The 55,034-nt window shown below is 57.8% G+C and carries 55 protein-coding genes; 25 read left to right on the forward strand and 30 right to left on the reverse strand.

Going from position 1 to position 55,034, the window contains the following annotated elements; translation table 11 throughout:
* Positions 1-305 precede the first annotated feature (305 nt).
* Entirely contained in the window at positions 306-770 is a 465-nt protein-coding gene (locus AC2FLB_RS19630; RefSeq protein WP_496704073.1) for a hypothetical protein, read from the reverse strand.
* A gap of 272 nt (positions 771-1,042) precedes the next feature.
* Positions 1,043-1,732 (reverse strand): ribulose-phosphate 3-epimerase, encoded by a 690-nt coding sequence (gene rpe / locus AC2FLB_RS19635; protein ID WP_496709905.1) that lies wholly within the window; start codon positions 1,730-1,732, stop codon positions 1,043-1,045.
* 163 nt (positions 1,733-1,895) lie between these two features.
* Between rpe and phnC the strand changes: the two genes are divergently transcribed.
* From phnC to AC2FLB_RS19660, 5 genes are all read left to right on the forward strand, one after another.
* A complete protein-coding gene (gene phnC / locus AC2FLB_RS19640) occupies positions 1,896-2,717 on the forward strand; it encodes a phosphonate ABC transporter ATP-binding protein (protein ID WP_496704074.1) in 822 nt (273 codons plus the stop codon).
* A gap of 68 nt (positions 2,718-2,785) precedes the next feature.
* Positions 2,786-3,688, forward strand: coding sequence for a phosphonate ABC transporter substrate-binding protein (gene phnD / locus AC2FLB_RS19645; RefSeq protein WP_496703501.1), 903 nt, complete (start codon positions 2,786-2,788; stop codon positions 3,686-3,688).
* Positions 3,689-3,751: 63 nt separating this feature from the next.
* Complete coding sequence (gene phnE, locus AC2FLB_RS19650; RefSeq protein ID WP_496709906.1) at positions 3,752-4,633, forward strand: phosphonate ABC transporter, permease protein PhnE; 882 nt, start codon at positions 3,752-3,754, stop codon at positions 4,631-4,633.
* Positions 4,630-5,997 (forward strand): phosphonate ABC transporter, permease protein PhnE, encoded by a 1,368-nt coding sequence (phnE, locus tag AC2FLB_RS19655; RefSeq protein WP_496709907.1) that lies wholly within the window; start codon positions 4,630-4,632, stop codon positions 5,995-5,997. Before phnE (AC2FLB_RS19650) ends, phnE (AC2FLB_RS19655) begins: the two co-directional genes overlap by 4 nt.
* Before the next feature lie 23 nt (positions 5,998-6,020).
* Complete coding sequence (locus AC2FLB_RS19660; RefSeq protein WP_496709908.1) at positions 6,021-6,635, forward strand: LbetaH domain-containing protein; 615 nt, start codon at positions 6,021-6,023, stop codon at positions 6,633-6,635.
* Positions 6,636-6,757: 122 nt separating this feature from the next.
* Here AC2FLB_RS19660 and phnF read toward each other — a convergent pair whose 3' ends face one another.
* Positions 6,758-7,468 (reverse strand): phosphonate metabolism transcriptional regulator PhnF, encoded by a 711-nt coding sequence (gene phnF / locus AC2FLB_RS19665; protein WP_496709909.1) that lies wholly within the window; start codon positions 7,466-7,468, stop codon positions 6,758-6,760.
* 102 nt (positions 7,469-7,570) lie between these two features.
* On the opposite strand from phnF, the gene phnG reads away from it, so the two are divergent.
* The 9 genes from phnG to AC2FLB_RS19710 are packed head-to-tail and all read left to right on the forward strand — an operon-like array spanning position 7,571 to position 13,238.
* Positions 7,571-8,029: a phosphonate C-P lyase system protein PhnG gene (gene phnG / locus AC2FLB_RS19670; RefSeq protein WP_496709910.1), complete on the forward strand. Its 459-nt coding sequence runs from the start codon at positions 7,571-7,573 to the stop codon at positions 8,027-8,029.
* Complete coding sequence (phnH, locus tag AC2FLB_RS19675) at positions 8,029-8,604, forward strand: phosphonate C-P lyase system protein PhnH (RefSeq protein ID WP_496709911.1); 576 nt, start codon at positions 8,029-8,031, stop codon at positions 8,602-8,604. Before phnG ends, phnH begins: the two co-directional genes overlap by 1 nt.
* A gap of 3 nt (positions 8,605-8,607) precedes the next feature.
* Positions 8,608-9,699: a carbon-phosphorus lyase complex subunit gene (locus AC2FLB_RS19680; RefSeq protein WP_496704079.1), complete on the forward strand. Its 1,092-nt coding sequence runs from the start codon at positions 8,608-8,610 to the stop codon at positions 9,697-9,699.
* Positions 9,696-9,968 (forward strand): hypothetical protein, encoded by a 273-nt coding sequence (locus tag AC2FLB_RS19685; RefSeq protein ID WP_496709912.1) that lies wholly within the window; start codon positions 9,696-9,698, stop codon positions 9,966-9,968. Before AC2FLB_RS19680 ends, AC2FLB_RS19685 begins: the two co-directional genes overlap by 4 nt.
* Positions 9,961-10,821, forward strand: coding sequence for an alpha-D-ribose 1-methylphosphonate 5-phosphate C-P-lyase PhnJ (locus AC2FLB_RS19690; RefSeq protein WP_142639343.1), 861 nt, complete (start codon positions 9,961-9,963; stop codon positions 10,819-10,821). The genes AC2FLB_RS19685 and AC2FLB_RS19690 overlap by 8 nt, the downstream gene beginning before the upstream one ends.
* Positions 10,818-11,222 (forward strand): VOC family protein, encoded by a 405-nt coding sequence (locus AC2FLB_RS19695; RefSeq protein WP_496692915.1) that lies wholly within the window; start codon positions 10,818-10,820, stop codon positions 11,220-11,222. Before AC2FLB_RS19690 ends, AC2FLB_RS19695 begins: the two co-directional genes overlap by 4 nt.
* A gap of 5 nt (positions 11,223-11,227) precedes the next feature.
* The gene (gene phnK, locus AC2FLB_RS19700) at positions 11,228-11,998 is read left to right on the forward strand and encodes a phosphonate C-P lyase system protein PhnK (RefSeq protein WP_496703514.1); all 771 of its coding nucleotides are present in this window, start codon (positions 11,228-11,230) and stop codon (positions 11,996-11,998) included.
* Positions 11,999-12,009: 11 nt separating this feature from the next.
* Positions 12,010-12,693: a phosphonate C-P lyase system protein PhnL gene (phnL, locus tag AC2FLB_RS19705; protein ID WP_496704081.1), complete on the forward strand. Its 684-nt coding sequence runs from the start codon at positions 12,010-12,012 to the stop codon at positions 12,691-12,693.
* Positions 12,690-13,238, forward strand: a complete 549-nt coding sequence (locus AC2FLB_RS19710) for a ribose 1,5-bisphosphate phosphokinase PhnN (RefSeq protein WP_496709913.1) — start codon at positions 12,690-12,692, stop codon at positions 13,236-13,238. Before phnL ends, AC2FLB_RS19710 begins: the two co-directional genes overlap by 4 nt.
* Here AC2FLB_RS19710 and AC2FLB_RS19715 read toward each other — a convergent pair.
* Positions 13,220-13,903: a DUF1045 domain-containing protein gene (locus tag AC2FLB_RS19715; protein WP_496709914.1), complete on the reverse strand. Its 684-nt coding sequence runs from the start codon at positions 13,901-13,903 to the stop codon at positions 13,220-13,222. The genes AC2FLB_RS19710 and AC2FLB_RS19715 overlap by 19 nt on opposite strands.
* 52 nt (positions 13,904-13,955) lie before the next feature.
* On the opposite strand from AC2FLB_RS19715, the gene AC2FLB_RS19720 reads away from it, so the two are divergent.
* On the forward strand, positions 13,956-15,095 hold the full coding sequence (locus AC2FLB_RS19720) for an alpha-D-ribose 1-methylphosphonate 5-triphosphate diphosphatase (RefSeq protein ID WP_496709915.1): 1,140 nt from the start codon (positions 13,956-13,958) through the stop codon (positions 15,093-15,095).
* On the opposite strand, the gene AC2FLB_RS19725 is transcribed toward AC2FLB_RS19720, so the two are convergent.
* Genes AC2FLB_RS19725 through AC2FLB_RS19755 form a run of 7 tightly spaced genes read right to left on the reverse strand, consistent with a single transcriptional unit; the run spans position 15,096 to position 21,592 of the window.
* Entirely contained in the window at positions 15,096-15,572 is a 477-nt protein-coding gene (locus tag AC2FLB_RS19725) for a class I SAM-dependent methyltransferase (RefSeq protein WP_496678904.1), read from the reverse strand.
* Entirely contained in the window at positions 15,569-16,342 is a 774-nt protein-coding gene (locus AC2FLB_RS19730; protein WP_496709916.1) for a polysaccharide deacetylase family protein, read from the reverse strand. Before AC2FLB_RS19730 ends, AC2FLB_RS19725 begins: the two co-directional genes overlap by 4 nt.
* Complete coding sequence (locus tag AC2FLB_RS19735; protein WP_496709917.1) at positions 16,332-17,480, reverse strand: glycosyltransferase family protein; 1,149 nt, start codon at positions 17,478-17,480, stop codon at positions 16,332-16,334. The genes AC2FLB_RS19730 and AC2FLB_RS19735 overlap by 11 nt, the downstream gene beginning before the upstream one ends.
* Complete coding sequence (locus AC2FLB_RS19740; RefSeq protein ID WP_496709918.1) at positions 17,477-18,061, reverse strand: histidine phosphatase family protein; 585 nt, start codon at positions 18,059-18,061, stop codon at positions 17,477-17,479. The genes AC2FLB_RS19735 and AC2FLB_RS19740 overlap by 4 nt, the downstream gene beginning before the upstream one ends.
* The gene (locus AC2FLB_RS19745) at positions 18,058-19,134 is read right to left on the reverse strand and encodes a glycosyltransferase family 4 protein (protein WP_496707692.1); all 1,077 of its coding nucleotides are present in this window, start codon (positions 19,132-19,134) and stop codon (positions 18,058-18,060) included. Before AC2FLB_RS19745 ends, AC2FLB_RS19740 begins: the two co-directional genes overlap by 4 nt.
* Positions 19,134-20,381 (reverse strand): glycosyltransferase, encoded by a 1,248-nt coding sequence (locus tag AC2FLB_RS19750; RefSeq protein WP_496709919.1) that lies wholly within the window; start codon positions 20,379-20,381, stop codon positions 19,134-19,136. Before AC2FLB_RS19750 ends, AC2FLB_RS19745 begins: the two co-directional genes overlap by 1 nt.
* Positions 20,378-21,592, reverse strand: a complete 1,215-nt coding sequence (locus AC2FLB_RS19755; RefSeq protein ID WP_185956733.1) for a glycosyltransferase family protein — start codon at positions 21,590-21,592, stop codon at positions 20,378-20,380. The genes AC2FLB_RS19750 and AC2FLB_RS19755 overlap by 4 nt, the downstream gene beginning before the upstream one ends.
* A 368-nt stretch (positions 21,593-21,960) precedes the next feature.
* Between AC2FLB_RS19755 and AC2FLB_RS19760 the strand changes: the two genes are divergently transcribed.
* Positions 21,961-24,336, forward strand: coding sequence for a mechanosensitive ion channel domain-containing protein (locus AC2FLB_RS19760; protein WP_496707689.1), 2,376 nt, complete (start codon positions 21,961-21,963; stop codon positions 24,334-24,336).
* Positions 24,337-24,427: 91 nt separating this feature from the next.
* On the opposite strand, the gene AC2FLB_RS19765 is transcribed toward AC2FLB_RS19760, so the two are convergent.
* From AC2FLB_RS19765 to AC2FLB_RS19785, 5 genes are read right to left on the reverse strand one after another with little or no spacing between them, the layout of a single operon-like run.
* On the reverse strand, positions 24,428-25,771 hold the full coding sequence (locus AC2FLB_RS19765; RefSeq protein ID WP_496709920.1) for a CoA transferase: 1,344 nt from the start codon (positions 25,769-25,771) through the stop codon (positions 24,428-24,430).
* A complete protein-coding gene (locus AC2FLB_RS19770; RefSeq protein ID WP_142639373.1) occupies positions 25,768-26,922 on the reverse strand; it encodes an ABC transporter permease in 1,155 nt (384 codons plus the stop codon). Before AC2FLB_RS19770 ends, AC2FLB_RS19765 begins: the two co-directional genes overlap by 4 nt.
* Positions 26,919-27,947, reverse strand: a complete 1,029-nt coding sequence (locus tag AC2FLB_RS19775; protein WP_271951540.1) for an ABC transporter permease — start codon at positions 27,945-27,947, stop codon at positions 26,919-26,921. The genes AC2FLB_RS19770 and AC2FLB_RS19775 overlap by 4 nt, the downstream gene beginning before the upstream one ends.
* A 14-nt stretch (positions 27,948-27,961) precedes the next feature.
* Positions 27,962-29,872 (reverse strand): ABC transporter substrate-binding protein, encoded by a 1,911-nt coding sequence (locus AC2FLB_RS19780; protein ID WP_281973447.1) that lies wholly within the window; start codon positions 29,870-29,872, stop codon positions 27,962-27,964.
* Entirely contained in the window at positions 29,865-31,637 is a 1,773-nt protein-coding gene (locus AC2FLB_RS19785) for an ABC transporter ATP-binding protein (protein ID WP_142639379.1), read from the reverse strand. Before AC2FLB_RS19785 ends, AC2FLB_RS19780 begins: the two co-directional genes overlap by 8 nt.
* Before the next feature lie 200 nt (positions 31,638-31,837).
* Between AC2FLB_RS19785 and AC2FLB_RS19790 the strand changes: the two genes are divergently transcribed.
* The 7 genes from AC2FLB_RS19790 to AC2FLB_RS19820 all read left to right on the forward strand — a co-directional run bounded on the left by AC2FLB_RS19790 (position 31,838) and on the right by AC2FLB_RS19820 (position 39,830).
* Positions 31,838-32,368 (forward strand): class I SAM-dependent methyltransferase, encoded by a 531-nt coding sequence (locus AC2FLB_RS19790; RefSeq protein WP_142639381.1) that lies wholly within the window; start codon positions 31,838-31,840, stop codon positions 32,366-32,368.
* An 18-nt stretch (positions 32,369-32,386) separates the two neighbouring features.
* Entirely contained in the window at positions 32,387-33,016 is a 630-nt protein-coding gene (locus AC2FLB_RS19795) for a glutathione S-transferase (protein WP_496709921.1), read from the forward strand.
* Between the two features lie 111 nt (positions 33,017-33,127).
* Positions 33,128-35,530 (forward strand): GcvT family protein, encoded by a 2,403-nt coding sequence (locus AC2FLB_RS19800; protein ID WP_496709922.1) that lies wholly within the window; start codon positions 33,128-33,130, stop codon positions 35,528-35,530.
* A gap of 2 nt (positions 35,531-35,532) precedes the next feature.
* Positions 35,533-37,077 (forward strand): trimethylamine methyltransferase family protein, encoded by a 1,545-nt coding sequence (locus AC2FLB_RS19805; RefSeq protein WP_496709923.1) that lies wholly within the window; start codon positions 35,533-35,535, stop codon positions 37,075-37,077.
* A complete protein-coding gene (locus AC2FLB_RS19810; protein WP_496707682.1) occupies positions 37,078-37,752 on the forward strand; it encodes a TetR/AcrR family transcriptional regulator in 675 nt (224 codons plus the stop codon).
* Positions 37,749-39,053 carry an NAD(P)/FAD-dependent oxidoreductase gene (locus tag AC2FLB_RS19815; RefSeq protein WP_496709924.1) on the forward strand — a complete coding sequence of 435 codons (1,305 nt, stop codon included), beginning with the start codon at positions 37,749-37,751 and terminating at the stop codon, positions 39,051-39,053. Before AC2FLB_RS19810 ends, AC2FLB_RS19815 begins: the two co-directional genes overlap by 4 nt.
* 54 nt (positions 39,054-39,107) lie before the next feature.
* Positions 39,108-39,830, forward strand: a complete 723-nt coding sequence (locus tag AC2FLB_RS19820; protein ID WP_496709925.1) for a hypothetical protein — start codon at positions 39,108-39,110, stop codon at positions 39,828-39,830.
* A gap of 20 nt (positions 39,831-39,850) precedes the next feature.
* On the opposite strand, the gene AC2FLB_RS19825 is transcribed toward AC2FLB_RS19820, so the two are convergent.
* Entirely contained in the window at positions 39,851-40,210 is a 360-nt protein-coding gene (locus AC2FLB_RS19825) for a DUF3307 domain-containing protein (protein ID WP_496692932.1), read from the reverse strand.
* A gap of 244 nt (positions 40,211-40,454) precedes the next feature.
* Here AC2FLB_RS19825 and AC2FLB_RS19830 point away from each other — a divergent pair, with 244 nt between their 5' ends.
* Entirely contained in the window at positions 40,455-43,451 is a 2,997-nt protein-coding gene (locus AC2FLB_RS19830) for an ABC transporter transmembrane domain-containing protein (protein WP_496709944.1), read from the forward strand.
* Here AC2FLB_RS19830 and AC2FLB_RS19835 read toward each other — a convergent pair.
* The 9 genes from AC2FLB_RS19835 to AC2FLB_RS19875 all read right to left on the reverse strand — a co-directional run bounded on the left by AC2FLB_RS19835 (position 43,448) and on the right by AC2FLB_RS19875 (position 51,626).
* Positions 43,448-43,741: an ArsR/SmtB family transcription factor gene (locus AC2FLB_RS19835; protein WP_142639497.1), complete on the reverse strand. Its 294-nt coding sequence runs from the start codon at positions 43,739-43,741 to the stop codon at positions 43,448-43,450. The genes AC2FLB_RS19830 and AC2FLB_RS19835 overlap by 4 nt on opposite strands.
* 109 nt (positions 43,742-43,850) lie before the next feature.
* A complete protein-coding gene (locus tag AC2FLB_RS19840; RefSeq protein WP_496709926.1) occupies positions 43,851-45,083 on the reverse strand; it encodes a mandelate racemase/muconate lactonizing enzyme family protein in 1,233 nt (410 codons plus the stop codon).
* A 24-nt stretch (positions 45,084-45,107) separates the two neighbouring features.
* Positions 45,108-46,202 (reverse strand): Zn-dependent alcohol dehydrogenase, encoded by a 1,095-nt coding sequence (locus AC2FLB_RS19845; protein WP_496709945.1) that lies wholly within the window; start codon positions 46,200-46,202, stop codon positions 45,108-45,110.
* 82 nt (positions 46,203-46,284) lie between these two features.
* Positions 46,285-47,484 (reverse strand): TCR/Tet family MFS transporter, encoded by a 1,200-nt coding sequence (locus AC2FLB_RS19850; protein WP_496690370.1) that lies wholly within the window; start codon positions 47,482-47,484, stop codon positions 46,285-46,287.
* A 73-nt stretch (positions 47,485-47,557) separates the two neighbouring features.
* Positions 47,558-48,283, reverse strand: coding sequence for an alpha/beta fold hydrolase (locus tag AC2FLB_RS19855; protein ID WP_496692935.1), 726 nt, complete (start codon positions 48,281-48,283; stop codon positions 47,558-47,560).
* 12 nt (positions 48,284-48,295) lie between these two features.
* Entirely contained in the window at positions 48,296-49,084 is a 789-nt protein-coding gene (gene pcaD / locus AC2FLB_RS19860; RefSeq protein WP_496692936.1) for a 3-oxoadipate enol-lactonase, read from the reverse strand.
* Positions 49,085-49,141: 57 nt separating this feature from the next.
* Positions 49,142-50,116, reverse strand: a complete 975-nt coding sequence (locus AC2FLB_RS19865) for a threonine ammonia-lyase (RefSeq protein ID WP_496709927.1) — start codon at positions 50,114-50,116, stop codon at positions 49,142-49,144.
* The gene (locus tag AC2FLB_RS19870; RefSeq protein WP_496709928.1) at positions 50,113-50,940 is read right to left on the reverse strand and encodes an alpha/beta fold hydrolase; all 828 of its coding nucleotides are present in this window, start codon (positions 50,938-50,940) and stop codon (positions 50,113-50,115) included. Before AC2FLB_RS19870 ends, AC2FLB_RS19865 begins: the two co-directional genes overlap by 4 nt.
* A complete protein-coding gene (locus AC2FLB_RS19875; RefSeq protein ID WP_496704095.1) occupies positions 50,940-51,626 on the reverse strand; it encodes a haloacid dehalogenase type II in 687 nt (228 codons plus the stop codon). The genes AC2FLB_RS19870 and AC2FLB_RS19875 overlap by 1 nt, the downstream gene beginning before the upstream one ends.
* 109 nt (positions 51,627-51,735) lie before the next feature.
* Between AC2FLB_RS19875 and AC2FLB_RS19880 the strand changes: the two genes are divergently transcribed.
* Positions 51,736-52,164 (forward strand): FKBP-type peptidyl-prolyl cis-trans isomerase, encoded by a 429-nt coding sequence (locus tag AC2FLB_RS19880; protein WP_142639411.1) that lies wholly within the window; start codon positions 51,736-51,738, stop codon positions 52,162-52,164.
* A gap of 15 nt (positions 52,165-52,179) precedes the next feature.
* Here the strand turns inward: AC2FLB_RS19880 and AC2FLB_RS19885 are convergent, their stop codons facing one another.
* Genes AC2FLB_RS19885 through fabA form a run of 4 tightly spaced genes read right to left on the reverse strand, consistent with a single transcriptional unit; the run spans position 52,180 to position 54,992 of the window.
* Positions 52,180-52,365: a hypothetical protein gene (locus AC2FLB_RS19885; RefSeq protein WP_142639413.1), complete on the reverse strand. Its 186-nt coding sequence runs from the start codon at positions 52,363-52,365 to the stop codon at positions 52,180-52,182.
* Between the two features lie 59 nt (positions 52,366-52,424).
* Positions 52,425-53,216, reverse strand: a complete 792-nt coding sequence (locus AC2FLB_RS19890) for an enoyl-ACP reductase FabI (RefSeq protein ID WP_142639415.1) — start codon at positions 53,214-53,216, stop codon at positions 52,425-52,427.
* Between the two features lie 5 nt (positions 53,217-53,221).
* Positions 53,222-54,451: a beta-ketoacyl-ACP synthase I gene (fabB, locus tag AC2FLB_RS19895; RefSeq protein WP_496703544.1), complete on the reverse strand. Its 1,230-nt coding sequence runs from the start codon at positions 54,449-54,451 to the stop codon at positions 53,222-53,224.
* Positions 54,452-54,482: 31 nt separating this feature from the next.
* Positions 54,483-54,992: a bifunctional 3-hydroxydecanoyl-ACP dehydratase/trans-2-decenoyl-ACP isomerase gene (fabA, locus tag AC2FLB_RS19900; protein WP_142639419.1), complete on the reverse strand. Its 510-nt coding sequence runs from the start codon at positions 54,990-54,992 to the stop codon at positions 54,483-54,485.
* Positions 54,993-55,034: the final 42 nt, after the last annotated feature.

Genomic DNA, 55,034 nt, shown 5'->3' on the forward strand with positions numbered 1-55,034 from the left:
CGCCATCCGCGAAGGCGGCCGCACCGTCGGCGCCGGCGTTGTGTCGAAAATCGTCGAGTAATTCGCGCAAGCGAATGGTCAAATGGAAAGGGCGCCCATCCGGCGCCCTTTTTGATGCTAGGTTCTGATCAGTGCGTTTTCCTCAATGTAATCAGCGCATTCTGAGAAGCCACGCAAACGAATCTTTTGCAGTTCGTTCACTGTTACCGGAAGGTCGTACCCTGCTTGTCTGGATAGCCCTTCGCACTGGGGGCCAACTCTGGCGGCGCAACCAGACAGGACACCAGTTCCGATCCAAATCAAAATCAGAAATCGCATTGCGGAACCTCAACTATCGTTTCTTCGTTGTAGATGGTGCTGTCCACAAGTGTCATTTGCCCTCGTAGCATAATCGCGTTTTCGCTGGTTATGCCTTCAGGCAGCTTGAGTGACAGAACTCGGGCAAAGGTCTCACCAATTTTTGCCGCGTTTTCCACAGTCATTACTTGCTCAGATATTCGGAGCTGATTGTCCGGCGCATCGACAATTTCCCGGTAGTCGAGCTTATATGCCTGAATGGAAAAACTGACGGGCTCAATAATTATTCCTTTTGGGTTTTTCACCTGGATTCTGGCGGCAAGCGTACAGTCATCGTGAATTTTCGAGGTAACGGTCAAGGTCGCGTGAGAAGAATGATCCTGTCGAACAAGAACATACCAACCGGCGACCAACGCGGCTGTTATCACAACAATTTTTTGGACAATGTCCAACAACTTATCGGCAGTTTCCATTCACCAACTCTCCACCATCGTTTGGTCACCTGCGGCATTGGCACGCAAGAAAATGCCAGGCAAAGCCTATTTGAGGTGAACCATCGTATATTGGTTGGCTTGAAATCAAGAAGTTAGCTGGAATTTCCCCCGGAACCCTTCTGTGGCCACCAAAAGGCGTGAGATCCAGAAATGCGACAACAAGAGGAGTGGTCCTTACCTGTGCCAGTTTGGTAAGGGTCGACAATTTGAGTGCGACCACTCGTGATCAGCCTGCTCGGAGTTGCGAAGGATTAATCCGCCGCCAGTTGAGCAGCAGCCCTAACAGCCTTGATGTTCTTGCCGTAAATTTCAGGTTTGTCCACCGACCCGCCCTTGAAAACCGCCGATCCGGCGACCAGCACATCTGCGCCCGCCGCAGCGACCAGAGGGGCAGTTTTGGGGTCTACACCACCGTCGATTTCGATGTGCACCGGGCGGTCGCCGATCATCTGGCGCAGGCGGCGGATTTTGCTGGTCATGTCGATGAACTTCTGGCCACCAAAGCCGGGGTTTACGGTCATAACGCAGATGAGATCGGTCAGATCCAACAGGTGCTCGACCGCTTCGGCCGGAGTGCCCGGGTTCAGCGCGATACCGGCCTTCATTCCTGCAGCGCGGATGGCCTGCAGGGTGCGGTGCGAATGCGGCCCTGCCTCGATATGGGCGGTCAGCACATCGGCCCCGGCATCGGCATAGGCCTGAATATAGGGATCGACCGGCGCGATCATCAGATGCACGTCCATCACCGTTTTGACATGCGGGCGGAAGGCTTTGACGGCGGGCGGACCAAAGGTCAGGTTGGGAACAAAATGGCCATCCATCACGTCGATATGCACCCAGTCGGCGCCCTGCGCCTCGATGGCCTGAATCTCGGCACCGAAATTGGCGAAATCGGCGGACAGGATCGACGGGGCGATCTTGATAGTGCGGTCAAAGCTCATGGTGGCCTCGTGTCATCTGAACAGTTGAGGATGCGTATAGCGTTGAGGTCAGATGATGGATAGCCCCCGCGACAATCGCGCCGTAACAAAACTTTCACCTTACTGACACACAGCCGTTGAACAGTGGCTGTAGCTGACCGCCAAGACGAATTGGGGGTGGCCTGTGCTGCGTATCGACAAACTGACCAAACGCTTCGGCGATAATCTAGCCGTGGATGCGGCGACCTTGGATGTGGACAAACCGTGCATGATCGGCATCATCGGGCGATCCGGCGCCGGGAAATCCACCCTTTTGCGGATGGTCAATCGCCTGACCGATTCCAGCGAAGGCAAGATCCTGTTCGAAGGCCGCGATGTCACCCAGTTGAAGGGGCGGGACAAGCGGGCCTGGCAAGCCGAATGCGCCATGATCTTTCAGCAGTTCAATCTGGTCCCGCGCATGGATGTGGTGTCGAACGTGCTGCATGGCACGCTGAACCACCAATCGACGCTGGCCACCATGTTCAACCTGTTCCCGATGGAAGACATCCACCGCGCCATCGACATTCTGGATCGTCTGGGCATTGCCGAACATGCGCCGAAACGGGCCGAGGCCCTTTCGGGCGGACAGCAACAGCGTGTCGCTATTGCTCGGTCGCTGATGCAGGACCCGAAAATCATTCTGGCGGACGAACCGATTGCCTCTCTGGACCCGATGAATGCCCAGGTGGTGATGCAAGCCCTGCGCCGCATCCACGAAGAGGATGGCCGCACGGTCATCGCCAACCTGCACACGCTGGATACCGCGCGCCGCTATTGCGACCGCGTCGTCGGCATGCGCGATGGTCGCATCGTCTTTGATGGGCTGCCGGAACAGCTGACCACCGGCGTCGCCCGCGAGATCTATGGGGCCGATGCGAGTTTCTCGGAAGAGGCGACCTCGACCGAGATCGAGACGCTCGACGCCACCCAGAAGGCCCTGATGGAAGCCGAAGCCACCATCTGAGCCACCCCAACCACCTTTCATCGCCCGACCCGATGAGAGGTCGGGGACATCAACCTGGAGAGAGACAGATGAAAAACCTAATTGCTGCCCTTGTTGCGACCACTGCCATGGCCGCGCCCGCTATGGCGCAGGAAATAAGCGAATTCCGCATTGGTATTCTGGGCGGCGAAAACGCCCAAGACCGAATGAGCAAAAACGAATGCCTGCGCGAATACACCGAAGAGCTGCTGGGCGTTCCGACCAAGCTGTTCGCCCCTGCCGATTATAACGGTGTGATTCAGGGCCTGCTGGGTGGCACGATTGACGTCGCTTGGTTGGGTGCGTCGGGTTACGCCAAAACCTATCTGAGCGATCCCGAAGCGGTTGAGCCGGTTCTGGTCAAGGTCAACAGTGATGGCGGCTATGGCTACTACTCGGTAGGCTTTGCGCGCAAAGACAGCGGAATCGCTTCGCTGGACGACATGAAGGGTAAGGCCTTTGGTTTTGGTGATCCGAACTCGACCTCGGGCTACCTGATCCCTTCGATCGAGATCCCACAGGCCACCGGCGCGACCATGGACTCGGGCGATTACTTCGGTGAGGTCAAGTTCACCGGCGGTCACGAACAGACTATCGTTGCGGTAAACAACGGTGACGTTGACGGCGGCGTGACCTGGGCCGACGGCCTGGGTGATTGGGAAGATGGCTATCAGTCGGGCGCGCTGCGCCGTGCTGTGGATGCCGGTCTGGTCGACATGAACGATCTGGTCCAGATCTGGAAATCGGCGCCGATCCCGGAAGGCCCGGTCGTTCTGCGCAAGGCCTTGCCCGAAGATGTCAAAGTTCAGGTCACTGAATTGTGGAACACGCTGGATGAAAAAGACCGCGAGTGTTTCTACGGCGTGGCAGCAGGCGAAGCCAAGAGCTTTGATCCCATCACGCACGAAGCCTACGAGGTCATCATCGAAGCGCGTAAGCTGAAGTCGAACTAAGCCTGCAACTCACATGATCGGGGTCCGGTGTTATACCGGACCCCGTTTTCTCAGGAGCATTCTATGACAGACCTGACCGCAGGGTCCCACAGTGTCGATCAGATCCGCGACGAATACTCAGAAATGACCCGGCGAAAACGGGCTTATGGTGGCATTCTCCTGATCCTGTTTGTGGCTTTGATGGCCGCAGGGTTCCGCACTGCGGATGATCGAAACGCAGGCAGTTTCGTTGACGGTTGGCGCAGGGTTTTCGACTATCCGGCCGAAGTTCTCTCGGAAGCGTGGGAAAAGATCGGCGCGATGCCGGAAAATCTGATCCGGTTCTTTCCGGCCCTGATTGAGACGATCAATATCGCGGCAGCATCAACCCTGATCGGTACGATTGTGGGGACATTTCTTGCCCTGATGTCGACACGGGGCATGGCGCAGTGGCCATCTCTGATCCCATTGTTTCGTCGGATTTCCGATATCTGCAGGGCCATCCCTGAAATCGTTATCGCGCTGGTTTTGATCTTCATTCTCGGCGGCGGTCCGGTTCCGGCAATGATTGCGATTGCCATCCATACCGCCGGCGCGTTGGGCAAGCTGTTCTCGGAAGTGAACGAGAACGCTTCGCTGAAGCCGGTTGAGGGGCTGCATTCCGTGGGCGCAAACTGGTCGCAACGGATGTATCTGGGCGTGATCCCGCAGGTCGGACCGAACTATGTCAGCTATGCCTTGCTGCGGTTCGAGATCAACATCCGTGCCTCCGCCATCCTTGGCTTCGTCGGTGCTGGCGGGCTGGGCTATGAGCTGCGCAACGCGATGTCATGGGGCCAGGGGCGCTATGACGAGGCCGCGGCCATCTTCCTTCTGCTTTTTGTCACAATCATGGTCGTGGATCAGCTGTCCGGCTATCTGCGGGATCGCCTGACCCACGGGTCTGAAAAAGGAGCTTCGGCATGACGACCTTTGCCACTGATCTGTCGACAGATGACCTCAAGGCCGAGGCCGGTCGTCTGTTCAACCGCAAACGGATCGTGAATTTCGGGTTGCCCGGCCTTGTCGCTTTTTACCTGATTTACGTGTTCTTTGCCTTTGACGTGCCTGGTATTGCCGGGCGTGCAAATTGGGAAAACGGCAAGACGCTTGTTGCCGACAGTTACAGCTACAAAACCCATGTCACGCGGGATAACCGCAATGGTGATGTGTCCGTTGCGGTCGAAGGGGACCGCAAAGGCACCTATCCTGACGGGACCGCACCCGACTGGGTGGCGTTGGGCGAAACCACGATCATTGACCTGGAAGATGGTCACGTGGTGCGTTTCGGCCCCGAGACAATCGAATACGATATCCCTGGCTATGGCGTCGTGCGCGCTACGCCCAGCCGGGCCTCTGGGGTGCAAGCCGAGTTACCGGCGGGCGAGGTTCCAGACTGGATCAACGTCTCAAAAAACCGGCTGGCGATCACCACCGATGCGGGGCGTCTGACCGTGACCCGCAACCGGTCCGAAGTGTTCCGCTATTTTCCAGGATGGGAGCTGTTCTGGTTCACCCTCGACAGCCCGTATTATGGCAAATCTTTCCCCGAGTTGGTCAGCCGCGCCACCGCCGGTGAGGCCGGTGCCATTTTCAACGATTTCTGGACCAACAAGATCTGGCGGCATCAGGATGTGGCCTGGGCCATCTTCGAGACGATCCTGATGGCGTTTCTGGGCACCATGGGGGCAGGGATTATCGCCTTGCCACTGGCGTTCCTGGCGACGCGGAACTTTAACCCCTTGCGGTCGGTGCGCTTTGCCACACGGCGGGTGTTCGACTTTGTACGCGGTGTGGACGCCTTGATCTGGACCGTTGTTCTGGCACGGGCCTTCGGCCCAGGGCCGTTGACCGGAGCGCTGGCAATTCTGGTGACCGATACCGGGACATTCGGCAAGATATTCTCAGAAGCGCTGGAGAATGTGGATGAGAAGCAGATCGAGGGCGTGCAGTCGACCGGTGCGAATGCGCCGCAGCGCTATCGCTTTGGCGTGATCCCACAGATCACTCCCGTGCTGTTGAGCCAGCTTTTGTACTTTCTCGAATCCAACACCCGCAGCGCGACCATAATTGGCGCGATTACTGGCGGCGGCATTGGTCTGTTGCTGACGCAGGCGATCATCACTCAGAAAGATTGGGAAGAGGTCGCCTATTACATCGTTCTGATCATTCTCATGGTGATGTTGATGGATTGGTTCTCGGGCTGGTTACGGCGTCGTCTGATCCAGGGCGACAGCGGCAAGAAGAGCAAGCCGAGCAACGCGAAAACCAAAGATTTTATTCTGCCGTGAGCGCAGCTTGAAAGGTCAGGACTATGGCACGATTGCGCACGGATGAACCGTTCATCCATCCCGATTGCCAGATTACCAACAGCAGCTTTGGTGCATTTGTCGAGATTGGCACCGGCAGTCGGATCGCCAACGCGGTCTGGGGCGACTATTCCTATTGCGACCGGACCTGCGACATCGCTAATGCAAGGATCGGTAGGTTTTCGAACATTGCCAGCTTTACCCGGATCGGCGCTACGGATCACCCGTTGCAAAAGGCCTCGCTGCATCATTTTAGCTATCGGTCGGCTGACTATTGGGACGATGCCGAGGATGATGCGGAGTGGTTTGTCCATCGCGCAAGCCGGATCGCATTTATCGGGCATGACACATGGATCGGTCACGGAGCGATCATCAAGCCCGAGGTGACAATCGGTAATGGTGCGGTCATCGCATCCGGGGCGCTGGTGACCAAAGACGTGCCGCCCTACATGATTGTTGCTGGGGTGGCGGCCCAACCACTCCGCCCCAGGTTCCCACAAGCGGTTGCCGATCGGATGGAGCAGTTGGCCTGGTGGGACTGGGACAACAGCCGCTTGCGTGACGCATTGCCGGATTTTCGCAAACTAGAGGCCGAGGCGTTTTTGGAGAAATACGAATAGCTGGCCCTGTGACCCCAGGTGCTCCGCGCCCGCAGAAGCATCGGCTTCGCCGATCCCCCTTTGCGGCCCAACGGGATGAAACCTCCGATAGGTGGTTGAAGACGGGCAGGAGGCTTGCGGGATCAATCCTCGTTCAGGGTCAGCGTAACTCGTTCCCCGGCAAAGGTTGTCCTCCCGTACTCGACAGGATTGCCCTCGGGGTCTGCATTGATGCCGATCGAAAACAAGACTGGTGCGCCCTCGGGCAGGTGCAGGTGCAGAGCTTGAGTTGCCGTGGCGGCGCGCGCGGTCAGGCGGGTTGAGATGCGCGTGTAATCCGGCACACTGCATCTTTGCAGGGCTTTGGTGACGGATTGGGTTTCGGTCAGAATCTGCAGAATGTCAGGAAATCGCTTGGCCGGAAAAACGCTTTGAAACAGGCCGATGGGTTGCCCGTCGGCCAGAGACAGACCGTCATAGACATGCACCGTGTCGCCGGTATCAAGCCCCAATGCTTCGGCCTCGGCTTCATCCGCGGCCCGTGTGGTCAGGGCGAGGATCTTCTTGCCGGGCATCTTGCCGCTGGCCGAGATGCTCTTGTGGTATCGCACCCGCTTACCAATCGGATACTCGGTTGGTCGGGTGGCGACGAATACACCGGCCCCGCGCCTAGAATGGACCAGCCCCTGGTCGGCCATGTCAGACAGCGCCCGCCGAACCGTGTGGCGGTTAACGCCATGCGTTGCGGCCAGTTGCGCTTCGGTCGGCAGCCGGTCACCGGTTTGATATCGCCCTTCGGCAATGTCCGACGTCAGGCTTAGGGCGATGCTTTTCCAGATCGGCGTTTTGTTCATGTCACCAAAAATTCACACAGTTGCGATTGCGAGTCGCCGGGCGGCGGTCTATGATTTGTATAGTTGTATAGGATAAGTAGACAACCCCGCCAAGAGGCTTTGATGACACAACAGAGAGATTCCGCGACCGAGGCGCGTAAGACCTGGATGGGCCTGCTGGCCCGCGCGCCAGATGAAGCCACGTTGGCGCTGTGGGAGGGCCTCACGGACCGTCCCGGCTTTGAATGGCTGCGCAGCCCCGAAGTGGGCGGCGTGATGGTGCGCGGACGTACCGGCGCCACCGGGGCGCCGTTCAACCTGGGTGAAATGACGGTCACGCGCTGCTCGGTGGTCTTGCAGGATGGCACGGTTGGACACGGCTATGTTCAGGGCCGGTCAAAGCCCAAGGCCGAAGCTGCAGCTGTGATTGATGCGATGATGCAGACTGCGGCAGCAGACCATGTGCGGGAAAACCTGCTCGGTCCGCTGGAACAGAAAATGCAGGCGGTCAAAATCGCGCGGGCGGCAAAGGCGGCCGCAACCAAAGTAGAATTCTTCACGCTGGTTCGGGGAGAAGATTGATGACTGCGCAAACTCAATTCTCGGGCGGGTTCCAGAACATACCGGTTGATTCCGCACATGCTTTTCGCGCGGCGATGACGGTGATGGCCCGCCCTGGAGAAATCCGCAGCCTGTCAGGGGCCGTGCCCCCAGCGCCTTTGTCGGTAGCAGCGGGCACTTTGTTGCTGACTTTATGCGACCCGGAAACCAAGGTACATCTGGCGGGTGAGCTCGACACCGACGCGCTGCGCGAATGGCTGACCTTCCACACCGGCGCGCCGCTGGTTCCTGCTGTCGAGGCGGATTTCGCCGTCGGCACTTGGGGCGAACTTGGTGGGCTGGATCGCTATCGCATCGGAACTGCAGAGTATCCGGACCGGTCAACCACTCTGATTGTTGAGCGTGACGGCCTGGATCAGTCCGGTGCCATTTTGCACGGTCCCGGTATCAAGCAGAGCGCAGGCTTGAACCTACCCGATATCCCTGCGTTGCAACGTAATGCGGCTCTTTTCCCTTTGGGATGTGACTTCTTCTTTACCTGCGGTGACAAGGTCGCGGCCCTGCCGCGCAGTACCCAGATCAGCGCGGAGGGTTAAGCGATGTATGTTGCCGTCAAAGGAGGCGAAAAGGCGATTGAGAATGCCCATGCCTGGTTGGCCGAAGAGCGCCGAGGCGCCCCGGATGTGGCCGAGCTTAGCCTGGTCCAGATCCGGGAGCAGCTGAGCCTGGCGGTGAACCGGGTGATGGCAGAAGGATCGCTGTATGATCCGGACCTTGCCGCACTGGCGATCAAACAGGCGCGTGGCGATCTGATCGAAGCGATCTTTCTGATCCGCGCCTATCGCACGACATTGCCGCGTTTCGGTTATTCCGAACCGGTTGAAACGGGCAATATGGCCTGTGACCGTCGGATATCGGCGACGTTCAAGGATGCGCCGGGCGGGCAGGTGCTGGGCCCGACATTCGACTACACCCACCGCCTGCTAGATTTCAAACTGGCTGCGGATGGCGAAACTCTACCCGCGCCCGAAGGTACGGCGCGACACGAGCCGACCCCGCATATCACCGAATTCCTCAAGGGTGAGGATATTATTCAGGACGAGCCGGTCAGCGATGCTACGCCTGGCGACCTGACCCGCGAACCGCTGGAGTTTCCGGCGGACCGTCCGCTGCGGTTGCAATCGCTGGCGCGCGGGGATGAGGGGTTTGTGCTGGGCATGGCCTATTCGACTCAGCGCGGCTATGCCCGCAACCACGCCTTTGTTGGCGAGCTGCGGATCGGCAAGGTCGCGGTCGAAATGGACATTCCCGAACTGGGCTTTGCCATCGAGATCGGCGAAGTCGAGTTGACCGAATGTGAGACGGTGAACCAGTTCCAAGGCTCAAAGACTGAGCCGCCACAGTTTACACGCGGCTATGGGCTCGTCTTTGGCCAGTCTGAACGCAAATCCATCGCCATGGCTCTGGTCGACCGGGCGCTGCGGTGGGAGGAGCTGGGCGAGGACAATCTGGGCGCACCTGCACAGGACGAGGAATTTGTCCTGAGCCACTCAGACAATATTCAGGCAACCGGTTTCCTCGAACATATCAAGCTGCCGCATTACGTGGATTTTCAATCCGAACTGGAACTGGTGCGCAAGCTGCGACGCGAGGCCGAGGAACGGGCTGCATCGAGGGAGGCTGCGGAATGATCTCTGAACGCTTTGCCCTACAGGCTCGTCCTACGGTTCAAAAACCAGTCGCTGCCCTGATTGGGCGATTTTCTGCCGAAAGCTTCGCGCGAATTCACGATTTCAAGCGATTCCCATTCGCACGAAAGGTCGCGGGCCATGGCCCCGAGGCGCCACTTTGCGCGAAAATTGCGCCAGATAAAATAGAGCATAACCGCCAAAATGAGCGAGCAAATACCAAATACGTTCATAAAAACACCAGAAACAAAATAGTTACATCAAATGACTGAATATAACTTCGCATATCTGGACGAACAAACCAAGCGGATGATCCGTCGGGCGATCCTCAAGGGGTTGGCTATTCCCGGATATCAGGTGCCATTTGCCAGCCGAGAGATGCCGATGCCTTATGGCTGGGGTACCGGGGGCGTGCAGGTATCTGCCGCAACTTTGACCCCGGACGATACGTTCAAGGTGATTGATCAGGGCGCGGATGATACGACCAATGCTGTGTCTATCCGTAAGTTTTTCGAGAATACGGCCGGCGTCGCCACCACCGAGGAAACCGAGAAGGCGACGGTCATCCAGACCCGCCACCGCATCCCCGAGGCGAAGCTGCGCGCGGATCAGATTCTTGTCTATCAAGTGCCGATCCCGGAACCGCTGCGGTTTCTGGAACCGCGCGAGACCGAGACACGCAAGATGCACAGCCTCGAAGAATACGGGTTGATGCACGTGAAACTGTACGAAGACATCAGCCAGCATGGTGCGATCTCAACCGCTTATGCTTATCCTGTGATGGTCTCGGACCGTTATGTGATGGACCCGTCCCCCATCCCGAAATTCGACAACCCAAAGCTTGAGATGGACGCGATCCAGCTGTTTGGCGCCGGCCGCGAGCAACGTATCTACGCGGTGCCACCGCATACCAAGGTCGTCAGCCTCGATTTCCAGGACTACCCGTTCGAGGCCACCAAGGCCGACCATCCCTGTGATCTGTGCGGGGCCGAGGACAGCTATCTGGATGAAGTCATCATGGATGATGCAGGCACCCGCATGTTTGTTTGCTCGGACACTGATTATTGCCGGTCGCGCCGCGAGGCGGGCCATGTGGGCCGTTTGGCCAGAGAGGATGCCGCATGAAACGAGAAGATGTGCTTGGAATTGACCACCTTGGCCTTACGGTTTCGGACCTCGACGCCACGCGGACGTTCTTTGTCGATGCGCTGGGTTGGGAGGTCTTCGGCAGCAATCCGGATTATCCGGCGGTTTATGTAACCAATGGCGCGGCGAAGCTGACGCTTTGGCAGCAAAAAGGCAAGGGGCTACAGGGGTTTAACCGGCACAAGAACGTCGGGTTGCATCATGTTGCATTGAAAGTTCCCGATGAAGAAGCGCTGACTGCGGTTTTCGATGCGGTCAAAGACTGGCCTGCCGTCGCTGTCGAGTTTGCACCTGAACCCTCGGGTTCAGGTCCGAAACTCCATTTCATGATCCGAGAGCCGGGCGGCAATCGGATCGAGTTTTCATATGACCCAAGGTGAATGAAATGACACCGCTGCTGTGTGTACAGGATATCAGAAAATCCTACGGGGCCCGTATCGGCTGTACCGATGTGAGTTTTGATCTCTATCCCGGCGAGGTGATGGGGATCGTAGGTGAGAGTGGTTCGGGCAAGTCAACCCTGCTGAACTGTCTGGCGGGTCATCTGGAGCCGGATGCGGGGCAGGTGATCTTTGACACTCGTGCAGACGGTCCGGTGGATACCGTGACCATGTCGGAACCTGAACGCCGGATGCTGAGCCGCACCGATTGGGCATTCGTGCACCAACATGCGCGCGATGGCTTGCGTATGTCTGTCAGTGCGGGCGGAAATATCGGCGAACGACTGATGGCCGTAGGTGGCCGCCACTATGGCGATATCCGCGACAAGGCGATCGACTGGCTGGGTCGGGTTGAGATCGAAGTGGAGCGGGTTGATGATCGTCCGACCGCGTTTTCCGGTGGCATGCAGCAGCGCCTGCAGATCGCGCGGAATCTGGTGACCGGCCCCAGGCTGGTCTTCATGGATGAACCGACTGGTGGTCTGGACGTCTCGGTACAGGCTCGCCTGTTGGACCTGTTGCGCGGGTTGGTTCGGGAAATGGGGCTGAGCGCCATCATTGTCACCCATGATCTTGCCGTTGTCCGTCTGCTGGCGGATCGGCTGATGGTGATGAAAAGCGGTCATGTGGTCGAGGCCGGATTGACTGATCAGGTTCTGGACGATCCGCAGCATGCCTATACGCAACTGCTGGTGTCCAGCGTGTTGCAGGTATGAGGGCCGGGACCATGATTGAACTGAACAATGTCAGCAAAAGCTTTACCCTGCACAATCAGGGCAGCGCGGTGATCCCGGTCATGCAGGGCGCTACACTCAGGGTTGAACCGGGTGAGTGTGTGGCGCTGACCGGCGCGTCAGGCGCAGGGAAATCCACCTTGATGCGGGTGATCTATGGCAACTATCTGGCTGCCTCGGGCCAGGTTCTGGTCGGTGGTTTAGACGTCGCCAAGGCTGAACCGCGCGAGATCTTGACCCTGCGGCGCGAAACGCTGGGCTATGTCAGCCAGTTCCTGCGTGTTGTGCCCAGAGTGCCAACGCTTGAGGTCGTGGCCGAGCCGCTTCTTGCCGTTGGTTGCGATAAACAGAAGGCACTGGACAAGGCCGCGGGCCTGCTCGAGCGTCTGAATATTCCTGAACGGCTCTGGTCCCTTAGTCCGACGACCTTTTCGGGCGGCGAGCAGCAGCGCGTGAACATCGCACGCGGTTTTGCCCATGAGTACCCGGCCATGCTGCTGGATGAACCCACGGCCAGTCTGGATGCGCAGAATCGCGAAACCGTCCTGTCCCTGATCCTTGAGGCGAAAGAGCGCGGAGCGGCGATTATCGGCATCTTCCATGATGTTGACGGACGGAAGCAGGTTTGCGATCGCGAGATCAACGTTTCGCAATTCACGCCGGGAATTGCGGCATGACGCTTGCCCCGGTCATAGCGGTTGTCGGTCCGTCAGGTGTCGGCAAAGACAGTGTGATTGAGGCGTTGGAAGCCCGTGCAAAAGGTATCCAGCGGCTGCGCCGTGTCGTCACCCGCCCCGAAGGCGAAGCGGGGGAAGATTTCAAACGGGTCACAGATGACGCGTTTCGACGGATGGAAGGTGAGGGCGCATTCGCGCTCAGCTGGCATGCACATGGGTTGCTCTATGGTGTGCCGAAAGAGATCGCGCAGCAACGTCAGGTGGCGGAGGCAGTTCTGGTCAACCTGTCGCGCGCTGTGTTGTTGCAGGCGCAAGAGATCTTTGGCGATCTGATTGTTATCTCGTTGACTGCAGACGCGAGCGTTCTAGAGCAACGCTTGTCATTGCGCGGGCGCGAAAGTGACAGAGAACAGGCGCGTCGGTTGGGCCAGGCCAAGACCCCGTTGCCTAAGGGGCTGGTCCGGGTGATCGAGGTCGACAATTCTGGTGCTCTGCAGGATACGGTGGCCAAAATATTGTCCCGCCTTCAGTTGGAAAGCGCATAGCGATGGATCAGGTGAAACCGTCCATCCTCGGCCTCGCCCATCAGGGCCAGATCCGCAATTCGAAAGGGCTTCGGCAAAAGCGGCCCCAGATGGTTTTCCAGGGTGCGCTGGACCGAATCCAGCACGGGCTTGTCCAACCTGCCGCTCAGGGTGATGTGAAACCGAAACGCGTTCAGCACATAGGGGTAACCCCATTTGACCAGGTTGGCGTCCTGATCCGGTGTCAGTCTGGAGGTGCGGCGATGGTCAAGTTCAGCCGCCGACGGTGGGGACCGGAACATATCAAGCTCTTGAACACAGGCGGCGGCCAACGCGTTCAGCGCGGCTGTGTCGCCCAGTGGTCGCAGGGCCAGAAACCGGCCAAGGCGGGCAATCTCAAGACCCTCCATCATGATTGCGCATTGGCTGGCAGCAAGGGTGGCGCAGGCCTCTTGCAACGCTGTGACGGATTGCCCCTCGCGCAGGCGGAACGGGGGTTTCATGGTCGCGTGCAGCCCGTATTTTCGCGGTACCTCCGTAACCGCTGCAACATCCACACCATCCAGCCCAGGATGGGCGACCGCGGTGCCAGCCTCCATGTCCCAGCCCAGCCAATGGGTTGCGAATTGCGTCCACTCCGCCGTGGCGGGTGGCGCAAAATAGATCGCGTATCGCGTGAATGTCACATTGGCCTCCTATTGCGTGGCCTTCCAATACCTCAAACTGTGTGAAGTTCAGATGACAGAAGAATTGATCCTTGCCAATGCCACGCTGATCCTGCCCGACGAAACCATTACCGGCAGCGTCCGGGTTCAGGGCGACAGCATCACCGAGATCGATACAGGCGCGGCGGTTCCAAGCGGTGCAATCGATTGTGAGGGTGACTATGTCAGCCCCGGTCTGGTCGAGCTACACACAGACAATCTGGAACGTCATATCCAGCCCCGCCCCAAGGTCGACTGGCCCCATGCGGCGGCAATTCTTGCCCATGACGCCGAACTGGCCAGCACGGGCATCACAACCGTGTTCGATGCGATGCGCGTCGGATCGATCCCGACTGGTCCGCGCTACAACAAATACGCACGTGGCCTGTCCCGCGAGCTGTGGCAGTTACGAGAGCAAGACGCCTTAAAAATCAGCCATTTCCTGCATTTGCGGGCCGAGTTGTGTTCAGAAACGCTGGTCGAAGAACTGGATGAATTCGGCCTCGAGGACCGTGTTGGGCTGGTGTCACTGATGGACCACACGCCCGGTCAGCGTCAATTCCGTGATATCTCAAAGCTCGAAAGCTATCTGAAAGGAAAGCTGGGGTTGGAGGGCAAGGAATTCCAGCAGCATGTCACGGACCTCAAGGCGATGAGGGACAGGAACGGCGAAAAGCACGAGGTGGAAACCGTAAAAGCGGCCAAACGTTTTGGGGCCATGCTGGCCAGCCATGACGACACCACCCGGGAACAGGTACATGTGTCAGCGGGCCACGGTATCCGGCTGGCCGAGTTCCCCACCACGGTCGAGGCGGCGCGGGCCTGCCATGATCACGGGATCAAGGTGATGATGGGGGCGCCGAATGTAATCCGGGGCGGGTCACATTCGGGGAATGTCGCCGCCAAAGAACTGGCCGATCTGGGACACCTGGATATTCTGTCATCGGACTATGTGCCGGCCGCGTTGTTGCTGTCGGCGGCACGGCTGGGCGAGATGTGGGGCAACATGGCCCGTGGACTGCGGACCGTTACGATGTCCCCGGCGCAGGTGGTCGGGCTGGAAGACCGTGGCGAGCTGCGCGCAGGCGCGCGCGCCGACGTCATTCGGTTCCGGATGCGTGAAGGGGCGCCTGCCCTGAACGGAGTGTGGTCGCGAGGGCGACGTGTGGCCTGATCAGGCCCTGTAGAAAAGGTATCGGTCGGGTGCGATGGTCTCCGGTCCGGTGATCTGTTCAAACCCAACCAGTGGTTGGCCGGATATCAGCAGCCCACCGGGCAGCATGACCTGAGCGATCAGCGGGCTGAGCATCGCCGCCTCAGTCACATCATCCTGCTTGATACCGCGCCCGAAATCGTAATGTGCCAATGCTATTTTCGGGCCACCGGCTGCTAGTTTCTTTAACATAGGACCCGCTTCGCCCTGCAGAAAATCCTCTGCCGGAGGGGTGCTGGACGGGTGGCACTGTAAAACCCTGTCCATGACCCAGATGCGCCGGTCTGGTAGAATTTCACGTAGGTGATCATAGGTGCGGCCATTCCCCAAACCCATGTCCAGTATATCGCCGCTCGTATCTATAATCTGATCGACCGCCCAGTTCAGCCCGTCGCGTTGGGCCGTCAGGCGGCGCAGCATTGAATCCAATCGGCTCATTCGGGTCTCCGTGATTTATCGTTTTTTGGGGCGGTCCAGACGGTCGTCGGACCATCCAGAAACCGCGTCAGAAGGTCCTGCGTAAAGGACCAGATATCTTCATCATGCACCAGGTGATGCGTCAGGATCCCAAACGGCTCGGTATTGTCCGCAGGCCCTTCGCGCCTGTCCCGCAGCAGATCTGTGGCTTGAGCGATCAGCTTGTCCCGAGGGGCCAACCCCCGTGACCCGCGCCAGTCGATCGGGTCCAGATGCGTGTTGACCTGCATAAGGCCAGGTGCCGCCATCTTTGCCTTTCGGGGCGTCGCAGTGGACAGGATTTGATATCCCAGGCCCGGCAGTTCCTGCACCATTTCTGAGGCGATACGGTTCCACGGCGGCACGAACATTGGGCACAGCTTGTCGGGAAACAGGGTCTGTAGCCGGGTCAGCCCGGCTCGTGCATCGTTGCGTATGTCCTGAAAGGGGCGATGCAGTCGAAACTCTGATTTCTTCTCACTTTTCTGAGCGTGGTTTTGATGGGCCCAGCCATGGACCACCGGTATCAATGCGGGCGAGCCTTCGACATGGGTAACCAGATCTTCATCTGCGTCACGCGGAATAATCGCCAGATGAACCGGCAGTTCCAGTGATGCGGACAGCGCCTCCAGACGTTCCAACTGTGGCGTGACACAGACCGCGTCATCATCCCTCCACCACAGCGGCAGAGACAGCCCGTCGCGTCGCCACATATCAAGCTCGGTCATCAGGGGGTGCCAATCACCGGTCATGGGCGTGATCCAAAAGTGATTGTACAATCTCGACAGATTTTGCAGCCCCGTCAAAACCCTGACCGGCACTTGGCCGCGCGGGGGCGGCCAGAACGGCCTCGACAGCCTGCGCCAGGGTATCTCCGGTCAACTTGTCGCTTGGCAATACGTCTATTGCGCTGAGCTTCGACAGGCTTTGGCCGCGCAAGGTCTGTTCGACTTCGCTTCCGTCGTCGAAGGGGATGAAAACCGAGGGTACGCCAGACTGCAGAATGTCCAACGCCGTGTTGTAGCCGCACATGCTGACCGATGCGGCGGCCAAGGGCAGCATTTGTCGAAAGTCCGGGCGCACCGGTTCCAGCGTGACAGGGGCGTCGCCAACACCTGCTGTCAGGCGTTCTATGCGTGCTGCGGAGTCCAGCCCGCCTACCAACAGGCGCCAGCGCCTGTTGGGCATCTTTGGTGCGGCCTCGATGGCCGCCTGAAAGATAGGCTCGCCCACCGACCCACCGCCAGCGCTTACCAGAATCTCACCTTTACCAATCCCTTCGGGATGCGGGGTCGGTGCCGTAGGGGCCACGAACCCGGTATAGAACAGGCGATGCGCCAGACGTTCCGAGACTGGCCAGCTTACATCCAGCGGGATCATATTCTGGTCTGAATGGACAAGGACACCGTCATAGCGGTTCAGAATGATCTCTTCAGTGCGCTGGGCTTTGGCGGGTTTGGACGGGGGTGCCAAAATATCCCTGACAGAGCCCAAGATAACCGGTCGGGTGTGCTGTGCGTGGGCAGCATCCAACAGGGCGTCGAACTCATCCGCCAGGGATCTGCGGCCAAAGGGGTAAAGCTCGGTTATCAATACATCCGGAGCAAAGCTCCGCAGCGCCTCTGTCAGGGCAACCTTGCGAGCGTCGAAATAGGCAGCATCTGCGACCTCATCCGTTTGCGTCAGCAATCGCGTGAAATTGGTGCCGTCTGAGCGCAATGGCGGCAGCCCTAGCAAGTCGATCCCGGTATGGTCCAGCTGCGGCGCGGACATTCCGCCCGAGACCAGCAAGACCTTGTGACCCTCAGCGGCAAAGGCCCGGCCCAATGTAAGTGCGCGGCTCAGATGTCCGGTGCCCAGCAGATGGGTCACAACAATCATCACCCTCATATGCGGGTCTCCTGCCGGATCAAACGGATAGGGTCAGTTTCGGGGCGCATGGACTCCATGTCCACGATATAGAGGCGGTTGCGCTTGATCTTAAAGGGGGCGGGGCCGTCAAAATCCCATCCCCAGGCGCGGGCCAGAATGACCCGCATGATACCGATATGGCAAACGGCTACGGTATTTTCGCCAAGACTGGCAAGCCAAGGTTCCAGCCGCTGCCAAATTTCGCCGGGGCTTTCACCTCCGGGGGGTAGGAAACCCCAACCCCAATCCTCGATATGGCGATAACCGCTTGCGGGATCGGCAATGAGATCGGTGCCGTGCTGCCCCTCCCAAGCGCCCCAGTTCATTTCTGTGAGGGCCTCGGACTTCAACGGTTCGCGCCCTGAAACCAGTTTTGCCGTCTGGGCCGCACGCGCCAAGGGACTGGACCAGACCATAGCCTGATCCCAAGGGGAGGGCAGGGAATAGCATGCCAGTTCTGTCTGAGCCTGTTCATCTAATGGAATATCGCTGCGCCCCTGAATACGCCCGGCGCGGTTCCACGCCGTATGCCCGTGGCGCAATAGGGCGAGCTTGCTCATGTGGATGCCTCCAGCAAAGGATCAACAGCCGTCCAGAACCGATTAGTTGCATCGGGCATCAGGTGGCGCGCGGCTATATATGCGGCCGATTGGCTGCCTTGAGAAGACCGCAGTGCCGGATTGTCCAGAAGAGTGCGCAGCCTTGCGGCCAGCCCTACGGGCCCATCCGCAACCGAAGGATAGTCGGACGGCATCAGCACATCCCGAACGCCCGGCCTGTCCTGTGCAACCACGGGGATACCATGTGCCTGAGCCTCTAGATAGATCATGCCATAGGCCTCATTCACGCCGGGCCAGACCATCAGGGATGCGGTAGCATAAGCCTTGCGCAGCGCGTCGCGATCAAGTTGCCCCAGAAACCGGACTTTAGTGCCAAACTTGGCCATCAGCGCTTCGATTTCGGCGCGGGCGGGACCATCGCCCGCAATAGACAGGGACCAATCGCCCGGCAGGTGGCGCAGTGCCTGTTCAAGCACCCGGTAAGAGGCCAGCTTGTCGCCGTGTCGCATCATGCCCACGGCCAGCATCGGGCCATCGCAGCTAGAGGCGTGCGGCAGCGAGGAGGCGGGAAGAAACGGCGGAAGCTCGACAAGCGCCTGATTTCCGAACTGCTCGCGTTCCAGCGTGATGAGGTCTTTGGCGGTGTGATAAAAGATCACCCGGGCCGCGTCGCAGGCCTGATGGGCCGCTTGGGCAAACTCTGACCATGGCCCCTGAAGGCGGCTGTAGGCACGGGTGCTTTCAAGCTGAACATAGGGTATGTTTCGCGCTTTACTTACACGGGGTCCAATCAGATCAGGGGCCTTGTAATAATTGTGATAGGTCACCCATAGTGCAGTGTCAGCAGGCAGGTCGCAGGTCAGGCGCAGCACCTCGGCATCAGCCTCATGGCGTAGCTTGGCCTGGACCTCTTTGTCGCCGTGCTTGTCGAATACGCGTAGGTCCGAGGCCAGATCCACCGCATCCCCTCGGGCTTGGATTGCCAGAAGAAGATTTCGGGCCATTTCCCGGTCCCCCGACGGCACCGGGCTGTTGGGGGATTTCATCGGGGCATAGAAGGCGATGCGCGGCATCAGCTCTTATGCGCGCCCAGCGCGCTTAACCTGGCAGACAAAAGCGCTATGCCCGGGTCCATGCGGAATTCGGCGATCAGGCGATCATAGGCAGCGCCCGCCATACCAGCAGCCTGCGCGGGGTTGGCCGCCAGCTGTGCAATCGCATTTGCCAGCGCGACCGGATCGTCATCCGTCAGGACGCCATGCGTGCCTGTCTCGATAAACTCAGGAATCGCAGAAACGGGGGTCGACAGGATCGGCAGATATTGCGAGGCGGCTTCCATCAACACATTGGGCAAGCCATCCCGGTCCCCATCTGTGGCAATCCGGCTGGGCAGAACAAACAGGTCTGCTGTGCGCATCGCGGCGATGACCTCGGGTTGGTCACAGGCCCCTTTCCAGGTGATGCGCCCGGACAACCCGGCCGATGCGGCCCGGTTCTGCAAGGTATCGCTCAGGCTTCCTCCGCCGATATGCGTCCAGTGCCAGTCAAGATCGTCCGGCAGCATGGCGAATGCATCAATCAGGCGATCAAAGCCTTTCTTTTCGACCAACCTCCCAACGGACAGCATATGAAAAGGGCTGTCAGCGGGGCGTAAGCCGCGTTCCGGCGGGGCTGGAAAGCGGCCCAGATCCAGCCCGTGATAGATCAGTTCAACCCGTGCCGGATCGTCGGCTAGGCTGCGCAGATGCTGGGCGCCGATCGCGGTGCAGGTTGCACCAAAAGCTGCTCCGTAAGTGTCGGAGTGCAACTTTTCCGATTTTTCCCAATCCGGTGACGTCCAGATATCTTTTGCATGGGCTGAAAAGCTCCACGGAAGGCCGCGCATGATCGCGGCATAGCGCGCGACCGACGAGGGCGTATGCATGAAATGCGCATAGAGAACCTGTGTGCTGGCGGGCAATTCCGCAGCCAGAACGCTGGCCTGACCGAACCGACGGATGCGGTTATGCGTGGGATCGCGGCGCAAATCAGCGCGCCAGATCTTATAGGCCGCGCCGTATCCCGGAAGGCACTGCGCTTGTTCGCGGGCAGCCCATATGCGCTGAGGTTCTTGATACAGATATTCCGGCAGATATCGAACCTGGCCACGAAACCTGTCGTGCAGCGGATGCCGTTTCACATCGGTTGGATGACGCAGGGACCAGATGTCGAACTGATGGCCGGCCTCTTGCAGAGCAACAAGTTCCTGCGCGATGAACGTTTCGGACAGGCGCGGCCACCCTTTGACCAACACCGCCAGATTGGATGCGCCTGCGGTCATCCGGTTGCCCGTTCCTGTTCCTGATTCAGCAATACCTCAATGCGCCCGGTGACATAGTCCAACCCGTCCAGCAGGCCCTGTTCAATGGCCTGAGACGGCAATGGCTGATGTGGTAGATCGCGAATGGCACGGACCATGGAATCGGTTGTTAGCCCGTCACGGAACTCGTCCAACATCCGGATCAGTCCCAGATCCTCGGCGCGTGAGGCACGGATCCACTGTTCCATACGCGGACTGGTCCGTGGAACAATGACGGCGCGTTTGTCAAAGGACAGGACCTCGCAGAACGTATTATACCCACCCATACAGACGACGCCAGCCGCGCCGTGGAACAGCGTTTCGATCTGGGATTCAAAGCCGACGGCGGTCACACGCCCGTTCAAGGCGGCCACACGGGTTTCGAATTCGTCCCGCAGATCACCAGACAGGAACGGGCCATAGACCAATACCGCTCGTGGTGACAGGTCGGGGTCCTTTTCGTAAGCCGAAAGAACCAAGTTTACCATCGCCTTGCCGTCCCCACCACCACCTGGGGTAATCAGGATATAGGGCTGTTCCGGTGGGGTACCGATTGGCCCCAGATCACGACGCAAATAGCCAGTCCAGTGAATGCGCGACTGGGCCGCGTGATTCAGAGGCAGCCCCTTGGTCGGATCATAGATCGAACGCAGTCCGTAAACCCAGATTTCATGATAGAATCTTTCGGTCGCTGCAGTTGCCTCTTTCCGTTCCCACTCTGCGGCCAGAACTTCGGGTTCATCCAGAACATCACGCAAACCCAGCACCAGTTTGGTGCGCTGCGAGAGCAACAGGTTTTCGAGTGTTGGCAATAGCTCGCCGCGGAACCCGGTGGGTTCTTTGTCTACGATCAGAATGTCCGGGTCGAACTGCTGAACGGCGGTCTGAATCAGCCCCGATCGCAACTCGGTCACCTCGTCGATCCCCATCCCGATTGTCTGAGACGCGTATGACCCGTCCGCCCGTTTGGTCACGCCAGGCAGACGCACGTGGTCGACCCTGCGCGGAAATGTGAACCGGCCAGCGACGGGCGATCCGGTCAGGATCAGGGATGATGCCGTTGGATCCGCCTGCGTAATTGCGGCGGCCAGTGCACGAGACCTGCGCAGATGGCCCAGCCCGAACGTGTCATGGCTGTAGAACAGGATCCGTGGCGCGCGGCCAGTAGTATCGTTTTGTCTTCCTAGGCTCATGCCTTCGCCTGTCTTAAGTGTCTTGGTGTCGGTCCGCGCATCGGCACCTGTTAGCTTATCGTCTTTCACCCGTCTTGCCAAAGGGCCTTGTGACCCGCCGACTGGAAGGGACTGCGTAAAACGTCAGCCATTCCTCTGGTAAGCCGCAAGGTGCCTTTTCGTTTTTGCGCAAAGACCTTAGCTGCTTGCCCGAAAGTGTATGCCCAGCCCGTCATATTCAGTTTTGAAGCGGATGAAAACATCCGATTCCAACTCATTGCACCCGGAACACGCCTGTGCACTTTATCGGGACCGCAGCGGCGCACAAATTGAAGTGTTCGGAAAGCTTCTGTAACCTGCCACAACATGCGACCCGGAAGCGAGAATTCATGAGATTTAACCTATTGGCTGCAATGGCCCTGTTCGTCTGGGTGGCTATGCTATCTCTGGGGTCGGAAGCGACGGCGCAGACTTCGCTTATACCCGGGTATGGCTCGGGGTCTGGCACGACATCCGAGGCAGATAAGGAAAGCGATCTGGCTGACGCGATCCGATCGGCCACCGAAGCGGGTGCAAGCGTCATTGTCATCGACAGCGCCGGTCAGCTTGTCTCATCTGGTGGCAATACCGCCTCGACGCACGACGATATCGCCCATGACCCGATGTCCGAAGGGTCACAGTTGATGAAGGCGCAAGAGCGGTTCTCGAAGTTCCGCGAGTCGATGGAGTCGCGCCTGCAGGCTTTGCCGTATTCGATCTTCGAAGTGCAATATGTTTTGCGAGAGACCAGCCCGGACGGCCGAATACAGACCTATGTCGAAGTGTTGGGCTGGAATATACTCTTCCTTCTTCTGGGGCGCTGGCTGTCGATAGAAATCTACGGCAAGCGTCTTGCAAAAAGGCTGGTGGTGGCGCGGTCAAAAGAAGATCCGCAAGGCTATCGCGAAAAAATGCCCTTTCTGGTCTTTCGCTTTTTCATGGGTGTTGGGGCCACGATCTTCGCGATGCTGATGGCCCTGATCGTGGGCTATCTGATCTTTGGCGAGGCTGAAGATCTTTCGATTCAGTTCACGACCACCGCCATATTCACGGCTTTCTTTCTTGCACGCACAGTTTCCGATCTTTGGCGTATGGTGTTGTCTCCTTACCTCAGTCAGTACCGGCTGCCGCCCTTTTCCGACCGGGAGGCAAAACGCCTTTACGTCTGGGCCTCGGCAATCGCGACATATGATATCTCGGTAGTATTGTTTTCTACCTGGGTTGCGGATTTTGGTCTGAACTACAATGTCTATGCGATGGTCTATGGCGGCCTGACCATGTTTGGCGCCTTGGGCAATGTTCTGATGATTCTGTTCAACGCGCGCGCCATCTCGAACGCGATCCGAGGCGGGCGGTCAAAGGAACAGGTATCCTGGATTTTGCGCCTGATATCGATTGCCTGGGCGCCGGTTCTGGCAGTTTATATCGTGTTCAGCTGGTTCAAACTGGCTGTTGATCTGGTGCTTGAGAACGAGAATTCCATTCCGATTGTTGCCAGCAGCTATGCCATCTTCATGTCTGTGGTCATTGCCTATGGCGCGATGAACTATCTGCTTGAACGCTACTTCGTCCGCAATCGCCAGATTGAAGAGCTGAACACAGAGACTGGCGCCGGCGTTGAAGAGGATGAGATTCCCCAAACCCCGCAAGCTGAAAAGAGAAAGCACTCGATCGTCACCTATGAGGATCTGGCGCGACGTGTGGCCGGTATCCTGGCATTTGTCGTCGGGTTATATGCTCTGGTCGTAATCTGGAATCCGGACGCAAGCTGGAGCGAAGACCTGCCTATTGAACGGGCTCTGGACGTGATGGTTATCCTGTTCATGGGCTATATCTTGTTCCATTTCTTCCGTGTCTGGATTGATACCAAGATTGCTGAGGAAGAAGACGTAGCCGGTGGAGAGGTTGAACTGGGCGACGAGGGCGGGGAAGGCGGGCAAAGCCGTCTTGCGACACTGCTTCCATTGTTCCGTGGCGCAATTCTGGCGGTTGTTGTTGTGACCATCGTTCTGATTGTCCTGATGGAATTGGGAATCAATGTCAGCCCGCTGTTCGCCGGTGCCGGTGTCGTGGGTCTGGCCGTTGGGTTCGGGTCGCAAACGCTAGTCCGAGATATCTTCTCGGGCGCGTTTTTCCTGATGGATGATGCCTTCCGCAAAGGCGAATATATCGACATCGGTGATGTGAAGGGGACGGTCGAGAAAATCTCGGTCCGGTCGTTCCAGTTGCGGCACCATCTGGGCGCACTGAATACGATCCCCTTTGGCGAAATCAAGGTTCTTACTAACTATTCGCGTGATTGGGTGATCATGAAGTTGCCCCTGCGGGTGACCTATGACACCGATGTCGAAAAAGTGCGGAAACTCATCAAAAATTTGGGCCAAGAGCTTTTGAGCGATCCGGTGATTGGGGATAATTTTATCCAGCCGTTGAAATCGCAGGGCGTGATCGAAATGCAGGATTCGGCGATGATCATTCGGGTCAAGTTCATGACCAAGCCGGGCGATCAGTGGCTGGTGCGTAAGAAGGTCTATCAGGATATCCGCGAATTGTTTGCTCGCGAAGGGATCAAGTTTGCTCATCGTGAGGTGACCGTCAGGCTTGCCGACGGAAAAGAGGCCGAAAACCTGACACCGCAGGAACGCGAAGCGGTGACTGGTGCAGTGCATGCGGCCATCGACGAGGATTATCTGGACGATATCGGTCCTGGAGGCGACGACCGCTAGGGACCGCTCCCGCCTCTTTGGGCTGCGTCTCTGACGAGACCCCTTCCAAAGCGTTGGGCCGGACCGCGCGGCTGCCGGCGAGGGCGTAGGGCTATGACCAGGTGGCGCTCGACGTGCCCAGCTTGCTTGCGGGCAGGTCCCACGACATCTGGGCCGGACCAACCGAGAGCGCGGGCTTCAACCTGTGACCAGGTCCCCATCCAGAGGTTTCGGTCTTGGTCGTGAAATCCGCAGGAACCGAAGCGCCAATTTCTGTCTTGGTGTCGAACTTGCCTAGAATGGTCAGCAGGTCAGCCGTGCGTGCCAGCGACAATCGGGCCTGCATGATCGGCGCACCCTTCGCGGCTTCGGACAATGCTGACAGGACGGCGGCAGCCATCAGATATCCAGTCGCGTGGTCCAGCGCCTGCACCGGCAGGGGTGTCGGCTTGTCTGCACCGGCCCATACCCGACCTGCATCGGCAATCCCGCTGCTCATCTGTACGAGGCTGTCAAATCCGCGCCGCGAAGACCATGGGCCTTGCCAGCCATAGGCATTCAGTGTGACTTCTACTCTGTTCGGGGCAAGCTCGTCCCGTTTGGCTTGGGTGAGGCCCAGCGCGTCCAGTGCGCCAGGGCGATAGCCGTGAACGAAGACATCCGCCTGGGTCAGCAAGCCGTGTAGCAACTCGATCCCTGCGGGGGATTTCAGGTCCAGATATGCACAGCGCTTACCCAGAGAAATATCCGGGATCACACCCGGCTCGTCCCAGTCCGGAGGATCAATGCGCAGAACCTCTGCCCCGAACCCCGCCAGAGTTCTAGTTGAAACCGGACCGGCCAGAACGCGGGTCAGATCAAGCACGCGCAGACCTGCCAGCGGGCGCTTGGCCGTTGCCTGTGGCCGATTGCGAAGCGTAATCTGTCGGGGTTTGTGCCACCCGATCAGCGGATCTCGTGAAACCGCGCGCCCCTGTGGATGATCCTGCCATTCCCCGCGGCTGCGCATGGCGGCTGCGACACCACCCTTAGCCACGATAGCGTTTTCAAGACTGGCCGCCGACAAAGTTGCAACAGCCTTTGTAACCGCGTCCCGATCTCCTTTGACCTTCAGGACTTTCAGGGCGGCCGCACGGTGCTGAGGCAGGTTCGTGTGCAATCTGATCCAACCGTCATTGGCAAGGTAATCACCGGCGATACTGTCCCAGAGGTTGGGCATTTCCCAGCCATCGGGTTTGAAAGAATATCCGTACCAGAGAGACGCCAACCGGTGATCGACCAAAATCTCGGGCGGGCTTTGGGTCAGGTTCAGCGCGCCCATCAGGCGTGCCAGTTCCTGACCAACAGCCGCAAAGCTGGCGGTCGCCAGTTCGGAGACTGCATACACGCTGGGTCGCGCTCCGGTGCCGGTTGTCCGATACCCTTCGGGTGATGGCAGCACGGATAACAGCGTCATTGCTGATATGGATCCAGGCTGTCACGAAGCCCGTCACCCAGAAAGTTGAATGCCAGCACGATGACAATGATCGGCAGCATCGGGATGGCCGTCCAGGGGTAGATCTCGATCGACGCAAGGTTCTGCGCATCGTTCAGCATCACACCCCAGCTGACGGCCGGGGCGCGCAGCCCAAGCCCAAGGAAGCTGAGCGCCGTTTCGCCCAGGATCATTGCCGGGATCGACAGGGTTGCCGATGCGATCAGATGCGACATGAAGTTGGGTAGCAGGTGCTTGCGGATCACCCGGCCCGAGCTTGCTCCCATCATTTCGGCTGCACGTACGTATTCTTCTTCGCGCAGCGATAGGAATTTGGCACGAACAGATCGCGCAAGGCCAGGCCAGTCGAGAATCCCCAGGATAATTGAGATGATGAAGAATACCGCGACCGGGCTCCAATTCGAGGGGACCGCCGCTGATAGCGCGAGCCAAAGGGGCAATTCAGGTAGTGAGCGCAGAATTTCGATTATACGGTTAATCACCCAGTCGATTCTGCCGCCAAAATATCCCGCAATCGAGCCGAACAGGATACCAAGAAAGAAGGACACTGAAATCCCGATCAGACCCACCGTCAATGACAGCTGGGCGCCAAAGAGGATACGGCTGAATACATCACGGCCCAGCCGATCCGACCCCCATAGGAACAAAGTCGCGTCTTCAGGTGCGCAGAACAGATGCGTGTCCGACTTGATCAGACCCGCCAGCTTGTACTCGGCCCCTTCGCAGAAAAACTTGATTGGCCGCGGGGTGTCGGTGTCGGCGACAAACTTCCACTGGAAGGTCTCCAGATCCGCCTCGGCCACCATCGAATAGACATAGGGGCCGATGAATTCGCCCTCATGGAACCAGTTGATGCTTTGCGGCGGGGCATAGAGGTGCTCGTCATTACGTTCATTCGGGCCATAAGGCGCGATGAAACCCGCAAAGGGCAGCATGAGATAGCACAGCAACAGGAAGACGCCGGAAATCAGGCCCAGCTTGTGGGTTCGGAATTTGCGCCAGACCAGAATCCAGTTCGGAGCATCCAAATCGGCGCGCTCAAGTTGTTGCAGGGCGGCATCGGGATCGAATGGTGCGTCGTCGACATAGCGACCATCAGGATGTTGGGTCATGCTTCACGCCCCTCATATCGGATGCGCGGGTCCAGCATGACCAGCAGAATGTCAGAGATCATCGTACCGATCAGTGTCAGCAAAGCCACAAACATTAGGATGAAGGCGGACAGGAACTGGTCCTGGGTTTTCAGCGCGGTCAGCAATGTCGGGCCGATTGTCTGAAGGCCCAGAACAACCGATACCAGAACCGAACCGGACACCATCGAAGGCAGCAGGTTTCCGATATCCGCGACAAAGGGGTTGAAGGCCACGCGCAGCGGGTATTTGGTCAGCATCCGCGACGGGGCCATGCCTTTGGCGATTGCGGTTTCCACATAGGGTTTGCCCAGCTCATCCAGCATATTCGCCCGTAGTCGCTGCATCATCGCCGAGGCGCCAGATGTGCCGATCACAAAGGTCGGTACGATCAAATGGACGAGGATGGATTTCAGCTTTTCCCAACTCATCGGCAGCCCTTCAAAGGACGGGTCCATCAGGCCTCCGATTGGCAGGTTGAAATAGCGGTGCCCATAGTAGAACAGGATCAGTGCCAGTAGAAAGTTCGGCGTTGCCAGACCCAAATAGCCCACAAAGGCCGAGGTATAGTCGATCCAGGTCCGCGACTTCGCGGCTGCAAGAACACCCAGGGGCAGGGCCACTGCATATACGAACAGGATGGCGGCCAGATTGACCACGACGGTCAGCCACAGCGTGTCGCCCACGATTTCTGCGACAGGGCGGTCAAATTCAAAGGACCAGCCGTAGTTGCCTTGCACCAGCCCATCGAACCCATGCGGGCCAGGCCAGAAACCGATCCAGATCAGATATTGTTCCCACATGGGGCGATCCAGCGCATATTCCGCGCGCAGGAATTCTGCCTTGGCCACACCCGCCGATTGTCCGGACGCCTGCAGTTCCGCGATCTGATTGCTGAGATAGTCGCCCGGGGGCAGGTTGATAATCACGAATACCAGAACCGACACCACAAGAAGGGTCAGCAGCATCGTGAAAAAGCGATAGACTGCATAGCGCAGCATGACCATGTGGCTGCTCCTGATCAGTCGGCGAAAAAGAATTCGTCCGGCCGGTGAATGCCGAAATGTGCGCCGGGTTCCCAGGCCCACATGGCCTGCTCGGGGACGTTGCGCAGGCGGTTCGATACGACGATAGGCTGAGGCGCACCGTTCAGAATGCCAATGGCATAAAGTTGGTCAGCGTGGATTTTCAGCATCTCATCCCATGCGGCCTTGCGTTCCTCATCAGTCGAGGCGACCTCCCAGTTATGGGCCAGTTCCATCAGGCGCTCGGCCTCAGGCATATCGGGTTTCTCGCCAACATCGCCTCCAGTCTGATAGTACTGCCCCCATTTTGGCCAGGCCAAAAACACCTGATCGGTAGGGGCAAGATAAGCTGGTGAGGTGTGGTGTTGCGGGATGCCGTCATCCCAGCCGAACCAGACGGACGCCATTGTGCTGCCGGCAAACACTCGGTTGCGCAGAATGTCCCTGTCCAATGGGCGCATAATAAGATCGACGCCAATGTCGCGCCATGTGTCTGTGACGATTTGCAAGGCGTTTTCGACCTCTTGCCGCTCACCTGCGGTTTCGATGACCAGCTCCATCGGGCGGCCATCGGGCAACAGTCGCGTGCCGTCTTTGTCGCGCTCGGTCAGGCCGGCCTCGTCAAGCAGCGCATTCGCCAATTCGATGTCGTACTGTGCCCATGCCTTTGCGTTTTCTTCGTTGAAGAAGGGCGAAGCGGGCAAGACCGACATCGCGGCGGGATGGGCCAGTTTGAAATACAGCGCCTGATTTATCGTTTTGCGGTCGATTGCCAGAGACAGCGCGCGACGAACACGCGCGTCACGCAAAACGGCACGCCATGCTTCGTCTTCGTAGTTCAGATTGGGGTAAATCGCGATCTGTGAGGCAACCCCGGTTTTCCACAGCAAGGTTTTGTAGTCTCCACCAGCCTCGCCCTTTTTCAAGATCGAAGCGTCGCGGAACGCCAGTCCGCGCCCTTGTAGATCGGATTCGCCAGCATTGGTTTTTGCAGCAACCAGACCCCCGGCCACGATCTCCATCTCGACCACGTCGATATAGGGAAGCTGCACCCCATGGCTGTCGATGCGATGAAAATAGGGATTGCGAACAAAGTTGTGACGGATCTTTTTGCCCGAACTTGCATTCAACCAGGGCTGCAAAGTTGGCAACTCGTGGTTGTCAAACTTGTAAAGGTTGTCGAGTTTGTTGTGTAAAGCTGCCCAGCTTTTGACGCGGGCATCTTCAACCTGAAAGGCAAGCTTTTCTGCGTCAGCGTATTTCTCGTGGTACTGTTTCAGGAACTCGGAAGGGCGGTAGATGAAAGGCGGGCGCGCTTGTGCCAGAGCCTGCAGGAAGCCGGGGTTGGGATCTTCCCATTCAAACACAACGGTCGTTTCATCGGGGAAGGTCACGGTCGGAGTCTTGCCTTCGACGATCAGAAAATCCGGTGGTCCCGACGGGCTGAGCAGTTCATTATTTGCCACATCCTCCCACCAGTATCGGAAGTCCTCGGAAGTGAACGGAGAGCCATTCGACCATTTGTGACCTTCACGCAGGTTGAGGGTGTATTTGCGGTTGTCGTCGTTCTGGAAGGATTCAAGCAGGTCTGGAACGACCTGATAGGTCTGGTCGAACCCAACAAGGCGGGCATATCCGTAAACCACCATCTGCCGGATGTCTTTGGACCGAGTAATCATTGTGCGCAAAGTGCCGCCCTGTTTGCCGAATTCCCTGCCTTTTGCAGCAAGATCCACAATCAGGGGTTCGGCGGGAATTCGGTCCTGTATGGGGGGAAGGTTCCCCGCATTCACTTCGGTTTCCCAGAAAGTACTTTCTTGCAACTCGGGCATGTCTGCCGTGGCGGGCAGGGCCCATGTTGCGGCCAGCGCAACGGCCAGTAACAGCGGGCGAGTGGTCTTAAACATGGCATCGTACCTTATGGCCGGGCTCCATCTCTACCAATGAAGGTACCACGGAGTCGGTAAATCGGAAGGCGTCATCCCAACTGTCAGGTGAACCAGCACCCAAAGCAACCAAATTCAGGTCGATGGGGCGGTTGATGTCGGGCTCTGGTTGCGCTGCAATCAGTGCCTTGGTGTAAGGGTGACGAGGGTTGTAAAACAGTGTCTCGGGCGGGGCCTGTTCCACGACAAGCCCACGACGCATCACAGCAACTTCGTCGGCAATGCGTGCAACAACCGCAAGGTCGTGCGAGATGAAGAAATACGACAAATTCAGGCTGTCCTGCAAATGTTCCAGCAATGTCAGGATTTGTTCCTGAACCGACACGTCCAGAGCCGAAGTGGGTTCGTCACAGACAATAAGCTGAGGGTCGAGCATCATTGCGCGGGCAATCGACAGGCGCTGTCTTTGGCCGCCGGAAAAAGCATGGGGATAGCGTTTCAGCATATCGGCGTTCAGGCCAACACGTGTCAGCATCTCGGCCGCTTTTTCGCGCTGCTCGGCGGTCGATCCGATACGGTGAATCTCCAACGGTTCGGTCATCGCATCCTGAATGCGCATGCGAGGGCTGAGAGAGCTGTAGGGATCCTGAAACACCATCTGCGCCTTGCGCTGAAACGCGGTGCGCTGGGTCCGGGTCATCTTGTGAACGGTGATTGCTTCTTCATCGGGGGAGGATCGAAACAGAACCTCTCCGCCCGGATCAGGCGGCTCAGCCCCTAGTGCGATGCGGGCGGCCGTAGTTTTGCCCGAGCCGCTTTCGCCGACGATCGCCAGCGTCTTGCCCCGCGCGAGGTTCAGATCGACTCCGCGGCAGGCATAGATCAGGCGTTCGCCCTGCCAGCCCTTGCTGGATCGCATCGTATAGGTTTTCGACACGGCCTTCATCTGAAGGATCAGATCTTCGTCGGGCATCGGGATGCCAACCGCGTCCTGATCCGGAATCTCGGGCGCGGCGTTGAACAACTGTTGGGTATAGGGGTGAGCAGGGCTGGTCAGGATCGGTGCCGCAGCTCCAGCCTCCATCACGCGGCCTTTGTGCATGACCACGACCTGTTCGGCCATATTGGCGACGACCCCCAAATCATGGGTCACAAGGATCAGTGCCATTCCCGTTTCACGCTGAAGCTCTTTGATCAGCCCCAGCACCTGGGCCTGTGTCGTAACGTCCAATGCTGTCGTCGGCTCGTCCGCGATCAGTAATTCCGGTTTGGAAACCATGGCCATAGCGATCATGGCGCGTTGGCGCATCCCGCCGGACAGCTCGAACGGGTAAGAATCATAGGCGCGCTGAGGGTCTGGAAAACCCACGCGTTCGAACTGTTCCAGAACCGTTTTGCGGGCCTGTGCCTCGGAGGCATTGCGATGCAGCCAAAGAACTTCGCTGACCTGATTGCCAATTTTGTGCAGGGGAGAGAGCGAGCGCATCGGCTCTTGAAAGATCATCGAGATCCGATTGCCACGAATGCCGCGCATCTGACGTTCGCTGATCTGGGTCAGTTCCTCCATGCCTTTAGAATCATTCAGAGTAATCGTACCGCTTCGAATTTGGGCTGCTCGGGGAAGAATGCGTAAAGCAGCCCGGCATGAGATCGTTTTCCCCGACCCTGATTCACCCACAAGCGCAAGTGTCTGTCCCGCTTCGACGTCGAAGTTGACGCCTTGAACCACAGACTCTCCGGCGCCAAATCCGATGCTGAGGTCCCGGACAGACAACAACGCAGTCATGCGGGTATTCCACCCGTTAGGCCGTAGCTCGGCATAGGCTTGATCAACTCCCTGTGTTTTTTGTCTCAGTTTCGCGCGGTTGTGCCTGTATAGTCAAACCCGTTCTTGGGGTGAAATGTCGCGAAAACGTGAAACTGAGGCCGATTTGCCTACACAATGCCTTGAGGATTTGTCATCACATGCGATGTCGGTCACAGGTTATGTGTCGTCAAATATCAAGGAGAGATTTCCCAGTGCCCGATCCCCAAAGCCGTCTTGACCTGTTCATCGACCGTATGGTGTCGCAGCGTGCCTGCCTGGACCATGCCATTGCACAGACAAGTACCATGTCCGGTCCGGTGTTCGAGTTGGGATTAGGGAATGGTCGTACTTATCATCACATGGTTCAGTACATTCAAAACCGTCCGGTCTATGTGTTCGAACGCGCCGTGGCCTCTCATCCGGACTCTACCCCGCCCGAGGATCTGGTGATTCTGGGGGATGTGCGTGAGACTCTGCCTGCGGCACTTGAACGGTTTGGGGCGACGGCCAGTTTGATCCATGCGGATCTTGGCGGCCATAACAGGGACAAGAACGATGCTTTCGCGCGGTTGGTTTCCCCCCTGATAGAACCGTTGTTGGCAGAAGGTGGGCTGATGGTGTCCAGCGACCGGATGTATTTCGAAAACCTGACCGAAATCCCGCTGCCTGAACATGCGGTGGACGGACGTTGCTTTATCTACCGCCGCTAAGCGCGAGAAGGATACCAAATGCTTTTCTATGATTGCACGACCGCTCCAAACCCGCGCCGCGCGCGCATGTTCATCGCGGAAAAAGGGCTGGAGATTGAAACGCGCAATATCTCGATTGCAAAGGCGGAACAGTTGGATGGCGCTTTCCTTGCGGTAAATCCCAATGCGACGATCCCTGTTCTGGTGACGGATGAGGGTGCAACGCTGACCGAAAACCTGGGCATTGCCGCCTATCTTGAGGCGCGCTTTCCCGAACCACCTTTGATGGGACGTACTCCAGATGAAAAGGGGCTGGTCCTGATGTGGAACAGCATTGTCGAGCAGCAGGGTGGAGTGCCTATTGCCGAGGCTCTGCGCAACACCCATCCCGCGTTCAAGGATCGGGCGATTCCGGGCCCGGCGAACTATGCGCAGATACCCGAGCTGGCACAGCGTGGCATGGACCGGGTTGGCCGGTTTTTCGATTTGCTTGAAACGCGGCTGAAGGATAGCGCGTTTGTTGCGGGGGCTGAGTTCACGCTGGCCGATATCTCGACCTTTGTGTTTGTTGACTTTGCCCGCGTGATCAAGATGCGGATTCCACAGGAAAATACCGCGACGCTGTCTTGGTTCGACAAGATTGCTTCGCGTCCAAGCGCACAGCTTTAAGGTGTTGAAATTGAGCTGTCTAAACTTGCCCACTTGCACTGTACAGAAATGTCTAGACAGGTGTGAACAGTATCACTAGCGTCTCCCTCGAGTCATGCAGGGGAGAGCATAATGAAATCTCAGTATCGCGTTGTGGTCATCGGTGGCGGCGTTGTGGGCGCCTCGGTTCTGTATCACTTGGCCAAATTCGGCTGGTCAGATGTGGTCATGCTGGAACGGCGGCGATTGGCGTCGGGATCGTCCTGGCACGCGGCGGGCGGTATTCACGCGCTGAACGCGGATCCGAACATGGCATCGCTGCAGGCCTATACAATCGACCTTCTCAGCGAGATCGAAAAGGAATCCGGGCAGAATATCGGCCTGCACATGACTGGTGGTCTGACTTTGGCTGGAACGCCCGAGCGATGGGAGTGGCTGCAGGCCAACTATCGTATCTTCCAGTCCATCGGCATCGATGATTGCGAGTTGCTGACCCCACAAGAGGCGCAAAAGCGCTGCCCAATCATGTCGACCGACGGCGTGTTGGGCGCGATGTGGGCCGATCGAGAGGGCTATATCGACACGACCGGTACGGTTCAGGCCTATGCAACTGCAGCCAAGAAACGCGGTGCCGAGTATTACGAGGAGACCAAGGTCGAGGAATTGATCCAGACCGATGATGGCTGGCAGGTCGTGACGGACAGGGGCACAATAACTTGCGAGCACGTGGTCAATGCCGCGGGGCTTTGGGCCAAGCAGGTCGGGCGCATGGCGGGGGTTGAGCTGCCAGTGTCGCCGCTGAAACATCACTATCTGATCACGGATACAGTGCCCGAAGTGGCGGCGGCGGATTTTGAGATGCCAATGACCGTGGACCTCGAGGGGTTCACCTATATGCGGCAAGACCAAAAGGGCGTTCTGGTCGGTATCTATGAGGTCGACCATGAACATTGGGCCATGGACGGCGCGCCGTGGAATTATGGCGAGGAACTGTTTCAGGAGCAGCTTGACCGGATTGAGAATGAACTGACGTTGGGCTTTGAACGCTATCCGTCGATCCAGAATGTCGGCATCAAAACCTGGGTCAACGGGGCGTTTACATTCTCGCCTGATGGTAACCCGCTGGTCGGGCCGGTTCCAGGCAAACGCGGGTATTGGACCGCCTGCGCTGTCATGGCCGGGTTCCTGCAGGGCGGCGGCGTTGGCAAAACGCTGGCTGAGTGGATGATCCATGGCGAGCCCGAGGCCGATGCATGGCCGATGGACATTGCCCGCTATGGCGATTTTGCCCAGAACAGACGCTATATTCGTGAAACCACCGGGCAATTCTATTCCCGCCGTTTCGTGATGACTTATCCGAACGAACAGCTGCCTGCCGGTCGTCCGCTGAAGATGGCGCCAGCTCATGACGCGATGACTGGAGCGGGATGCAAATGGGGTGTCAGCTGGGACCTTGAGGTGCCTCTGTACTTCGCGCCGAAAGGGTTCGAAGAAACGCCGACCCTCAAGCGATCAAACGCGCATGACATCGTGGCCAAGGAATGCAAGGTGATCCGCGAGGGCGTCGGCCTGATGGACATCTCTGGCTTTTCCCGGTTCGAGGTCACCGGGCCAAATGCCGAGCTATGGCTGGATCGCGTGATGGCTTCGAAACTGCCCGCGCCGGGACGGGCCAAGTTGGCGCCAATGCTGGGTGAGAATGGGCGGCTAAAAGGGGATCTGACCGTTCTGAATTGGGGCGATGGCACCTGGTGGATCATGGGCAGCTATTACCTGCGCGCCTGGCATATGCGCTGGTTCGACGATCATATGATCGACGGAGTCGAGGTTCGCGATCTGGGCGAGGAGTATTGCGGGTTCGGTCTGGTCGGGCCAAAATCGCAGGAGGTAATCGAAAAACTGGCCGAGCAAGACATCTCCGGCCTGAGATTCATGGGCTGTAGTGATTTTGATATCGGTCTTGTCAGGGCTCGCGTTGCGCGCATGTCAGTCACAGGTGAAAAAGGCTATGAGATCAACTGCCGCTATGGCGATCACATCAAGCTGCGTCGGATGTTGCTTGAGGCCGGGGCTGATGAGGGCATTCGTGAATGTGGGTTCAACGCGATGCTGTCCACGCGGCTTGAGAAAAGCTTTGGCATCTGGTCGGCTGAATTCACTCAGCTTTACACGCCGGGCATGACGGGTATGGATCGCTGGATCGATTGGGACAAAGATTTCGTCGGTAAAGAGGCCGCCTTGGCCGAACGCGATGGCAATGGTCCTGCGCAGGTTCAGGTGACGCTTGAGGTCGATGCTCTGGACGCAGATGCCAGCGGATACGAACCTGTCTGGTCAGGGGCAGAGCACGTGGGTTTTGTCACCTCGGGCGGCTATGGCCACTACACCGGCAAGTCCCTGGCGATGGCGCTGGTCAATCGTGACAAGGCCGCACCAGGCACTGAACTGTCTGTCCATGTGGTTGGGGTCGAACGACCTGCGCGGGTCATCGCGCCGTCGCCCTATGATCCACAGGGCAAAGCGATGCGGGGCTGACAATGACCAACCCCGAACGTGGACGACGAAGGCGAGGGCGTGGCGCTGATGCCGCGCCTGTGACCAACCGCAAGGTCAACTACCGCCAGCTGAGGAATCCATTCCCGGTGATGGAGGTGTTTCCGGCGGATCAGATCGCTGACATGCACGAAACCGCGCTGCGTTTGTTGCAAAAGCTGGGCATCAAGGTGCTGCTGCCTGAGGCGCGGAGCATTTTTGCCAAAGCTGGCGCGCGCGTGGATGTCGATAGCGAAATGGTTTTTATTGGTCGCGACATGGTCGAGGCCGCCGTTGCCTCGGCCCCGAAATCCATCACCTGCCGAGCCGGTGCGTCGCATCGGGATTTCACATTGGAACTGGGCAGCCTTGTGTTCCAACCGGGGGCAGGGGCGCCGAATGCCACTGATCTGGAACGCGGACGTCGCCCGGCGACCGGGCAGGACTATCTGGAATTTCTGAAGCTCACCCATCATTTCGACGTGTTCCAGATGATCTCGCCTCAGGTTGAACCGCAGGATGTGCCGACCCCTCTGCGGCACTATTTCACCACGCAGGCGCAGATGGAGCTGACAGACAAGTTCCCATTCTTCTTCTCGCGCGGGACACCGCAGGTGATGGATTGCTTTGAGATGCTGACGACCGCGCGAGGCCTGTCGGATGACGAATTTAGGACCCACCCGTACAGCTATACGATCATCAACACGAACAGCCCGCGCACGCTGGACATACCGATGGCGCAGGGGCTGATCGACTTTGCGCGCCACGGGCAGATGTCAATCATCACGCCCTTTACGCTGATGGGGGCGATGGCACCGATCACGGTGGCGGGGGCCATCACCCTGTCCCATGCCGAGGCGTTGGCCGCACTGACTCTGACGCAATTGGCGCGTCCCGGCGCGCCGGTGTGTTATGGGACGTTCACCAGCAATGTGGACATGAAATCCGGTGCTCCGGCCTTTGGAACGCCCTCGCATTTTCAGGCCTCACTGGCGGCCGGGCAGTTGGCGCGGCATCTGGGCCTGCCGTGGCGCTCGGCTGCGGGGTCGGCTTCAAACATCAATGATGTGCAGGCGGCAAATGAAAACCAGTTTGGCCTGTGGGGGTGCCTGATGGCCGGGGCAACGGTGATCATTCACTCGGCGGGATGGCTAGAGGGCGGATTGACTGTGTCCTTTGAAAAACTGGTCTGCGACGCCGAAGTGTTGAACATGGTGGCCGAGCTGTGCGCCGGGGCGCAGGCTGGCGAAGCTGAAATTGGGTTCGGCACTGCGCTAAGCGAGGTTGAGCCCAGCGGACATTTCTTTGCATCCAGCCAGACGATGGAACGCTACAATACAGAATTCTACGAGCCACATGTCCATGATTATGCCAATTTCGGCACCTGGGCCGAGCGTGGATCGTTGGACGCAAACAGTCGTGCGACCGGTGTATGGAAGGAAATCTTGGCCAATTTTCAGCCACCTGAGCAAAACAGCGACCAGATAGGCGCGCTGAAAGACTTTATTGCCAAACGTACCGAAGCGGGCGGCGCGCCGCCGGAGAGTTAAATGAATACGAAACCCATCCTGCACCGGGACGATCCGGAAGCTGAACCGCTGATCGGCAATATCAAGGTCACGCGCGACGACTGGCTGAACGTGGCGTTGGATGTGCTAATCTCGGACGGGGTCGATCAGATCAAGGTGATGAATCTGGCGGAACGGATGGCCGTGTCTCGGTCGTCCTTCTATTGGTACTTCAAATCGCGCCAGGAACTGCTGGATGCTCTTCTGGCACGGTGGCAGGCCACCAATACCGCGGCATTGGTCGCGCAGGCTGAAGCTCCGGCAAAGACGATAACCGGTGCGGTGTGCAATGTGCATCGCTGTGTCGTCAATTCCGACCTGTTTGACACCGCGCTGGATTTCGCGGTGCGCGACTGGGCGCGCAAATCGGGCAAGGTGCGGCGCGCGCTGGACCAGTCTGACGCCCGACGGTTGCTAGCGCTGCACGCCATGTTTGCCCGCTTTGGCTATTCCGAGGTCGAGGCGGAAACCCGCGCGCGCGTGCTGTATTACATGCAGATAGGATACGATCTGGCGCAGCTGAATGAACCGATGTCCACGCGGATATCAATGGTGCCGCATTATCTATATGTCTTCACCGGGGTCGAGCCGAGGCCAGAGGAAGTGGAAGAATTCAGCGCCTATTCGCGCCATCACTGGAAAGGAGAGCCATCATGAGTCAACCAGATGCAATCATCATCGGAACAGGCGTGATCGGGGCGGCCATCGCGTTCGAAATGGCCAAGGCCGGGTGGAAAACCGTATCTCTGGACCGGAACGCTCAGGTTGGCCATGGCTCAACCGCCGGGTCCTGCGCGATCATCCGGATGCATTATTCCACCTTTGACGGCACGGCATTCGCCTGGGAAGGCTATCATTATTGGCGCGACTGGGCCGAGTATCTTGGCCTGCCGCAAGCCGCCGATCTGGCCCAATTCCGCGAAACCGGCTGTCTGGTCATGAAGACCGAGGCGAACGGGCTGCTGGAAAAACACATGAAGAACAGTTCCGCGCTGAATTGCCCGTTCGAGGAATGGTCCCCGGAACAGGTCACCGACCGGCTGCCGGTCTATTCGCAGGACAGTTTTGCCCCCGCTCGTCGCATGGATGACCCCGAGTTTGGGCAGCCCAACGGACGCAAGATGCAAGGCGGCGTTTACTGGCCTCAAGCCGGGTATGTCACCGATCCGGCCCTATCCGCACAGAACCTGATGGACGCCGCCAAACAGCACGGGGCCGAAGTGCGAACCGGGGCCGAAGTGGTCGAGATTTTGACTGATGGCGGGCGAGTTTCTGGTGTCAGGTTGGCATCGGGAGAAGACATTCATGCGAAAGTTGTGGTTAACGTAGCCGGGCCGGGTTCGGCCATCATCAACGGGATGGCCGATGTTCTGGATGACATGACCATTCAGACCCGCCCCTTGCGCCAAGAGGTCGTTCACGTCCCTGCGCCCGAGGGGTTTGACTTTGAAAATGACGGGACAATCGTGTCGGACAGCGATATCGCCTGCTATTGCCGGCCAGAGCATGGCAACCACATCCTGGTGGGCTCGGAAGACCCCGAATGCGACCCACATCAATGGTGCGAAGATGACGTAACCTATAATCGTGACTTTACCGACCAGTGGACGACGCAAGCGATGCGCTATGCCCAGAGAGTGCCCAGCCTTGGCATCCCTTCCAAGACCCGCGGTGTGGTGGACCTATATGATGCGTCTACGGATTGGATTCCGATCTATGACAAATCCAGCCTTCCCGGTTTTTATATGGCCTGCGGATCCAGTGGAAATCAGTACAAGAACGCGCCGATTGCAGGCAAGATGATGACGGCGCTGATCGGGTATTGCGAAGACGGGGCGGATCATGACAGTGCGCCGCTACAATTTGAACTGCCCTATATTGGACGCACAATCGACGTCGGTTTCTATTCCCGCAAGCGCCCGATCAACAAAGAAAGCAGTTTTTCCGTTTTGGGCTAGCCGACACGTCCTGATGCACTAGCATTCACGGGATCGAGTTGAGCCCGGACGCATATGACCAAATCGAAGAACAAGGTTCTGATCCTCGGCAGCGCCCCCACGGCGCTGTGTGCGCGGGACTGGGCGCGTACACCGTTCACGCATATAGTCGCTATCAACAATGCTTGGCGGGTCCGCGCGGACTGGGATTTTCTGATCCACCCCGAGGATTTTCCGACCAAGAACATGCCCACATCTGTCAGTGACATTCAGCGTATAGTCACTGCAAATGAATACGTTCCGATACAGAACGATTTCGGTGGGTTTGTCTATGCCGGGGGTACGATGGCCTTTACCGCCGGATACTGGGCTTTGTCTGCATTACAGCCCTCGGTTCTGGCTTATTGCGGTTGCGATATGATCTATTCCGGACAGGGTCGGACACATTTCTACGGCAACGGAGCCGCAGATCCGTTGCGACCCGATGTGACCTTGCGACTGCTCGAGGCGAAGTCGGCGCGACTAGGGTTGTTTGCTGCAGCGCAGGGCTGTCGCACAGTGCGATTGTCCGAAGGGCCAAGCCGACTGGTTTACCCCTCGGTCGACAGCGAAGATTTGTCTTCGGTCGAGATGCCTTCTACATCGGGGATGGCTGAGATCATACGGTCGGAGTCGGATCTTGGATATTTCGTGGAGTCTGGCCGGTACTGGGAGGTTGAGACCGAGTTCGACCCGCAGAAGATTGATGCCTTGGACCAGCGGTGGCTATCGCTCTATCCATCGGCCTCTCAGCTCTGAATTGCTGTGGTATTTCTGGTTCAGGCCGCGAATGTCGCCCAGGCCCAGACCATTGCCACATAGGTCAGATTATGCATGCACTGATCCAGCCCGGCTGCCCGCCAAAAGGCTGCCTGAGTCGGCATAAGCTGTTTTTTGTCGGAATAGCTGGCTTTGGCAAAATCGATGTTGAAATGAACTATCCACTCTAGCGCGGCAATGATCAGGATAAACGGCAGCGGAGCGCCGAAAACCAAAAAGACCAATACCGAACCAACAACATGCACAGCAGCATGTTGCGCGCGTCCCCAGTGAAAATACTCACCCCGGCCTGACAGCATCTTGGGCGTCTGGAGGTAAAAATCTGCAAACATATGTTTGATCTGCAATAAGCAGAGCATCAATAACACAGTGCCTAATGTGGCAGGCAAAAGACTCCTCCCGATATCGTCCTAAAGCGAACAGTAGGGGCTAATGTGAGGTTGCGCAAATGAACTTGTTCACATTCGGCAAATATCTGTTCAATTCGGAAACTATTTGCGTCTGCAGGCTTGATTGCGGTAAATTCAGACTGTTGAATTTACGAGAATTTCGTAAAGACCGGGTCAGTGATCCGCAGCAGGGGCAGGTTCCATAGAACGCACGATTTTCCGTTTTATCTGGAAATATTCAAAGCGCGACCAGCTGATTTTGCTGGCCGTAACCACGTCTTTGTTTCCGCTGCTATACCTGACGCTGGAACTGCCCAAGCGCATCATCAATGACGCGATCGGGGCTGCGACCCCTGTTGTTGATGTGCTGGGCTACAGCCTGTCGCAAACGAATTTTCTGATCATATTATGCATTGGGTTTCTGCTCGCCGTTCTGGCGCATGGTTTGATGAAAATGCGCATCAACACCATGAAAGGCGTCCTGAGCGAACGGATGCTGCGCCGATTCCGGTATCAGATGATCAGCCGCGCCTTGAGATTTCCGCAACCCTATTTCGAACGGGTCAGCCAAGGCGAAATGGTGTCGATGATCACCGCTGAAAGCGAGCCGATGGGTGGGCTGATGGGCGATGCGATCAGCCAGCCGGTATTGCAGGCGGGACAGATGATCACGATCCTGTCCTTCCTGTTCCTACAGAGCTTTTGGTTCGGGCTTGCTGCCGTTTCTCTGATCCCGTTACAGGCCTGGTTGATCCCAAAGCTGCAGCGCCAGATCAATCTGTTGAACAAAAGCCGCATCCAGGAAGTGCGCGTGCTGGCTGCACAGATTGGTGAAAACGCAGCAGGTGCGTCAACGCTGCGGGCAAATGGTGGCTGGCGGTATCGCCGGGCAATGATCTCGGATCAGCTGGGCCGGTTGTTTGAAATCCGCTTCGATATCTACCAGAAAAAGTTCTTTATGAAGTTCATCAACAACTTCATTTCGCAGCTTACCCCATTCCTGTTCTATCTGGTTGGCGGCATTCTGGTCTTGCAGGGCTCGGTCTCGTTGGGGGCGTTGGTTGCGGCTTTGGCGGCTTACAAGGATCTCAGTTCGCCTTGGAAAGAGTTGCTCACATATTACAACCAGACACAGGATATGTCCTTGCGCTGGGATGTTGTGATCGAACGCTTTGCGCCCTCTGGAATGCAGGACGAAAGTCTGTTCGAAGGCGAGCCCGACAAACATCCCAGGCTGGACGGGGATATTGTTCTGAAACATGCATCTGTTCGTGACATGGACGGGAATCTGGTTCTGGACGACCTCGATCTGACATTCCCAGGCGGTAAAACCATCGGAATCGCTGCGCCCAGCGAAGAAGACCGGCGCGCGGTTTCGGAATTGCTGACCCGAGAGATCCTGCCCAGTTCCGGCAGGGTAACGGTCGGGCAGGAAGATTTGTCAAAGCTGCATCAGGGAGTCATTGCTGCGCGGATCGGTTTTGCCTCATCGCGACCGGTTATGTTCCAGGGAACATTGGGCGACAATGTGATGATGCCGATGCGTCTTCGTCCTCTGTCGACAGAATCAGACGACCCCGGCTTTGCTGAAACAAGACGAGCGGGCAACAGTACCGACCCGTTTAGAGTTGATTGGCTGGACCCGTCGCTGGCTGGTTTGAACACCGTGGAAGACCTGCGCGACTGGTGGTTACAACTGATCGACGGTCTTGGTTCGGGCGCTGCCCTGTTTCAGCGCGGTGCTGAACAGACATTCGAAGCCAACGAGCACCCCGAGTTGGTCAGAAAACTGGTTGAACTACGGCCCAAAGTTCAGGAGGCAGTGGTCAAGGCTGGGCTGCAACAGCAGGCTCTGGTCTTTGATCGCAACAAGTATAATGCGGCTTTGCCGGTTGCGGAAAACCTGCTTTTCGCGACACCCTGCGTTCCGGTCACTCAGGAAATACTGACCCGTCAGGGCGTGTTTTTGGGGCAGCTGCGCGAGCTGGGCTTGGACGAAACCCTGGTCAGCCTGACGCGCGATGTCATAGATATGTTGCGCCAGATCTTTGGGTTGGACGGCACGGACCACCCGTTGTTCCGCAAGCTTGGCCTGCAGGCCGAAGTCTACGAAGCTGCAGTCGAACTGGTAGAGCGCACCCGAAACGAAGGTGTCGGCGGTCTGGATGATGGGCAACTGGCCAACCTTTTGGCGGTTCCGTTTGTCATCTCGGCTGAACAGATTGGTCCCGCGTTTACGGATGAATTGAAAAACCGCATACTTGAATTGCGGCAAAGCCACTCCGAAAAACTGCTGCAACATCTGAATGATGTCTTCGTACCGCTGAAGGAAACCGAGTTTGCCCCCGGTCTGACCGTGATGGAGAACGCTTTGTTCGGTAAGGTCAGCCAGATCGGCGGCGCGCGATCAGATGAGGTCCGTAAGCTGATCGTTGATGTCCTTTCTGAAAACGGAGCCCGACCTTTGGTGGTCGAGCTGATTTACGATGTACCGGTCTCGCTGGGCGGGCAGAACCTGCCTGCGGTTTTCGCCGAACCTTTGGCCTTTACGCGGGCTACGATCAAGAAACCCGACATTCTGATCCTTGATAATGCCTTGGCAAGCTATGACATGGAAACTCAGATTGCGGTCTATAAGAACCTGCGCGCCCTATTGCCAAATGCGACGGTGATTTATCTGAACGATCAGTACGAAAACCCTGACGTATTCGACATGTTCATAGAAATAAGGCAAGGTCGTGTGGTTTCAGACGAAGGACCCGCCGACGTGGAAGAAGATAGCGCAGCATCAGCCGATTTGGCGCGCAAGCTTCGTGCGCTGGAACAGACGCCGCTGTTTTCCGGTCTTGACCGCAGACAGCTGCGCCTTCTGGCATTTGGTGCGCGCTGGTTCCAGGCCCAACCGGGAGAGGTGGTGTTCCTGAAAGACGACCAGCCCACCGATGGGGCCTATGTCGTTTTGGAAGGCGAGGCAGGCCTGTATTTGCCGCAATCAGAAGGTCCCGATCAACTGATCGCAACGGTTGGCTCCGGCGCATTGGTCGGAGAGTTGGGGTTGATCCGAAAGGAACCCCGCGCCCTGAGCATGATTGCGGAAACCGACCTGTCTTGTCTGCGTATCGGTGAGGAAGAATTCCTGGCCGTGGTCGAAAACGATGCCGCAACCGCTTTCAAGCTGATGCAGGTGATCGCCGGCTATGTTTCGAACTAGGGGTTGGCTTCAGGTTTGCAGAACAGGTCGTATAGCAGCTGGATGACTTTCGCTGTATTTCCGTCTTGCAGGGAATAGTAGATGGTTTTGCCATCGCGCCGTGTCGACACCAGCTGTTCTTCTCGTAGGCGCGCCAACATCTGACTGACTGCGGCTTGCCGGATTTGCAGCAGTTTTTCCAGCTCACCAACCGATTTCTCGCCATCACCCAGATGGCACAAAATCATCAGGCGGCCTTCATGCGCCAGCGTCTTCAGGTACGCGGCGGCACGTGCTGCACTTTCCTGCATGCCGGGCGGAGTTTCGTCCGTATTCAGTGTTTCGTGGTCTTGAACTGTCACGCGCGTATAGGTTCCAAACTTGGCTTTGGCGCAATATGACTCAGAATTTCAGTACTTGTCACCCCTTTGCAGCAGGGGCACCGCCCTGAAAGGCGTTGCCGTTGGCATAGTCGCAAGGTTCTTCCTGCATCTGAAGGTGCAACCCATCGCCGGTATAGGGGTGTGAGCGGGCCAGATCTTCGTCCACTTCGATCCCCAACCCTGGCGCATTCGGTGCCACGACAAAGCCATTTTCAACGCGCAGTGAACCTTTGATCAAAGCGTCGTGATACGGCGTATCAATGGTTTCCAGCAACAGCAGATTTGGGATTGAGGCTGCCAGATGGATGTTGGCGGCCCATTCAACTGGACCAGCATAGAGATGCGGAGCCATCTGGGCGTTGAATATCTCGGCCATGGCTGCGACTTTCTTCATCTCCCATATCCCACCTGCACGCCCAAGCGCGGGTTGCAGGATTTCTGCAGCACCTGCGCGCAAAACTGCACCGAATTCGGCTTTGGTGGTCATGCGTTCCCCGGTTGCCACGGGTATTCGCACGTTGCGAGCGACGCGGGCCATGTCGTCGATCATGTCAGGTGGGGTAGGTTCTTCGAACCAAAGCGGTGAATAGGGTTCCAGCGCCTGACCCAGCCGGATTGCGCCTGCGGTGTTGAACTGACCGTGGGTGCCAAACAACAGGTCGGCCCTGTCGCCGACCGCTTCACGGATCGCTTTGCAAAAGGCAACTGACATCGAGATGTCGGACATAGCAGGCATATGCCCGCCACGGATCGTGTAGGGACCAGCGGGATCAAATTTTACTGCCGTGAAGCCGCGGCTCACCATTTCAGCTGCACATTCCGCGGCCTGGTCGGGCGAAGTCCAAAAGTCGGCCAGGTCATGCTGGGGCAGGGGGTAAAGGTAGGTGTAGGCCCGGATGCGTTGATTAACCAGCCCACCCAAAAGCGCATAAACCGGACGGTCGCGATCTTTACCCAGAATGTCCCAACACGCGATTTCCAACCCTGAAAACGCACCCATTACGGTCAGGTCGGGGCGCTGGGTAAAGCCGCTGGAATAGACGCGGCGGAACATAAGCTCGATATTCTCGGGGTTCTCGCCGAGCATATGCCGTTCAAAGACATCCCGGATTACGTGACACATAGCTTCAGGTCCAATGGATGAGGCATAGCATTCGCCCCAACCGGTGACGCCTGTGTCGGTAGTAACCTTTACCAGTATCCAGTACCGGCCACCCCAACCCGGAGCAGGGGGGGCCGTGACAATGATATCGAGATCCTGCAGTTTCATAGGATATACTCCAGCCGGGGCTGCTTAGGCCCTGTCAAACATGATGACGTTTCGTTTGGCCGATCCGGTTTTGGTATCCGCAATCGCCTCGTTGATTTGCGACAAGGACCAGCGGCCCGAGATCAGTTCATCCAGCCTCAGCCGCCCCTGTTCATACAGGTCGATCATCCAGGGAATATCACGTTGGATCACCACATCCCCCATCTTTGACCCGATCAGCCCCTGACCAAGTGCGGCCAGGACAACAGGTTCATAGCTTGCCATGTCGCCGGAATGGGGCATCCCGATCATGATGGCCTTACCGCCTCGGCCAAGATAGCGAACGGCCTGGTCATAGGCCGGGATTGCACCGACTGTGATCAGCACGGCATCGGCCCCTCGACCGCCAAGTGCGCGGTAAGCTGCCTTCCATGGTGCGTCCAAAGTGGCCAGAACGCCGTGGGTTGCACCAAATTCCTTTGCAATGGCCAGTTTGTCCTCGGTCATGTCGACAGCAACGATACGCCGGGCACCCGCAATCCGTGCGCCTTGTATGGCGTTCAGGCCAACGCCTCCGGCCCCGATCACGACGACATCCTGACCCGGGCGCAGACCGGCTGCATTCACGGCAGCGCCCACACCGGTGATCACCCCGCAAGACAGCAGACTGGCCACATCCTTCGGCATGTCCTCGGGGATTTTCACGATCTGCCGGTGGCTGACCACGACTTTTTCGGCAAAAGCCCCGCACGCCATTGCTTGCTCCAGCGGGCCCCCGTCAGCGGTGCGCAACGGACCTTTTACAGTGTCGTGGGGTGTTTCACATAAGGTTGGCTTGCCACCCGCGCAGGAGGGGCAGGAACCGCATGCACGGATCAGCGTCACCACGACGGAATCGCCAACCTCGAACCCTTCGGTCATGCCGCCCGTTGCGGTGATCACACCCGCGGCCTCATGGCCATATACAGCGGGCAGGAATCCACCCCAGGCGCCGCTGGCGAAAGAAATGTCGGAATGGCAGATCGCAACCGCATCTAGGGTGACCTCGACTTCGCCGGCGGCGGGCGGGGCGATCAGCACGTCTTCTATGACCAGGGGTTTGTCGAATGCCCGACATACGGCCGCCTTGATGGATTGCATGATGTCCTCGTATTCGGTTTTAATCACGGTGGCGCGGTTCGGAATGACCTGCAAGGCCGAAACCGTCATCGTCATGTCGTTGTTATGCAGAAATGGGGCGAGATCTGTAAAAGAGGATAAGGCCGACAATCATAAGGCACATGGCCAGAAGAAACGGCGCGCCGGGAAAATAGATGGCGGTGCCGGGCTTTGCGAACCAGGCAAATACGCTGCTCATGACCAGAGGGGAAATCACCATGGAAAGCGCGTGCAGTGAAGTTAGCACGCCCTGAAGCTCTCCTTGTTGCGAATCTGGTGTTGCGCGCGAGGCCAGAGCCTGGATTGCCGGGGTTGCGACTGCGCCGATAGCCGTGATCGGGATCAGCATCAGCGCGATTATTCCATTGGTCAGAAAAGCCAGAAGCAAAAAGCTGACAATCTCGAACACCATCCCGAGAAGGATTGTTACGCGTTCGCCGAGATAACGTGTGGCGGGGCGTATCAATCCGCCCTGAACCGCGGCCATTCCAATTCCGTAAAGTCCCAGCGACACACCAATCATCTGGGGTGACCATCCAAAACGCTCGGCGGTGAAATAGGCCCAAATGGCCGGATAGACATAGATTGAGACAGAATAGAGGAAATAGACCCACAACATCGGACGGATCCCCGGCAGCGCCGCGATGGCACGCAGTGAATTCACGGGGTTAGCGCGGCGCAGGCTGAACGGGCGCCGGTTCTTATCGGTCACCGTTTCAGGCATCACCATCAAACCGACGCCGAATGTTATGGCCGAAAGCGCTGCGGCAGCCCAGAAGGGCGCACGGGTCCCATATTCGCTCAGCAATCCGCCGATGACCGGACCCAGGACAAAGCCAACCCCGAATGCCGCCCCTAACAGACCGAAATTCGCAGCTTTTTCGTGGGGTTTCGACACATCCGCCATGAACGCCGCGGCGGTGGAATGAGTTGCGGCTGTGATCCCGCCGACGATCCGACCGGCAAGTAATAGCCAGATACTGCCAGCAAGCGCCATGACCACATAGTCCAGCGACATGACAAACAGCGATACCAACAATACCCCCCTGCGCCCGAAAGCGTCAGACAGGTTGCCCAGGATCGGTCCAAAGATAAATTGCATCGCTGCAAAAGCGGTGCTTAGGACGCCGCCCCAGATCGCCGCGCTGGCCAGCGTACCACCCTGAACATCAATAATGAGCTCGGGCATAATGGGCAGCACAAGGCCAATCCCCATTGCATCAATCATGACAGTGGCAAGAACAAACAGAAAAGGTAAGCGCATGGGAACCGACAAAGAAAGTTTCGGGCACCCTATCGGGGGTCAGGTTCAGAGGAAAGCCGCAAGATTTCGCAGATCAGTCAAGAGTATCAAAGCCCTGCGCGATGTCGTCCAATAGATCGGCCAGTTTTTCAGGGTGCGAAAAGAATGGCGAATGAGAGCTTTGGATGGAATGGCGCATTCCCTCGGGCATGCTGAGGCTCATGATGTGCTGGTATTCAGGCGGGATGGTATTGTCGTCGAGTGTTCGGATATATGCTTTGGGCATATCCTGAAAATGTGCTGTCAGGGTAAGCCGTGTCTCCTGAGGTGCAATGGCCTGCGGGCAAAGCCGAGCCAGCGCATAAAGCAGGACCTCTTCCGGGCAGTCGTGGTAAAACAAGGCCTTCACGCTATCGGGTTTGACCGTATAGGACAGCCCGTCAGTCGATTTTTCGACGGCATCAACTATTGTTTGCCGCGGTGATTTCCGGCGCATCTCGACCATCGACAATCCGTTCTCGGGGACGTAGGCGGACAGGAAAACAAGTCCGCGCATCGCATCCGGTCTCAATTCGGCGGCGGCACTAATGGGGTATCCCCCCCAAGAATGGCCGACGATGATCGTATCCGATCTGCTCGCAGCCAGAACGGCGTTCCGGCAACTGTCCAGGGTCACCTGGTCGATCGACGTCGGGTCAGATCCGTGGCTGGGCATATCAATTGCGCGGACCGAATGGCCGCGTGTTTCAAGTGCTGGGATCAAATCTCTCCAACACCAGGCACCATGGCATGAGCCATGGACCAACAGAAAATCCGCCAAAGCAATGCTCCTTCAGATATGACCGATGCCAGTCAAAAAGTCTTTTAGTAGCGCCGCGTATTCAATGGGTTGTTCGACGCAGGGCAGATGGCCCGCTTTGCGTATCAATTCGAAACGGGCACCGGGAATAAGATCAATGGTTTCTTTTACTAGATCCGGCGGGGTAGAGCCATCCTCGCTGCCCGCAATGCCCAAAGTCGGCAAACGCAGGCCACTTGTCGGCGTGTAAAAATCGGTTCCGGAAATGGCGGCGCAACATCCCAGATAACCTTCAACAGGTTGCCGCACCATCATGTTGCGCCATAGCAGGTGCTGGGGCGACGCGTGGAAAGCCCGCGAGAACCAGCGCTCCATAGTTGAGTCGGCTAACATTTCGATGCCGCCGATCCGGACGGCTTCGATACGGTCCGCCCAAATCGCCGGGGTGGCTATTTTGGCCGCTGTATTTGACAGAACCAGCCCGCGAATCAAATCCAGGCGTTTGACGGCCAGACCCTGCGCGATCATCCCGCCGATGGACAGACCGACAAAAACGCAATCTCGGACCTTTAGGTGATCCAGAAGGCCTTCGGCATCGCGGATCAGCGCCCCCATCGAATAGGGCGCCTGAGGCGCCGAGGACAGGCCATGCCCGCGTTTGTCATATCGAATGACTCGCAGCCCATCAGGCAGGTATGGCAGCATCGCGTCCCACAGGCGCAGATCAGTGCCCAGCGAGTTCGCGAACACGATCGGCGCGCCTTGTGGGTCGCCGTCGATCCGGTAATGAAGCTGTACATCCCCAAGGTCAGCTATCTGCATAAAAATCCTCTGTCTTTGCATGCTGAACTGACACGCTGCCGGAACCGACGGCGGTTGTCAGGTCAGGAACTCCATAGCTTTGGCAAAGACGTCCGGGTCCGCATTGCCACCCGATGCGACAATGATAACGGCGTCTCCTTGAATTTCGGACCTGCGAAACAACGCTGCGGCCAGGGAAACCGCACCGCCCGGTTCCAGCACGATCTTCAGGCGCAGAAAGGCCAAAGCCATGGCGCGCATCGCCTCTTCTTCGGTCACAGACAGGCCGGGACCGCACAGCCGTTGCAGGATCGGAAAGGTGATGTCGCCGGGTTGCGGGGTCAGAATGGCGTCGCAGATATTGCCAGATGCGGCCGCGTTGTTCTGTATCCGTCCCAGCGCTAATGAGCGTTTGACGTCGTCAAACCCTTCGGGCTCGCAGGGGCGAGCGCGCAGACCGGGTGCGTGCCCTTCGAGCGCAAGCGCAATACCCGAGGTCAACCCCCCGCCGCCGCAACAGACCAGCACATCGGCCTGTTCCACACCCAGAGCAGCAGCCTGACGCGCGATTTCCAGCCCGGTTGTGCCTTGTCCGGCGATCACCAGCGGCTCATCATAGGGGCGGATCAAGGTCAGGCCGCGCTCGGATGCCAGGGCTTCGCCGATCTCTTCGCGGCTTTCATTGGCGCGGTCGTACAGAACCACCTCGGCCTCCAGCGCGCGCGTGTTGTCGATTTTGAGCTTTGGGGCATCCGACGGCATGATGATAACAGCCGAAATACCATGCTGTGCGGCGGCATAAGCCACGCCCTGAGCATGATTGCCCGAGGAATAGGCGATCACACCTTTCTTTCGGTCTGCTTCACTGAGGCCCGAAATGGCCGACCACGCCCCGCGAAACTTGAAACTGCCGGTGTGCTGCAGGCATTCCGGTTTTACCAACACGCGGCGTCCCGCGATTTCATCCAAAAACGGAGAGGTCAGGATTGGTGTTTCTCTGACGTGCCCTTGCAGACGCAGGGCTGCGGCTTCGATCATTTCAAGTGTGCTCATGCCGCGTCCAGTACTTTGCGAATAACGCCCAATGATTGAGCTTCGTCCAGAAACGGCACGTGTCCGCGATCGGGCACGGTAGCCGAGATCAACCCCGGATGCCGGTTCTGCATCTCGGCCAATGTCTGCGCGCTCAGAAGATCGGAATTTTCACCGCGAATGACACCCGTTGGGATGTCGTGCAGGGCCTCGAAGAACATCCACATATCCGGGATTGCCCCGGCTGCGGCCTGTTCCAGCAGCGCTGTGCGCAGGGCCGGATCATAGCGCAGGGTCAAACCTTCTGTCGTTTCCTGATTTTGAAATTCAGCCATCTGCCGCCATCTTTCCAGTGAAATCCCTGGAAACTGCGGGCCCATCATGTGCTGAAGCGCCTGCGCGGCCTCGTCATAGGTTTTCGAGACCGGTTGCTTGCCGACATATTCCATTATTTTGGCGATGCCCGATGGGTTAAAGACCGGACCAACATCATTGAGCACAACAGCCGCCAGCCGCTTTGGGTGGGTGGTGGCCAAGGTCATCGCGATCAGGCCTCCACGTGAGGTCCCAATCACGGCCACCTGATCCAGGCCAAGATGATCCAGCAGATCGATCACGTCCTGAGATTCGCGTAACAGGCTATAGTTCCCGTGATCCGAGTCATGCTCGGATTGCCCGCGCCCGCGATAATCCATCGCGATCATCCGCCAATCGGTCATGTGCGGGGCAAGAAATGAGAAATCCCGGCTGTTTCGGGTAAGGCCTGCCAGACACAGGACCGGCCTGCCGCTGCCGGTGTCTTCGAAATAGAGGCGTTTGCCGTCGTTGGTCGAAAAAAAGGGCATCAGAGTCCTGCAAGTTCCGGAATGGATGTCAGGTCGGACAGTACATGCGTTGGCTGCCATGGCAACCGATCCATTGGTTCGTTCGCTCGGTTGACCCAGGCGGTGACGAAACCATAGCCACTGGCCCCCGCCGCGTCCCAGCCATTTGAGCTGACGAACAAGACTTCGTCGCGCTCGCAGCCGAAGCTCTGCGCGACCAGATCATAAACCTTGGCATGCGGTTTGAAGACGCCGACGCTTTCGACCGACAGAATATCATCCAGAACGCCGCTTATCCCTGCGGATTGAACCGCACCATCCAGCATCGGCGGTGATCCGTTCGACAAGATCGCAGTCTGCATCCCGCCGGCCTTCAGGGTGGCCAGCATTTCGGGAACCTCGGGATAGGCCTGCAATTCCCAGTAGAGATCAAGCAGGCGCTGGCGTAGGGCCGGGTGCTGGTCCAGCCCCGTTGCCTCTAGTGCCCAATCCAGACCGTCTTGCGTGACGTCCCAGAAATCTGCATGTGCATCGGCCACCGCACGCAGCCAGGTGTATTGCAACTGTTTCAGGCGCCAGTGATTGGCCAGATCCGGCCATTTCTGCTGTAACGCCTCAAAGCCGGGTTCTGATGCAGCTTGCCTTGCGGCTGCGGCCACATCGAACAACGTGCCGTATGCATCAAAAATGCAGGTTGTGATCGGCATCAATTCCCCTCCGTTCATTCGGTGCAGGTTTGCAAAAGTGCTAAGGGTTTACAATGTTGCTTCATTGCCTAGGTTTGACCGCTCAATTTTCTATCGGCCGGAGGCCAAAATGACAGCGATAAAACAGGGCGACACAGTTCGCATCCACTATACCGGTACGTTGCAGGACGGGAATGTCTTTGACAGTTCACAAGGGCGCGATCCACTGGAATTCGAGGTGGGGTCCGGGCAGATTATTCCCGGATTGGACAGTGCAATGCCTGGTCTGGTGGCCGGGGACAAAAAACGTGTCGAGATCGCCTGCGTTGATGCTTATGGGCCGATCAATCCCGAAATGCGTCAGAGCATACCACGCGAAGGTATTCCGGACGACATCCCGCTTGAACCCGGCACCCAGTTGCAGATGCAAACGCCCGAAGGGCACGCATTGCCGGTAACTGTTGTCGAGGCTGATGAGGTGACCGTCACGCTAGACGCGAACCATCCTCTGGCCGGAAGGGACCTGATTTTCGAAATCGAAGTGGTTTCGGTGAATTGAGTTTCGTGATCTGGATCAGCCTGAAAACAGGCTGGTCCATGATGCAAAGATCTCGCGTACATGCGGCTGAGTGAAGAATACAAACAGCATCAGCAGCATTGTTAGGGTCATCAAGGCGACGCGGCCCCTAAACCCCAGAAAACCCGGTTTTCGGCGGGAAACCCGCTTGCTGCTGGCGATGATTTGCTCTGCTTTGTTCATGCAACTATCCCTGCCTGCGAAAGATGGTCAAATCTTGGCACTGACAGGGAAAGAAATGGTCACATATGGTCCGGTTGAGGCATTCCCAGAACGTGGAAGCCACCATCAACACGAATAACTTCGCCCGAGGTGCAGGCCCCCGCATCTGAAGCCAGATAAACCGCGGTGCCGCCGACAGCCTCAAGCGTGGCATTGCTGCGCATCGGTGCGTTCTGGTCGCAGAACTTGAAGGTTTTGCGGGCCCCACCGATGGCCGCACCGGCCAGAGTTTTCATCGGACCCGGAGAGATTGCGTTCACCCGGATTCCGTCAGGTCCAAGATCGTTGGCCAGATAACGGGTCGCTGATTCTAGCGCAGCTTTGGCCACACCCATTACGTTGTAGTTGGGCACAACTCGGTTAGATCCCTGATAAGTCAGCGTCAGGATCGTGCCGCCGTTTTCTTTCATCATCGGATAGGCGCGGCGGGCCACTTCGATCAGCGAATAGGCCGAAATATCCATCGAATTCTTGAAATTCGCCCGGCTGGTGTCCAGGAACCGTCCGGTTAGTTCGGACTTGTCGGAATAGGCGACGGCGTGGACCACAAAATCTATGGTGGGCCAGCGCTGGGCAAGCTCGTCAAAAGCGCGATCCAACGACTCGTCATCGGTGACGTCCGCATCGACCATGAAATCGCTGCCAAGGCTCTGCGCCAGCGGTTCCAGCCGCTTTCCGAATGCCTCGCCCTGATAGGTGAATGCCAATTCGGCGCCCGCTTCGTGCATGGCTTTTGCGATGCCCCATGCAATCGAACGGTCATTCGCCACGCCCATAACGAGGCCGCGTTTGCCTTTCATTAGATCTGACATTCCATTCACCCGTTATACTTTGAAAGAACCATGGACCCGTTCGTCCCACCAAAGCCGAAGCTGTTGGTCATGACGCTGTCCAAACCTGCATTTTCAACTAGCTGAGTTGCAATTTCTCCGGGCTGGATGCCCTCGGCAAGCGTGTCGACGTTGATCGACGGCGTTATAAAATCATGTTCCAGCATCAAAAGGCAGAAAATAGCCTCCAGCGCGCCAGCCGCACCTTGTGCGTGACCTGTCATCGACTTGGTCGAGGAAATCGGCGGCACGCTGCCCTCGCCAAAAATACGGCGCACAGCTTCGACTTCGCCGACATCTCCGACCGGGGTCGAGGTGCCATGGGCATTGATGTAGTCGACCTTGCGGCCTTCGGGCAGGGTGTCCAGCGCCAGACGCATGGCGCGTTCGCCACCTTCGCCAGAGGGGGCTACCATGTCGTGACCGTCGGAGGTTGCTGCAAAACCCGTCACTTCAGCATAGATTTTGGCGCCGCGTGCCAATGCGTGTTCCAGATCTTCCAGCACGACAATACCGCCTCCGCCGGATATCACGAACCCGTCGCGGTCTTGGTCGAATGCACGAGAAGCTTTTTCGGGCGCATCGTTGTATTTCGACGACATGGCACCCATTGCATCGAACAGACAGGACAAGGTCCAGTCCAGCTCTTCCCCGCCGCCCGCGAACATTACATCTTGTTTGCCCATCATGATCTGTTCTGCGGCATTGCCGATGCAATGCAACGAGGTCGAACAGGCCGAAGTGATCGAGTAATTGATGCCCTTGATCTTGAAGGCGGTCGCAAGGTTGGCCGAAATGGTTGAGCACATGCATTTAGGAACTGCAAACGGACCGATTCGCTTGGTTGCCCCGTTTTTCAGAACGGTCTGATGTGCGGTCAGCATGGCGCTGGTCGACGGTCCGCCCGATCCGGCGACAAGGCCGGTACGTGGGTTGGCAACCTGGTCTTCGGACAGACCGGAATCGGCAATCGCCTGGCTCATCGCGATATGCGCATAGGCCGCTCCGGGACCCATAAAGCGCAGGGTGCGCTTGTCCACATGTTCGCTAACGTCGATTTTGAGCGACCCGGCGATCTGGCTGCGAAAGCCATGTTCGACCATCTGGTCATTGGCCACGATGCCGGACTTGCCGGCCTTGAGTGAGGTCAGAACCTCTTCGGCATTGTTCCCGATGGAAGAGACAACTCCCAAGCCGGTGACAACTACTCGACGCATGTGCGTGCTCCTTATTTGGGGCCGGTCAGGCTCAGGCTTCGGACAGAACTACTTTCATGTCCTTGACATCGTAAATCATCTCACCGTCGGCTTCGACGATACCATCTGCGACACCCATAGTCAGGCGGCGGGTCTGGATCGCTTTCTTGAAGTCGATTTTATAGGTCAGCATCTTGCGGTCCGGGCGTACCATACCTGTCAGCTTGACTTCGCCCACTCCAACGGCCATGCCGCGCCCTTGCCAGCCGCGCCAGCCCAGGTTGAATCCGGTCAGCTGCCACAAACCGTCCAGGCCCAAGCAGCCGGGCATGATCGGGTTGCCGGGGAAATGGCAATCAAAGAACCAAAGGTCGGGCGTAATGTCGAATTCAGCAAGAATATGACCTTTGCCATGGGCGCCACCATCGGCCGAAATCTCGGTGATCCGATCCATCATCAACATCGGCGGGGCGGGCAACTGTGCGTTCCCGGGGCCGAATAGTTCGCCGCGGGCGCATTTCAGCAGATCGTCCTTGTCAAAGCTGCTTGGGAATTGGGCCATTCTGCGCCTCTCCTGCCAGGGGTCTTTCCATCTAATTTGGTC

This window comes from Ruegeria sp. CDSA236 (assembly GCF_059611285.1).

What these genes read in the sequence shown, in the direction of transcription:
- AC2FLB_RS19630 (WP_496704073.1), bottom strand. Translation starts at nt 770, where the DNA reads ATGGAAACTGCCGATAAGTTGTTGGACATTGTCCAAAAAATTGTTGTG.
- rpe (WP_496709905.1), bottom strand. Translation starts at nt 1,732, where the DNA reads ATGAGCTTTGACCGCACTATCAAGATCGCCCCGTCGATCCTGTCCGCC.
- phnD (WP_496703501.1), top strand. Translation starts at nt 2,786, where the DNA reads ATGAAAAACCTAATTGCTGCCCTTGTTGCGACCACTGCCATGGCCGCG.
- phnE (WP_496709906.1), top strand. Translation starts at nt 3,752, where the DNA reads ATGACAGACCTGACCGCAGGGTCCCACAGTGTCGATCAGATCCGCGAC.
- phnE (WP_496709907.1), top strand. Translation starts at nt 4,630, where the DNA reads ATGACGACCTTTGCCACTGATCTGTCGACAGATGACCTCAAGGCCGAG.
- AC2FLB_RS19660 (WP_496709908.1), top strand. Translation starts at nt 6,021, where the DNA reads ATGGCACGATTGCGCACGGATGAACCGTTCATCCATCCCGATTGCCAG.
- phnF (WP_496709909.1), bottom strand. Translation starts at nt 7,468, where the DNA reads ATGAACAAAACGCCGATCTGGAAAAGCATCGCCCTAAGCCTGACGTCG.
- phnG (WP_496709910.1), top strand. Translation starts at nt 7,571, where the DNA reads ATGACACAACAGAGAGATTCCGCGACCGAGGCGCGTAAGACCTGGATG.
- phnH (WP_496709911.1), top strand. Translation starts at nt 8,029, where the DNA reads ATGACTGCGCAAACTCAATTCTCGGGCGGGTTCCAGAACATACCGGTT.
- AC2FLB_RS19680 (WP_496704079.1), top strand. Translation starts at nt 8,608, where the DNA reads ATGTATGTTGCCGTCAAAGGAGGCGAAAAGGCGATTGAGAATGCCCAT.
- AC2FLB_RS19685 (WP_496709912.1), top strand. Translation starts at nt 9,696, where the DNA reads ATGATCTCTGAACGCTTTGCCCTACAGGCTCGTCCTACGGTTCAAAAA.
- AC2FLB_RS19690 (WP_142639343.1), top strand. Translation starts at nt 9,961, where the DNA reads ATGACTGAATATAACTTCGCATATCTGGACGAACAAACCAAGCGGATG.
- AC2FLB_RS19695 (WP_496692915.1), top strand. Translation starts at nt 10,818, where the DNA reads ATGAAACGAGAAGATGTGCTTGGAATTGACCACCTTGGCCTTACGGTT.
- phnK (WP_496703514.1), top strand. Translation starts at nt 11,228, where the DNA reads ATGACACCGCTGCTGTGTGTACAGGATATCAGAAAATCCTACGGGGCC.
- phnL (WP_496704081.1), top strand. Translation starts at nt 12,010, where the DNA reads ATGATTGAACTGAACAATGTCAGCAAAAGCTTTACCCTGCACAATCAG.
- AC2FLB_RS19710 (WP_496709913.1), top strand. Translation starts at nt 12,690, where the DNA reads ATGACGCTTGCCCCGGTCATAGCGGTTGTCGGTCCGTCAGGTGTCGGC.
- AC2FLB_RS19720 (WP_496709915.1), top strand. Translation starts at nt 13,956, where the DNA reads ATGACAGAAGAATTGATCCTTGCCAATGCCACGCTGATCCTGCCCGAC.
- AC2FLB_RS19725 (WP_496678904.1), bottom strand. Translation starts at nt 15,572, where the DNA reads ATGAGCCGATTGGATTCAATGCTGCGCCGCCTGACGGCCCAACGCGAC.
- AC2FLB_RS19730 (WP_496709916.1), bottom strand. Translation starts at nt 16,342, where the DNA reads ATGACCGGTGATTGGCACCCCCTGATGACCGAGCTTGATATGTGGCGA.
- AC2FLB_RS19735 (WP_496709917.1), bottom strand. Translation starts at nt 17,480, where the DNA reads ATGAGGGTGATGATTGTTGTGACCCATCTGCTGGGCACCGGACATCTG.
- AC2FLB_RS19740 (WP_496709918.1), bottom strand. Translation starts at nt 18,061, where the DNA reads ATGAGCAAGCTCGCCCTATTGCGCCACGGGCATACGGCGTGGAACCGC.
- AC2FLB_RS19745 (WP_496707692.1), bottom strand. Translation starts at nt 19,134, where the DNA reads ATGCCGCGCATCGCCTTCTATGCCCCGATGAAATCCCCCAACAGCCCG.
- AC2FLB_RS19750 (WP_496709919.1), bottom strand. Translation starts at nt 20,381, where the DNA reads ATGACCGCAGGCGCATCCAATCTGGCGGTGTTGGTCAAAGGGTGGCCG.
- AC2FLB_RS19755 (WP_185956733.1), bottom strand. Translation starts at nt 21,592, where the DNA reads ATGAGCCTAGGAAGACAAAACGATACTACTGGCCGCGCGCCACGGATC.
- AC2FLB_RS19760 (WP_496707689.1), top strand. Translation starts at nt 21,961, where the DNA reads ATGAGATTTAACCTATTGGCTGCAATGGCCCTGTTCGTCTGGGTGGCT.
- AC2FLB_RS19765 (WP_496709920.1), bottom strand. Translation starts at nt 25,771, where the DNA reads ATGACGCTGTTATCCGTGCTGCCATCACCCGAAGGGTATCGGACAACC.
- AC2FLB_RS19770 (WP_142639373.1), bottom strand. Translation starts at nt 26,922, where the DNA reads ATGACCCAACATCCTGATGGTCGCTATGTCGACGACGCACCATTCGAT.
- AC2FLB_RS19775 (WP_271951540.1), bottom strand. Translation starts at nt 27,947, where the DNA reads ATGGTCATGCTGCGCTATGCAGTCTATCGCTTTTTCACGATGCTGCTG.
- AC2FLB_RS19780 (WP_281973447.1), bottom strand. Translation starts at nt 29,872, where the DNA reads ATGTTTAAGACCACTCGCCCGCTGTTACTGGCCGTTGCGCTGGCCGCA.
- AC2FLB_RS19785 (WP_142639379.1), bottom strand. Translation starts at nt 31,637, where the DNA reads ATGACTGCGTTGTTGTCTGTCCGGGACCTCAGCATCGGATTTGGCGCC.
- AC2FLB_RS19790 (WP_142639381.1), top strand. Translation starts at nt 31,838, where the DNA reads ATGTGTCGTCAAATATCAAGGAGAGATTTCCCAGTGCCCGATCCCCAA.
- AC2FLB_RS19795 (WP_496709921.1), top strand. Translation starts at nt 32,387, where the DNA reads ATGCTTTTCTATGATTGCACGACCGCTCCAAACCCGCGCCGCGCGCGC.
- AC2FLB_RS19800 (WP_496709922.1), top strand. Translation starts at nt 33,128, where the DNA reads ATGAAATCTCAGTATCGCGTTGTGGTCATCGGTGGCGGCGTTGTGGGC.
- AC2FLB_RS19805 (WP_496709923.1), top strand. Translation starts at nt 35,533, where the DNA reads ATGACCAACCCCGAACGTGGACGACGAAGGCGAGGGCGTGGCGCTGAT.
- AC2FLB_RS19810 (WP_496707682.1), top strand. Translation starts at nt 37,078, where the DNA reads ATGAATACGAAACCCATCCTGCACCGGGACGATCCGGAAGCTGAACCG.
- AC2FLB_RS19815 (WP_496709924.1), top strand. Translation starts at nt 37,749, where the DNA reads ATGAGTCAACCAGATGCAATCATCATCGGAACAGGCGTGATCGGGGCG.
- AC2FLB_RS19820 (WP_496709925.1), top strand. Translation starts at nt 39,108, where the DNA reads ATGACCAAATCGAAGAACAAGGTTCTGATCCTCGGCAGCGCCCCCACG.
- AC2FLB_RS19825 (WP_496692932.1), bottom strand. Translation starts at nt 40,210, where the DNA reads ATGCTCTGCTTATTGCAGATCAAACATATGTTTGCAGATTTTTACCTC.
- AC2FLB_RS19835 (WP_142639497.1), bottom strand. Translation starts at nt 43,741, where the DNA reads ATGCAGGAAAGTGCAGCACGTGCCGCCGCGTACCTGAAGACGCTGGCG.
- AC2FLB_RS19840 (WP_496709926.1), bottom strand. Translation starts at nt 45,083, where the DNA reads ATGAAACTGCAGGATCTCGATATCATTGTCACGGCCCCCCCTGCTCCG.
- AC2FLB_RS19845 (WP_496709945.1), bottom strand. Translation starts at nt 46,202, where the DNA reads ATGCAATCCATCAAGGCGGCCGTATGTCGGGCATTCGACAAACCCCTG.
- AC2FLB_RS19850 (WP_496690370.1), bottom strand. Translation starts at nt 47,484, where the DNA reads ATGCGCTTACCTTTTCTGTTTGTTCTTGCCACTGTCATGATTGATGCA.
- pcaD (WP_496692936.1), bottom strand. Translation starts at nt 49,084, where the DNA reads ATGCAGATAGCTGACCTTGGGGATGTACAGCTTCATTACCGGATCGAC.
- AC2FLB_RS19865 (WP_496709927.1), bottom strand. Translation starts at nt 50,116, where the DNA reads ATGAGCACACTTGAAATGATCGAAGCCGCAGCCCTGCGTCTGCAAGGG.
- AC2FLB_RS19870 (WP_496709928.1), bottom strand. Translation starts at nt 50,940, where the DNA reads ATGCCCTTTTTTTCGACCAACGACGGCAAACGCCTCTATTTCGAAGAC.
- AC2FLB_RS19875 (WP_496704095.1), bottom strand. Translation starts at nt 51,626, where the DNA reads ATGCCGATCACAACCTGCATTTTTGATGCATACGGCACGTTGTTCGAT.
- AC2FLB_RS19880 (WP_142639411.1), top strand. Translation starts at nt 51,736, where the DNA reads ATGACAGCGATAAAACAGGGCGACACAGTTCGCATCCACTATACCGGT.
- AC2FLB_RS19885 (WP_142639413.1), bottom strand. Translation starts at nt 52,365, where the DNA reads ATGAACAAAGCAGAGCAAATCATCGCCAGCAGCAAGCGGGTTTCCCGC.
- AC2FLB_RS19890 (WP_142639415.1), bottom strand. Translation starts at nt 53,216, where the DNA reads ATGTCAGATCTAATGAAAGGCAAACGCGGCCTCGTTATGGGCGTGGCG.
- fabB (WP_496703544.1), bottom strand. Translation starts at nt 54,451, where the DNA reads ATGCGTCGAGTAGTTGTCACCGGCTTGGGAGTTGTCTCTTCCATCGGG.
- fabA (WP_142639419.1), bottom strand. Translation starts at nt 54,992, where the DNA reads ATGGCCCAATTCCCAAGCAGCTTTGACAAGGACGATCTGCTGAAATGC.